Raw genomic sequence first — 50,095 nt, 5'->3', positions numbered from 1 at the left:
ACCGGCAAATGGCAGTTCCCCGCAGTCTCCATCAGTATGCGATTTTCGCCGTCCAGTTCCCACAGCAGTTCGGACAGTTCGTACAACTCAACATCTGTGTGTCCCACCTCAAAGGGAGGGGGCACCATCTCTCACAAAGCCCGCATGACGGCGATCATGCTTTTGCCTTTGGAAACATCAATGCCTACACAGTTTACGTTCACTCCCCCAATACAAAATTTGCAATCGGAAACCATCTTTCTCTCAATGTCGATTCAAGCTACTGCGTGACGCGGGCAACAAACCCAACCTGCTCAACCGAACGCTACAATGAGGGATGGGTAGCAGTATTGCATGCGGACACGAGAAGCCCAAGCATCAAAGCGCTACCCGATTACACCCTGAGGCATGAGAACGAATAAAGCACGCCAGCCAAGCGTGCTTTACCCAGCAATTATATTGTAGTAGCATCAAAACACTTGTTTTAGAGTTCAGCAGGTCAATATAGGCCGATGTTAATGTAGCGGCATTTAGAAGAAAGCGATATGTTGCTTTACGAAACCCTGAACATCGAAGACTGATCAAAAATTGCAAGTGCAAACCACAATAGGGATTCTTTTGGAAAGGCGGTAGCTGGTAATTAAAAGGCGTGTTTAACCATATGGTTTAAACACGCTTTTTCAATTAAAGCATGTAACCTATCTTTTGTCGCTGTTGGTCCTATGTCAAGATTTAGCACAAGTTAAGCCTTTAGCGCAATATATGTGCATCATTAACCTTGGTCTTTTAACCTCTTGTTATCGGCTGTTAATTTTTTTTGCCGTAGCTATATATCGCATCAATCACCTATTTATATCAGAAAAGATTTCCGGATTGATGCTCTATATGATCCTGTTTTTATAATTATATGTTATTATCCGAAACAATTCCTGCCCCTTATTGCGCAAAATAATTCTACACAACATATAAAACAACGGCAGCAAGCATTACTGCTTGCTGCCGTTGTTGATTGTGACCGCAAATACGTTCCTAACAATGTGTATGATTCGTACCTGCGCGTTATGATGGAGCTGATGAGTCCAGTGTCGAACCCAGCTCCTGGGGTTCGACCTGGGATCAAATTGGTGGAGCCGAGGGGAGTTGAACTCGCTGTTTGAACAAATTGGGCGGTTTTATTGTGCATTATTACCTGCTTTTTCGTACTTTTTCAGAACTTTTTCTTGCCGGTGGGTATCTACCCGTGACAGGTTTTGACGGGTGAAATCTACCGGAAAATCTACCTGAGGGGAGAAGGAAAGGTGAACAAAATTAATATTTTAGATGATAGCTAGGGTATAAAGCAATGGAGCGGAAAAGGGAGAAACAGGATGATCTTCGATATTGAATGAATATTATTCATTGACTTTTCAAATGTTCATGATATACTGGTTGGTGAAAGGAGACCAGACTATGAATACGAAAAAAGAAAAGTCAAAGGCTGCGTTCGATCAACAGGCCGCGACCTATGATCATGATTTCAAGGGTAGTCATGCCCGCGCACTTTATCCTGTCATGCTCAAAAAGTTGTCACAAATTCCATTCCAGTCTGCCTTGGATTTGGGATGCGGGACTGGCGAAATGATGAAGCTGATTTTGCAGGCAGATTCTCATAAAGAGCTGTACGGTATTGATTTGTCAGAGAAAATGCTTGCGGTTGCGCGGTCAAAACTGCCGGATCAGGTCAAGCTATTATCAGGGGATAGCGAGTCACTTCCGTTCCCAGATCATTCATTTGATGTTGTGTATTGCAACGATTCTTTTCACCATTACCCGGCACCGCAGAATGTATTGCGGGAGGTACGACGGGTCTTGAAGCCGGGCGGCACGTTTTTGATCGGGGATTGCTGGCAGCCCTTTATCGGTCGTGTGATTATGAATGCCTTTATGCGATATAGTAAAGAGGGGGATGTGAAGATCTATTCCAAAGCCGAAATGATTTCGATGCTTTCTGAATGTTTTCGTGAAGTGTCTTGGGAACGGATTGGCAACACAGCGTGTATTGCTATGGGCATAAAGTGAGTGGTGTTTACTCAATGGATTTTGCAAAAGGCATAATACTACATCTTCGCTTTGCACCTGTAGGTTTTGCTGAGCAGTGACACAGTAAATTACAGCTGAATGGTTATCTATTGAGCTTTTATAGGAATGCAAAAGCGAATCTCCAGACGGTTTATCGCCGCCTGAGGATTCGCTTTGTATTGGTACGGGTTTCGGGGAAATCATTATGGCGATGGATGATTACGCATTTCGAAAATACTCCTCCAAAAGCGGAGAAAAGGCTTTTCGCATTTCAGCGGTTGCCGTGGCATGGAACTCAGCCATCCGAGGCCAGTCGTTTTCGTTAGACACATCCATGTTGTCTGCCGAAAAATAGATGCGGCTTGCTTTCCTGTCATCCGCACGGGACCATATGAGCCTGCGGGTTAACTGCTTTTCGATTTCATCCTGGTTAGAATGGAGAAAATCGTAAAGCCGCTTGTTGCGTTCTTTGTCGGCGCTACCGAGATACAATTCTACTCGAGCACCGTCGAATTTAGCAATGCAGTTAATGGATACGCCCGAATACCCTAAAAATCCGGTGATCCAATTCATTTTGGACGGATTTACATTTTGGAAAATTCCAGACTTTTCCCGCAAAGATGGCAGCAAATATGCCCAATACTTGCGGCGGATTTGGTGACGCTCCAATTCGTTGTCATCGGCTTCGCCATTTTCCCTGAGAAACATCACAAGTTCAGAAAGGTCGACATCAAACAGTGGAAACAGTTTTTTGAGAACATTGATTTTGTATTGTGTATCTGTACCTGTCCACACGAAAATATTGTGATCAATGGGGCGACAGGTATTGAACGCATCTTCGCTAGTGGAGAAATGGCTGGCCAGTTCTAGGTTTGGATCATGGCTGACAGCGAGTTTAGTGAGGATCGACTTGTCTTCAGCATGCAGCATCATCAGCACCTGCTGATACATGTCTACCCAACTGTTTACCGGATGTTCTACCCCGCGGAAGGAAAACTTGGAAATCAATTTGCCGGTCAGGATCGTGTCTTCTTCCAAAGAGACGGAGTCCAGCTGCTTCTGCTGAGGCTGATAATCGGTTTCGGGGAAGGACCATATATCCAATGCCTGTTGGGTCAGCAGATCGTTTCGTTCCTCCAGTTCTTTTTCGCCCCAGCTATCCTGCTGCCAGATCCATTGATTAATCCGCAATCCGCTGCTTTTGAATCCGTGTTCCATGTCCCGCTTCTCACAGAACGGCGCATTGCGGTACTGGGAGTTGTAACCGGTCAGCGTTAGATTGGCCAGACGATGGAGCCAGAGACTGTGAGTTTGCTCATAGTCCGGCCCCAATTCTTTGATCCAGGTGGGGCTTAATGTCTGAGGCATGATATGCTCGATGGAATAAACACCTTTATCCAGGTGCATCCATACATCTTTTGTCTCCACAGTTCCTGCGTTTTCCAGACGTTCAAAGAGGTAGTACTTGCTTTCGCCCTTCATTGTGTAAATATTCTTTGTGGAAAGCTTTTCGACAAATTCATCATCGGACGGAAAAGCGCCAGACTCTTTTTTGCTTAGAAGGATGTACTTGAATTTGTTCAAATAGTCCGATTCTGTGCGATCAAGCCGAATAATCTCACGATGCAACATCAGGAAAATTTTATTGAGAGCGTTGGTTGGCAAGTCGCAGATGGTTCGGCGAAATAGATATGTTTCTATGGTGCGGAAAATCTCAGCCAAATCATCTGCCGAAATATGGCCCTCTTGATGCATCCGTAGTGTCTCCATCAAGAAAGGGCGGGTGATCGTGGTTTTCAGTCGATTCAGTCGATAGATACAGTCATTGACTGCCTCGTACTGGCTGTTTCCTTTCAGTAAGATCTCGTAGCGTTTGGCGTAGAGTAGGAGATCTTGAAGAAGCGATTCAGTATCCTGCTTTCTGTCCTCCACATATTGTTTGAACTTCACATATATATGCTTGATGGCGGGGGTGGATTGCTGCCGGATGCTTAAATAATCCCGAATAAAAGAGCTGACGTCATATCCGGTGCAGACTTCAATCTTATTCCAGTAGTTCTCGTAATAAAGTTCCTGTTCTTTGCTGGGGAGCCCCATCAGCACATAGTTGCGGATCTTATCACCCTCGCTGAGATCCAGGCCGGTAGAGTTGAGGCTTTCAAAAATCAGCTGAGGATTATCTTCGTGGTTTAGGGAGATGTTGATGATTTCCAGTCGGGAAATAGCCTCGAAGAGCTCATCTACACTGATCTCTTGCCGCTGAATACGCTCATAGAAATACTGATAATTGATAGTTAGGTTGGAGTCCGCCACATGTTCGTCTGCTGAGGAAAACAGGCGTCCAAAGGCTTCACGGTCATTCTTAATGGGTTTGAGTTTGATGCGTTTTTCCTCTGGTTGCCACTTGTCCACCAGATATTCTTCATAAATGCGCTGACTGAGATTTGGCACAGCTGGAGTGACCACTCCTTCCCGCATCAGGTTATACATAGCCAGAAGCAGCAGAGAAACCGTGGTCAACCGTTGCTGTCCATCAATAATGAGAAAATCTAACATTTTTCCGTCCGGATCACTGACAGAAACAATACTGCCGAAAAAGTGGCTCTTTCGCTCCTGCTGAATCACCTTCACCAAATCGTCATAGAGCTGCTTGCACTGCTCGGTTTTCCAGTCATAATTGCGCTGGTATACTGGGATAATGAAGTGCTTGGAGGCCCCTTCCATATACCGCACCAGCCATTCTTCTGAACCTTTCACTGCTATCCTCCTTCTGCCTCTTTAACGCCGCTAGCGTTTTCTATAGAACACTTGCAGTAACTTACAATTGCACTAGTAACTCAATATTTCAGACATATCATTCTCAGTCTCAAGCAGTTGCATTGCGACATGATAGCGTTCTTTGTCATTTATACCGTTCATTTGGCAATGAGGACATTCAAAAGTACCATAATAATCGTCGCATTTAAGTTGAATAAGTTGGCTATTTGAATCCCAACAATGCGTACAGTAATAAAACGTAGGGCTTGAGTCTTTAAGAGTAATAAACGATTCTGGATGGCGAACAATACGATCTGAAATATCTTTTTCCTTTCTAAGGCGCTCATTTTCTTCTTTCAAACGTGAGATTTCTATCTACATAACGTGCGCTCGGTCACTGGAATCGAGCAGTTCTTGGTATAATTCAATATTATCCGCTTTCCGTACGATTTTTGCAATATCTTTTATTCCATCATATAAATTCATATTAATTCTCCTTTATAAATAAGGCTCTGATGCATTACCATCTTTCACGACTCATATGGATTCCAAGCATCTTATAGAGCCGCCCCCTGTGGCCAAAAAACTCAGGTTTTGAATTTGGGCTGGATACTTGGAAAGATTCCTTCGCAAGATTTGGACATTTGACAAAAGCGAATTTGGAATAGTGGTTTCAAAGACCATTTTCAGCCTTTACTAATAGCGTAGCCAAAAATTTTTGATTGTTCAATAGTTTTTGCTTATAATCCACAAACTTTTCAACAAGTAAAAAAGTGGTGTTCACTCATTGCATTTCTGATTGGGGCGTGCTATCATAACAAAAAAAGGGGCGCGGATTATGCGGATCACAAAAGAGCCGGAAGTGCGCAAGCAGGAGATTTTAGACACGGCGCTGAAATTATTCGGTGAAAAGGGATATGAAAAAACGTCGATTGCAGATATTGCAAAAGCAATCGGCGTAGCACAGGGCCTTTGCTATCGCTATTTTCCCTCAAAAGAAGCGCTGTTTGACAGCGCGATCGAGCAATATGCAAATGTTTTGGCAGAGCAATATACGGTTGCCCCCAAAGATGATACGCAGACTTTGCGACAGGTCATTGAAGACATGCCGCTTACAGCGGAAGATCAGAATACAAAATACTATTCTGTCTTTCACGGTTCTGAAAACAGGAAGTTTCATGACCAGCTTTGCCTGAAAGTGTGTGAGAAGATGGTCCCGATGGCAGAAAAGCTGCTTCAGCAAGCGCGGCAAAAGGGGGAGATCCAGTTTGATGACTTGCAGACAACAGCAAGGTTTTGCGTCTACGGTCAACTCGGCATCCTGCTTGCAGATGATCTGGAACAGGAAGAGAAAGCAAAGCGGATTCGTGCGTTTCTACTCGATGCTTTACATTTGTAAACCGGTTTTAAACGGGATAATTATACGAGCAATCGAGGTAACCAGAAATGAAGATTGCAATTCTCTCCGATACCCACGGCTTGCTGCGGCCCGAGGTGGTGGAGCGGTTAAAAGACGCCGATGCGATCCTGCATGGCGGGGATATCAATAAACAGAGCGTTGTGGATGAACTGCGGCAGTATGCACCGCGCTGTATGTGGTGCGCGGCAACAACGATAAGGAATGGGCAGAGGAGATTCCGCATGACCTTATGGTTACGCTGGACAGCGTTACGTTTTACATGGTTCACAATAAAAAGGAGGTCCCGGCAGATATTTCCGGTGTGGACGTGGTGGTGTTCGGACATTCTCACAAGTACGTGCAGGAGGAAAAGGACGGGGCATGGTGGCTCAATCCCGGGTCTTGCGGTCCACGGCAGTTCTATCAGGAAATCACCATGATGATGGCAGAAGTCACGGATGGACAGATTCGGGTGGAGAAAATTGACATCCCGCACGAGTTGAAGTGATGGAGCTGGGACTGACTTTCCCGCTGCAGCGATTCCTGAAAATAAAAGCGCCGGACTACGGCACACAGCCGGACCGGCGCTTTTGCTGGGATTTGCATGTGATAGAGCTGCGGGGCAGAAAATGCCTGCTGGCTGTCCAGTGCCATAGCAGGTACACGTTCGTCCGCTATAATGTAACACCGCTTCAGTGGGGGGATTTGCCCGGACTGTTCCAGATTGGGCTGACAGACAGCTTGACCGCGGCCGGATTCCCTGCGGCGAAAATAGAAGCATACTGCAAGCGGGCGGGAGAACGGTACGTCACCCGCACACATGGCCGACGGGAGGTGGCATTCCTCAACCGGGCATGGGAAGATGTGCTGGCAGTCGATCTATGTCTGGATACCAATAGCCATGCGCAATCCTTGCTGGATCATGCCGTCAACACCCGCCCTAGCCGATGTGTGGGATTCGAGGGACTGGGGATAGGAGTGGAGCGAATTACTGAAATATTATGATAGTTGATTTCAATATATGCAAGGGTTTGAACTATTGGAAAGCGCCACGATCGATAGCTTCCTGCCATGTCACTCTTGATTTTATTTATGTTCATCCCTAACTTGTTCTGCATCTTCACGTGTAATGCAATAATACTGTAGAACGCGGAGAACATTAGCATTATCTGTCTGACGCTCAATATTACTAAAATCATTACGTTCAATGATAGGTCTAATGACTCGCATTTCCTTTTCGGTCAATGAATTGAAGTCTTTCCACCACTTTTCTGTCATGCCGATTCCTTCAAAGTAAAAGCGGTAGATAATCATAGCTTCGGGCATATAAAGAAGTTTATAGAATTCTTCCTCATTTGATCCAAATGCCTTGCAGAAAAAATCATGCCCTTTTCCTACTTTACCTTTGGTGGAGTTAAGTATTGCCTGAATTGTCCTGATGAATTTTCTGTTCCAATACTTTCCAACATAGTCGCGGTTGCTGAAATAGTCAGGATCCTCAATCGGATGATATTTCATCGGGAATGAATAAATACTAGCATTCAGTTCTTCGCATAACTCAACATTTAGCTTAAGACGCCAATATAATTCAACAGGTTTATCGTCAAAATTGTATAAGATATAGTTCGAAAGATTAGTATGACCATGCCTAACGGCTGTGCGCACAGCTTTTTCGTACTCCTTACGAAGTGACCAGTGATCAAAGGCAATTCTAACTGGTCGAATTGGGATTTCCGCAAGTTTTGCCATGTTCTCATCTGTTATCAATCTGGAATCGATACCTTGATTGAAATCAACATACCTGCGCTTGGGACGATTGGCATAGAACTCTTCGAAATATGGCTTAAGAGTTTCGTAAGTTTCAAAAATTGCTGCTTTGGTGGCAGTATGTTCTTCAAGTAGATGTTTTTCTTTCAGTAAATCATAGACTTCTTGCATTTTAGCAGCGCCATTTTTTTCAATCAGTTTTTTATACTGTTTCACACAAGATTTAATATATCCCCGATCATTTTGTCCTGTACGAAGATTTTGTATTGCAATTTCAAAATGGTTTGGAGCAACATAGGTCGAATTAGCAGAAAAGCCGGCACGCTTAATATCTTCAATAATGTCGTTGAACCTGCAAGAAGCCAGCACATTATTATCCAAAAGAAGTAGGTTTCTTTTTGCGCCATAGCGAGCTTCTGCAATATGAACCTGTTCGGATACCGGGAGATACTCCTTGTATACCGGTTCTAGCTTTGGAACCGCACAGAAAGGGCATGCGTTTGTGCAGCCGCGTGTCATATATGCATAATAGGCATTTGATGCAGGATACTGATAATCGATTTCCTCCAAGATTGAATAGTCAAGGGGCAGTGTATCAATGATCATGTTATTATCTGGGTCAAGCTGACCGGGGATATCTAATGTTCCGCGATGAGGTTTAATCCCTGTGGCAGCTTCAACTCGATCGGCGAGAATCGTCGCCATAACGCCACCAACCATCACGCCTTCCGGAGTTTTGCATAATTGCTTTACAAAGTTAATTGTATTAATTGTAATATCCCAATAGAATGTAAACAATGTTGTTACGCCAACACGATCATACTTTCGAAACTGTGGTTTGAAGTAATCTTTCCGATAGAAAAATTGACGATAGTACCGGAAGAGATCCTTAATAATGGGATTCGTATCATGACCAGGAACATCGTCCAGAATCTCTATCGATCCTTTTCTTAGATATTTACAGATTTGAGGCTTATACTGTTCCCAAAATACGCTGTTATCGTTGGCATATAACTGTGTCTTAAGCATCTCATAGGTATCACTTAAAACCAGATCCCTTAAATTTCCCTTAAAAAAGCTGACATGATCACCGAGGTTCTTATAGTATGTTGATAGCTTCATTAGTCCCATAGGAGGGTACTTGTTGCTGTAATTGGGTTCAACCAATAATATTTGACGGTTCATTTGCTTAGTTCTTCCTGAATTTTATTTATCACCATATTAGCGGTGTCCATGGGCAAAATTGCTCTCAAAATAGAGTAGATTCGACTGATAGTTTTCTGCTCTTTCTTACTGAATTTTGAAAGCTTTTGCGACATATATTCTTGTCCCTTCGTTGCTTCTTTCAAAGGTTTCAATTTGGCCGGAGTAGACTTGACAGGATACTTATCCCGCAAAGCCTGATAGACTCTGGAGAGGACCTCATCATCTTTTCCCTTTTGGTCACGCATAGTAATTTGCTTTGTCGCTTTTTCTGCGGCCTTCTCTTGACTTTCTAGCTTTGTTTCGTGTGCCTGCTTGTCATCAGCATTCAAGAACCCACCTGTAGTAACTTTCTGCTGATAATCAGACTGGCTTGTTTGAAACTCTTGCTGCTTCTGAAGTGCTTTCTTGTAGTCATTTGCATAGTGGTATATAGTCTTAAATCTGTCGTAAAACAGCGGGTGCAGCAATCGTTCGAACTCACGGCAAGTGTCATTCAGATTGAAATAATCCCGTCGTGCATTGGGAATAAGATCTTCATCAATGGCAAATACTTCACCAACAAAATACAGGCAGCCTCTAGTTTCGAAATAGAAATCATGCGCAGAAAACGTGTTTTCGTTGCCAATCTGTATGTTTGATTTTCGGAGTCGGATTCCACGCATTGGATTAATAGAAGGAATCTGCTTTTCAAACTTACTTATACCATACCACATCCATGCCAACGGTTTGTCACTGTTTTCTGGGAAAATTTTAAATGCAATGTCGACGATTTCGTCATAAGCTTTCTTCTGTCCGTTTGATGTTGGTTCATACAGTTTTGTAGTATAAGGTTTAAAAATTCTCTCGCCGCATACAAACACTTGATATTCATCGATAGTGAATCCATGTTCGCTTGCAAAATCTGCAATTTTAGATTTAAAAATGAAACCTGTAGCATAAGGGATGGGAGCAACAGAACGCAGATAGTTCATTACTTTATCTTTTTGTAGAAGTTCTTCAGATGTTTTTTCTACTCCAATAAGCTCTACTTTAAAGAAATGGGTATCTTCATCATATTCTTTTTGCGAGAACTCAGTAACCATATCAACCAGTTCCGCGGCAGAGGGGTTTTGGGTTTTATCAACCAATATTTCCCTTACTCGTTTAGCATCCCATTTACAAATGGATAGAACCGCTTCACCAGGGGCAGAACAAGAGAATATCAGTGTTTCACAAGAGGAGATTCCCCCCAAACGTCCGATGCCTCGAAAGCCTTTGTCTTCACCACGATCCTTTGTGGAATCAGCGATGCTGCTCATAATCTTGACAAACTGTTCATAAGGAATACCAGCGGCATTATCCATCACACTGATATAACGTTTTCTTGCATTAATGTCAATATCAATTTTTGCTTCATCCCGTGTGATGATGCCGTCCCGAACAGCCCTATCAATGGAGTCGGCAGAATTCTGTATGTATTCGCGATAAATAATTCGCAAATCCTCATACATAGCGGTTGTCAAATTTTCAATTACGTTTTTTCCGATAAAAGCCATATTCAATCCGCCTTACTTTGATTTAAATTGTTTATATATTGGCTTCGGGAACTTTACATTAAGAAGTGATCTAAATACAGGATTTTGAATAATATATTCACCCTGCTTAAGTCTAGACATCATGCTTTTATATACTGAAGGGATAAAACTATAATCCTTCTTGGCAATTTCAATTGCATTCGTTCTACCAAAAGCAAAGGTAGAACAATTGCCTGTCACACGAGTATGAATGTTGCTCTTGAACTGCTCAGCAGCAAACAGAATAATACCCAAGGAGCGGCCGCGCTCTGCCACATCCAACACTTGGCGGAGGATTGGAGAGCTTTTGGGGGTATCGGTGGAGGCATACTTATTCAATTCGTCAATAAAAATGACAATTTTAGAGGGGGGTGTATATTCATCATCTGCACTATACTGGCCAAGTTGAAGGTTATAAATTGCCCTGATAGCATCCCCAAAGACAAAGCCTTGCATATCGTCGTTTAACTTTGCAATATCGATGACATGAACCTCGTTTTTTTTGATTCGCCGGAGCGCATCACTGATTCGGACATCGTGACTATCGTCGTGAATATTACTGAACATATTGTTGCGATAAATTGATTTCTTGACAATACGCTCAAATTTTCGCCAACTCTGCACCGTAATTTCTTTATCGCCGGTTGTGCCAGCAGTTCCACAATTATGGACTTCGTTCAAAAATTCTTGCCAATCATTTAACTTGCCGAAATCACCGCGATTGGAGATAATATAGCTGAGAATTGAATCCATAGTCTGCGCTGGGTCATCGATACTGGCAAACATCAAATCCAAATTATCTTTATCTTGTCGATACTCATATTTGTACATATGGGCTCTACCGTGTGAAATGTTATACTCGACAGCATCGGGATCTAAATATGTGTTCCAAACTCGGTTGTCAGAATAAGGATAATAATAGTGGACATTTTGAAACGGAGTCATAGACATGTCCAGCTCTCTGTAAAGAGACAATGTTTCTTTCTTTTCCGCTTCACTCTCGAATTCGTTTAACTCATCGATAGCAAGAAGGTCTCTTCCTTTAACATTGAAGATGACAAATGCGACATCCTCATCTTCGTCGTCGTTTTCAGCCGCAATACACTTATCTTGGATTCCCTTCATAAGAAACATAGCGTAGGATGTCTTTGCTGCCAGCCCAGAAATGCCTGAAATATTAAGGTGAGCTCCCTCAGGGCCAATTAGAAAGCGAGCATCCATATTAACACGCAATTTAACCCGTTCTTCCTCAGCAGCACCTTGATACATTTTCAAATACCCACAAGGTATGGGATGCTTGATTTGTGATAAACCAAGTGCCTCAGCAACTTCACAGCTCTCCGCCATACGCACAGCTTTCCCGTTAAGCACAGGAATATATAAGTTCCCTGTGTTACCAACAATACGAGCCTTTACATAATTCATTCCAATTCGATGGGTAATAGGGGTAGTGTCCACATTACCAAAATCACTAGAAATATAATCAGAAATGAAATTTGCAGTATCAGTAATGTGAGATATTTCTTCGACTACACCATAGGTAACGCTATCATTAATATGATCTACTTTTACCACATCAAATGGATTGAGGATCATTTCTGGCTTTGTCCAGAAATAAAACTCTTCCATCGTGGAAGGGTTCTTTTCAGTTGCTAAAACTTTACCAATAATTCTTCCCATATTCGCTTTTACCTCATTCGATTTCAAAAAAGATTCAAGAACATGCTCTCACCGAGGTACTTACTCTTTACATAGCTTTCTGTAACAAACACGGGGTAAATGTGATTTGCCCATCGTTTGTCGGCACCATAGCAGACGGGATTTCGTTCATTTATGATGCTGGCGGTAATAATATCAACCTCCTCGGAATCGAGACCGTATTTTCGCTGTTCTTCTGTGACTAAGATTTTTTCAATTTTTAAAATGCCATCAAACGCATTGTTGGTATACCATTGATCACGAATTCTAACAAACCAGACTGCAAATTCCATATCGCCAATTCGGGGGGATGAATACATATTAACAGGCGTGCGGTGGTACAGCGGTAACTGTGCAATTAAGTTAGAATTATTACGCCCGTTTTTATCCACACAATTTTCGGGGTTAAATGACTTGGAGACACCGACAACAAACTGATAGTTGTTGCGAAAACGAGCTAGTTCAGACTGGTCAGTTATTCCGTGCACCTGATATTCCAACGAACCGTCCTTCAAAAGATATTTATCCGGAAGGAGGAATCCTTTGCGTACCAGTTCGGACACCATGAACTTCTCTCGTTCAACCATATAATCTTGAATCGAAGCGATACCTTTATTTTCTATTTTATCGCCTGTCTCTACTTTTGTTGAATAGGTTAATATTTTTTCAAAGGAAACATTTTTTGCCTTTAAATCTGCCTTATTATTAATTTTTCGTTTCAGATGTTCGAAAGCTAATGTATCGTCATCCCAATCGCTATTTTTTGCAACCTTAGGCAAGGATATTACTAGGTGGCGTTCAAACATCGAAGTACCCTTGTCATATAAAGGCATCATTTCTTTATTGACTCTTGTGCAGCAACCAACGCCAACCTGACCAGCAATAATTGGATATACTTGGTTGCGAAATGCCATGTCATCGACTTTATAAGTTTTTCTGGATCCATCTAAAAAATAAGCAAAAAGAGGTGGATCGGGGAGAATCTGTTTGGATTTTCTTTCTAGAGGGACAGGTTTATCATGATGTTCAGTTTCACCATATTGCTTCCACGTGATTCTATGGCGGTGATCATCATAGTCAAAGCGAGGAACTTCGATGCCATCGAAACAATATTTATACGTTTTAAAGCTTTTTCCCTTTGTTTCTTTTGCAATTTCATCAAGTACAGTGCTCATAACTCGTGCTCCAATCCGCGCTCTGTTACGAAGTCACAGATATCGCCAATATTACAGTTGAAATAGGTTGCAATGCGTAGAAGTGTGGATAACGAAACTTCATCATCGCGCTTCATTTTTGTAAGCGTATTAGGGGAAAGTTGCACTGCTCTTCGAAAATCAGCCTGACTCATTTTGCGGTCAATCAAGAGTTTCCATAATGGTGCATAGGAAACTTTCATATATACACATCCCCCTCAAATGAAACTATATCCTGATTATACCATTTCCGACAATATTGTCAATGAAACTGTTGTAATCATGCGAAAAACTATGGACTTAGACATGAATATATTAAAAAGATAATTCCCTCTATTTGTGGCATGACCAAAAGGTGAATGACAGGAGGCATGAAGATATACAAGTTGTGAAAAAAGGGCAACATCTAAACTGCCTTTATGCTGTGATATGCATAAGCATTGCACTACCGTGTCGCTCCATCACCTTCCGTATCGTTCAAAAAGATGAAAATCCTTCATCTTTACACCACTGCCGGAGCGCACTATAATACAATTGAACCATGTCAGAGTAATTTTGTCAGAGTAAACCGCCCAGGGGGAAGTATGCCTGCCCGGGTTGTACAGATATTCGAAAACCGATCAATTACAAAGTAAGGACATATGATTGCAAGATAAGGCGGTCGTATGTCTTTTCGTTTTTGCAGAGACATAAGAATCGTCGTTGCCAAAAACTGCGTAATCGTTAAACCATGTATGCGTACAGTGGTTGAGAATTTCTCAACTGTTCGGCTTTTCGTTTGGATGCTATACTACGTATGTCTTAGGTCAAAGTTATGTGTTGTCAAAGTAATCCGCCCAGGGAGGAGTCTGCCCCCTGAGCCGTAACCAATCACTGGATGAAAAGACGCTGGAAGGAAGGACATGAAATTGCTGCGGCAGTTTTGTGTCCTTTTGTGCAATCGGAAGGAGAAAATCATGCAAATTAGAAAACCATGCGAAAACAAAGGACCATTCTGCACCAAGATGATTTGGAAAATTAAAGTGAGCTTCCGTGCCACAAGCGGCTCCAGTCTGCGCCAAAACAGGGGACGCTAGGAAGCAAGACCCGGCACCGCATGCGCTCATTTGCGCAGCACAGCCAAAAAGAACTGTCCCGACCAACTGCTCATCCGCAGGGTCGTCGGAGAAAGGGGAAAAACCTGTTGTACCTATCTAAATCTTTTCGGGCGTTCCGCACAGCCGGTGCGGACGTCAAGAGGGGCTGGCGCATCCTCGGCCGTGTATGGCAACACGGTTTTACCCATGCATCTGCCGGCTGGCCTGCCAACAGCCGGTACACGGCGCACGCACGAAGTGCGGCCGGTATTTTGCCGGTTTTGCGCCTGCCGCGCACCTTGGGTGCAGCCGCGTATGCGGCGCCTGCGGCAATGATTGCTAAACCAATTTACAACAGAGACAGATGCCAGAGCCTGCCGGATTCGCTGCTCCTGCGTGCATAAAACCCTGATGTTCAGTCGGAAAAGCCGGTAAAACAGCGAGTAGGGTAGGGATTCGTCCGACCGTGCGGGGAAACCGGGCAGAAACGGCCTGCGTTTGCAGACGGGTGAGCTGCGTCTGTCTCCCAGATGAAAGGAGAGTACCATGTCCACATATCACATCTATCAAAACCTGCTCGCGCAGGTAGAGCGCGTGTTCCGGCACAGCCGACAGGGCAGCATCCAGACGCGCCGCAGGTACAAAGAGGCGGTCTGCCGCTTCTGCTATTTTCTCGCAGAAGTCTATCATTTGGAGCGACTGGCAAACATCGCGCCCAAACATATTTTCGCCTATGCAGAGTTCCTGAAGGAGAGCGGCAAAGCAGCCTCGACCATCAAGACCGATCTGGCGGCGATCCGCTTTTTCCACGATCAGATGCCGCAGGTCAAACATCACGCGCTGCCGGACAACAGCATGCTTAATCTGGAACGCCGCAGCTTCGGCAAGGTCGACCGCACCTGGAGTGAGCGGGAGTTCAACCGCATGATCGGCAAAGCATGGGGCGAGGGGCGTGAGGACTATGCAGCGGCGCTGTGCCTTGCGCGGTACTGCGGCCTGCGCATCCATGAAGTGTTCCGGCTGGACACGGCGGCAGCCGAACGCGCGCTGAAAGCCGGTTCGCTGACCGTAAAAGGCAAAGGCGGCAAGGTGCGCACCGTGCCGCTTACAGAAACGCCGCGCATTGAGCTTACGAAAATGCTGGCGCAGACACAGCGCGGGCACAAGCTGTTTGTGCCGGACGATATGCCGACCGACCGCGCGATCAACAACTTCCAGTGCTTCATCTACCGTTACCGCAACGAGGTGCAGGACGCGGATTCGCACCGGACGATAACCTGTCACGGCCTGCGGCATACATACGCGGTCGAGCAGTATCTTGCGTGCCGGAAGCAGGGGATGGATGAGCATGCGGCCTGCCGTCGTGTGTCCAGGCTGCTCGGACATGAACGCGAGGACGTGACGCGCATCTATCTGGCGTCGCTCCGGAAGGGAGGCGAGGGCAATGGCTGACAAGCGTTACACCAGCTTTGACGAACTGCCGCTGACGCTGACCGTCCCCGAAGTGGCGGAGGTGCTCGACATTGGCCGCAACACCGCATACGAGATCGTGCGGTCCGGCGACCTGCCCAGCCGCCGTATCGGTAAGCGCGGCCAGATTCGCGTGCTCAAATACGATCTGGAGCGGTATATGAAAGGCGAGATGTAAATAAACAAGGCGTGTGCCCAAACGGCACACGCCTTATCATTGTATTTCCTGCTCTAAGTCATCAAACAATTCGCTGTCGAAAAAATCTCGTATGCTGATTTCCAAGCCGTCACATATTTTCTTGATGGAAACAACCCCCGGATTTTTACTTTTCTCATTCAGCATACTATAAACAGTAGACGGTGGGATCCCTGAAACCGTAGCCAAGGCGTTCACCGCAATATTCCTTTCTGCACACAGGTCAAGAATGCGCTTTGCAACAGCTTCTTTGATATTCAACTCGCATTCCCTCCCTGCAATTTATCGTATGTTCATTTTAATAAAACTTGCGATAAATCGTATGGGATATATCGTAAAATTGCTCGATCTGATGTATAATATACGATATATCCCATAAGGAGGGGTTTGGATGATTGCCTGCACCTTTTTTGGCCATCGGGACTGCCCGGACAGCATTCGTCCCAAACTACGCAGCGTGCTGATAGCTCTGATCGAAAATCAGCAAGTAGACACTTTCTATGTCGGTCGGCAGGGATCTTTTGACGCACTTGTTTACGCCGCGCTGCGCGAATTGGCAGCGGAATATCCACATATCCGCTATACCGCGGTGCTGGAACGCCTGTCCGGAAAAAGTATAGATGATTTTACTGAGACGTTGTTTCCTGAGGTGATGGAAAATGTCCCGCCTCGCTTTGCCATCGACCGCAGAAACAACTGGATGCTTCAGCAGGCAGATTTTGTTGTGGTGTATGTCACGCATACTTGGGGCGGCGCCGCAAAGTTTGCCGGGAAAGCAGAAAAACAAGGAAAAATTGTCATTAACCTTGCGGATTGAAAATGCTATCCCAACACAAATCAAAAAACAGCCTCCCGAAAATAACTTCGGGAGGCTGTTTGCAGTGCAGCAATGCTATCTGCGATACCCGCTGTGCTCTTTATCGTAGCCATATCTTCCATATCTGAGATAATCCTCGAATATAGCGTCTACATCTATGTTGCAGTGCCGGGCGAGAAAGTATATGTGCTTACAGGGTGCTCCGCCGTGCTGATTTTTACTAAAATCAGGACAAGTACAAGAGCGGAGCGAGGTTTTGTAACGTCCGGATGTGCCGATGATCTCATAGGTCTGATCGGGAGACAGTTTAAGACGGATATCTTCGGATCTGGAGCGAAGATAGCGCATATACTGCCCATCATCCCGATGAACACAGCTTGACCACGGCGCAAATGTATCGGGATAATACATTATAATACGCGGAACGGTATTGGTTGAGGCAGCGGGCATTGGTTCGTCGGTGCTTACGTCCGGCGACGGTTCCTCATCTTCCTGCGGTGATAAGTCGGTAAATGGTTCAGACTGGCTTCGTTGTTGATAAATATAAATGTGACAGATAACAAGTGCCAGCAGACAAACGAACGGTGGTACGATGACATATATCGCACGTAAGATTTGCATCAGGTGCATGGGAATTCCTCCTTCCTGATGGGATTGGTTGGTGTCATTCCGCCCTTTGCCGCTTCCTCTCCCGGCTCCCTTTGCGCAGACTCTGCGCGACGGCCTCGATCGTCTGCTCATGCGTGGTGTCGAGCAGATGGGTATAGATCATGGACGTTGTCGCGACCGTGCTGTGCCCGAGCGACTTGCTGATGTTGTAGATTGTCGCGCCCGAGTGGTTGGCGAGCGTTGCAAATGTGTGCCGCAGTCCGTGCAGGGTGAGCTTGGGCAGGCGGTTTTTGCGGATAAATTTGCTGAATACTTCGGTTAAATAGTTCGGCAGATAGGGCTCGCCATCCGGCCAGGTCAGCACATAGCCGGTGTCATGATAGTCCGCGCCGTAAAACAGCCGGTTTTCGCGCTGCCGCCTGCGTTCGGCGCGCAGCACACGGATCACCTCGTCCGGCATGTGCAGCAAACGGGTCGAGGAACGGTTTTTGGTGTCCTTCTCAATCACCTGCGACCCGGCCATTGTGCGGGCGCGGTGGATGCATAGCGTTTTGCCCTGGAAATCAACATCCTTCCAGCGCAGGCGGCACATTTCCTCGCGGCGCAGGCCGAGATAGCCCGCCAGATAAACGACCGGCTCCAAGCGGGTGCCTTTGACGGCATCCAGCAGCCGGAGCAGGGATTCAACGTCATAAAAGTGCGGCTCGGGGCGCTTGAACTTGGGCGGCTCCACGCGGTCGGTTGGGTTGCGGGCAAGCACATCCTGCATGACCGCGATCCGCAGCGCGTTGCGCAGCAGGTCGTGGTGCTTGCGCGCGGTGTTGGGGGACAGACCGCAGTCGTTGCACAGATAGGCATAATACTGCTGGATGCGCTGCGGGGACAGCGATTGCAGCGGGATATCCCCAAGCTGTGGAATGATGTGGTTCACGATCATCTGGCTGTACCCGTGGACCGTTGTCGCGGCGCGGTTGGGCCGCACGACAGCGTCCATCCAGTAGTTCAGCCACTGGGCGACCGTGGTGTCGTTCGGCTGAGTGAGCGCGCCGAAGTCGCGCTGCACCTCGTGCAGCCGCAGCGCTTTGCGGGCATCGGACAGGCGGGCAAAGGTGCGGGTCTTTTTGATCTGGCGTCCGCGCGCGTCGCGCCCGAATTCCAGATTGACATAGTATTTCTTTTTCTCGTCGTCATACGAGATGTTGCGCTCGACGCGCGTGCGGGACATTTGTGCTCACCGTCCTTCCTTTGATAAAGTGAGCGGCGCAGCGGTGCACGAGCTGCGCCGGAAGAACGGATACCGGTATCTGTTGCGGGCGGCTCCGGTTTGCGGATTTTTGCTTTTGGAGTACCCTGCTTATAGTGTATCATAAGTTCAAAACCGTAATCTACCGGAATATCTACCGAAATTTTTAAAACGCATTTTTCGTTGCAAAAACCGGATAAAAATAAAAGATACCACCCGTTATCGGGTGGTATCGGTTGGGAAATTGGTGGAGCACAGCACGAGGCAGACAAACACCATACGGTAATCCGGCGTCAATCTCCTGTAATGTTATTGTTCGGTCATCACCGGAATAATTGAACGTCAATACGACCTTATCGTCGTAGACAAACACCGAATTGACGAATGTTTTGATCAGACGTTTTTTGCAGGCTTGATCGTCATAATCCATATTGGTAAAGCTGTGCAGGAAAAACAGGATATGTTTCTTGGTCAGTCCCAAACCTTCTTTTAGTCTTGCCGCAGCCAGCGCAGCTTCCAGTTCGCATTTCTGCTCATCCAATTCATCCATTCGCTGTTTTATACTGCTGTTATAAATGCCTGCCTCCATTGCCTTGATCAGATTATCCATAGACTGGTTTACGTCATCCAATGCTGTATGTAGCGACTGCGTATACGAATTATCTGCATTTTGCTGCAGGTAATACTGATATGTTTGTTCTGCGATAAACGCAAGTATCTCATCATCCCGCAGCAATGCAATGGTATGATCCAGCACGAGGCCCTCGATCCACTCCTTGCGAACAGGCTGTTTGCTACACAGCTTTTTACGCCGCGCCGTGCAATAATAGTAATGGTGTTTTACACCGGATCGACCTGTACCTGAGACGCCAACCATCATAGCGCCCACTTCCCGCAAAACAGCTTATCTGTCAGCAGATAATCCGCCGCGCTCCATTTATGTGCCGGTGCGCGCTTGTTATATTTCAGCATCTCCTGCACTTTGTCAAACGTCTCTTTATCAATGATTGGAGGAATTGCGTTTTCAATACGTATTTCATCCTTGTATGTATAAATACCGATATACTTTTCATTTTTCAGCATGGTACGGAGACTGTTATGGGTGAATGGTCTGCCGCGCAGCGTCCGTTTCCCCTGGATGTTGAGGAAGTCAACGATTTCCGCCATTGTCCAGCCTTTGCTATATAACTCAAACACCTTTTGCACCGTAGGCGCATTTTCCGGGTCGATCTGAAACCTTTTGTCCGGCCCGGTAATGTAGCCGAGCGGTCGGTTCCCACCTGTGCTCTGTGCTTTGGCTGCGCTGCGCCGCTGTCCGCGACGAATATTTTGAGATAGCTGCTCCGAGTAGTAGGCGGCCATCCCCTCGATCACACTTTCCAAAATAATTCCTTCCGGCGTGTCGGGAATCATTTCGGCAATATAAAATATCTTTATGCCATTTTTCTTCAAATGGTATTTGTTCAGCGCGATCTCTTCTTTATTGCGCCCGATACGGTCGGTTTTCCAGACGATCAATGCATCAAACATATGTTTCGACGCATCTGCCAGCATGCATTGAAACTGTTCACGGTTATCATTTCGTCCTGTTTGCGCACGATCAATATATTCATGAATGATTGTCAAACCATGCTCCAACGCATAACGTTTTGCCTCGGCGAGTTGTCCTTCAATGGACTGCTCGCCTTGCTTATGGCTGGAATAACGGGCATAAACAACGGCATTCATCAGAACTTCACATCCTTTGCCGGTTCCAAGTCTAACGCCATGCGAGCGATGGCACGATCCCTCTTTGACGCTCGGTCATAGGCGCGGGCCACTTCGTATGCTTCTACAGAGATCTGCTTGGGGTGATACGCCATATCACCGGTCCATACTTCCAGCGGCACATTCAACGTATCCGAAAGCAGTAGTGCGGTGCGCAGCGGCGCATCCTTCATCTGTCGAAAAATAATGGTTCGGATCTGCTTATCCGTCAGTCCGGTCACACGCACCAACCCCGGAATGTCCAGCCCCATGCGCGCTGTCACATCAATAAAGATCTTGTAAAACGGCGGATGGTCGCTATCACACAAGGAGTTAAACGCGGCTTCTTCCGCCGAATCTCCCAACAGATAATCCGTAGAAACATTCAGTTTTTGTGCAAACGACTGGACAAGCGTGATTTTGGGCGCACGCTGCCCTGTCTCGTATCGGCTCAGCACCTGTTTGGAAGTGCCAAGCAGCTGTGCAAACTCGTCTTGCGACATATTCCGTTCTTTTCTGATCTCGCGCAAGCGGTCACCAAACGAAACATACTCCAGATCTATACGCGGAATATTATTGTAATCCACTTTGGGAGTACGCACCTTTTATCACCTCTTTTTCTGCCTATATTCATATTAAAGCACATTATGTCAACAAAATCAAGTTCATTTGTGTTATGATACAAAAGCATAACCAAACGGTTGACAAATGTGATAAACGACCTTATACTTTATTCATATTCGACACTATTCGGTGCTGAGTTTCCATTTTACGGTTTCATATCACCATATAGATGACGCGAGGAGGTGATTCTATTGTAACAAGATTTCATTTGGACGAAATACGACACGCCGACATCCAATTCTTATGCGCTGATTTTATGAATGCAGCGATCAAATTTTATCAATCTCCTATACATCAGGCGGCATTTGAACAATGGTGTCGGGCGCAGAAAGGAGATGAAAACAATGAATAGCGAACTTGTGCGTAAATTGCGCGAACAATATCCTAATCACATCCCCCTCGATGTTGCAGCGCCTCTGCTCGGTGTTTCCCAGCGGCAGCTTTCCAAGTTGATCGCCGCAGGCCGAGAGCCGTTTTCCTTGATAGGGGCAAATATCGGCATCCAGCAACGATACGTTAGAGTGTATACGGAGAGATTGATCGCGTACCTGAATGGTGAACTGTTTTAACCGATGATTGGAACAACACAGAAGGAGGTGATTGTCTTCTGGGAACGCTAACAAATCATCCTGTACAGAGAAAATGCATCTTATTTTTTGTAAGATTCATTTTTTCTGTACAGGAACCGGAATAGACTTCTTTCATTGAAGCAATTTTCTCGCAAGCAAATCAAAGCTTTTCAATACATACCATACCGCAAAGTAAGGCGGTAATTTACCCGAAAGTGCACCTTTTCCTCAAAAAATGTAAACCGCCCGAAAGGTGCACTTTTGGAACTTTGCAATTCCGGACGGTAATTGCAAAAAGACTTTGGTTTTATAAGGAAACGCCCGTTAAACGCGGATATACATCCCCGAAATCACAGTGCTCTACCGTGGTGCGGTTCCTCTTTACCGGTCCGTTTGCTGTACAACCGGGGCGGTACTGTTCCAATGTATCACGAACAAAAACGCAAGAAAGGAGGAGAGGCAAATGACCGATCCCACAAGGGCGGCATACGAGTCCGCCCTGCATAAACTGAATGAACTATCCGGACGGCTTGCAATCGGCAGGGAGAATGATGATTACCTGCACCGTCTCGCGAACGCCGCACAAAATGTTGCCATTGCCGCACGCGAGGTCTATGCAGAAGCCCGCGAAAAAGATCTCCTGTGCAGCAGGAAATCTTTTTCGCGGGCATGGGCAGGAGAAAGTATGGCACGGAGCAAACACGCCTCCCTGCCGGACGGGTACGCGCTGGAAGCGAGGGAAGATGGTTCGGTGGTGATCCGGCTGCCGCTGCGGCTGTCCAAGCGAAGCCACGACAGTGCCTTCGTGTGTGAACCACTCGATACCCTGCTGGCCCGCCACGCATCCGCCCTGCCCAGATTCCGGGCGTGTACGATAGAATTTCGCCATTGCTATGCCGCGTCGCATCAGCCCGCCGATGTGCGGGACCATGATAATCTGGAAACGCGCGCGGTCCTCAACGTCATTGAGCGGTACCTGCTCACCAGTGACAGCGGCATCTACTGCTCCAATGTCCAGACGAGCTGCTGGGGCGACAGGGATCAGACCGTGATCTGCATCCGGCCCGGCAAGATCCCGGTCTTTGAGGAGGCAGGAGAGCATGCGGATTTTTAGAAAAAGCGCAGCATGGATCCTGCTGCAAACCGGCGTCATCTTCGGGCAGCTGCCGTATCACGCTTTAAAATTAGTGATCCGTAACTACGAACTCATGCAGGATGCGTTTCAAAAGCTGTGCCGCGCAGGATATCTGGAAGTTGTCAAAGCGACGGGGCATAAGAGTTTCTTCGTCACGGATGCCGGATTTGAAGCCTATTGCCGGATGCTGCATAAAGAGGGGCATACACCAAACAGGACAAAACCGGCGGGCACCCGCAGCCTTCCGAAAGCCATCCGGCTCAGCCGGATCAACGAAGCGAGGCTGTTCTTCGTCCTGCTTTGCGGGCGCAAGTACCGGACGTCCTTGCAGATCAAGCGCGAACAAGAGCGGCAGGTCGTCCGCAGCGCGGACAGTCTGAAATACTCCCGGTTTGTCGGCTGCACCTATGATGAAGAACGTTTTCTCCATCCGGTGTATCACTTCGGGAACGGCAACCAGCGGCTCAATCCCAACGGCGAGAAAAATGCGGCCGTGCGGCTGGCCGGGGCGATGATGTCGTTTGAAAAGGTGATCCTCGTCGAAACGCCAGAAACGATTGCAGACATTTTGGAATATTCGCTCTGGGCGCTGAGAAAGGATTCCCGCGCACTCCGGCACATGAAGCTGAACTTCCATATCACATGGGAGGACAACGCAATCCTGCTGCCGCTGGATGGGTCGGCACAGGCCTTTGTGCAGCACTTCGACCGGAAGGACTGGCGCACTAGCATTGCACAGATTGAAGAACAGGAGAAAGCCACGGCAGGCATCACATTATCCCTACTTCAAGGGCAATGGATGGAGCTGCTGGAGTATCTTGCGCGGGAGTCTGACCCAGAATATCCGGTATGCATCATAGCGTGGGATTTTCAGCAGCCGGTGCTGCGTGTGCTGCGAGAGCGGGGTATGCTGCCGGCAAAAGCACAAGTTGGAGTGTGCTTGTTACAAGCGAAATGACAAAGCGGTATGGAATGCTCCGTACCGCTTTGTCATGTATTTACTTTCGCTTGTTGCTGCGACCGACCAGATAGTCCAGCGATACCTGATAATAGTCGGCCAATTTGACTGCCAGATCGAGCGGCAGTACTCGTTCCCCGCGCTCATACTTGGAATAAAGGGATTGATCGCACAAGAGGGTTTCGGCAATCTGCTTTTGCGTTAGGTCAGCATCTTCACGCAAGTCCCGGATTCTGAGATTCATCATCATCACCAAGGCTACTATAACAAAGGACAAATCGTCCTATTGACATTTTGGACAATATGTCCTATTCTGCTGTTATAGGGGTGATTTTATGCCGGACTACAAAGAAATGTATCTGACGCTGTTCCGCGCGACCGAGCGGCGATCAACACGCTGATCGAAGCGCAGCGAAAGTGCGAGGAATTGTATATCAGTGATCCAGCGACAGGGTTGCGGGTGATTTCGCTGCCGGATCACACGGACAATGAGAAGAAATAAATCACCGGCGATTTTACCATACCGGATACATGCTCAAACAACTTGACCGGAAACATTTTGAACCAACGTATATACGTCAGAAAGTACACCTATCATCGCCAAGCTAAAATATGATTTGGTATCAGATGCCGCAAAAATCTCTTACCGCTTCGTCTGTTCGAGCAGCGTTTTGACCTCCGACAGATCCAGGCAGCAAAAGGTGTACAGCTTTTGGATTTGCGGGTCCGGCGCGATCAGATCCGGCACCATAATGGTTATAGCCCCAGCCGCATGGCCTGCGCGCACGCCGTTCGGACTGTCCTCCAACACCACGCAGCGCGAAATTTCCGCCTGCAGTTTGGATGCTGCCAGCAGGAAAATCTCCGGATCGGGCTTGGACCGCGAGACATCCTGACCGCTGACCAGCGCGTAAAAATAGCTGGCGATGCCTGCATATCTGAGGTTGTTTTCGATCATACTCCGCGGACTGGAGCTGGCTACCACACACGGGATATTCTGCGCCCGCAGGTATGCCAGCAGCTCCAGCGCACCTTTCTTCATGGGTACGCCCTGAGCAAACCGCTGATCCCCCAAACGCAGCAGCAGTCGGATCAGCGCTGGAACATCTGCATCCGGATAATATTTTCTGACGTGCTCAGCATAGATTTTGCCTGCCATGCCCCGCCCCTCGGTATAAAAAGAGTCTGGCGGCAGCGGTAAGCCCATCTTTTGGAAACAAACAGGCCACAAGCTGTCCCAAACGCGCTCGGAATCAAATAACAGTCCATCCATATCAAATATTGCGCCTTGCAGCATTTTCACAAGCCTCCACAATTCCATCCTTTATTTTCATTCCGGTCAAAACCATGGCCGGACATATCTGCAGATACATCCGGCCATGAAAATGGGGAAGAGATAGTGTCACTAATCAATAATCAAACTGGCGATAGTAGCGGCGCATATCCAGATCGTGCCCGGTGTTGGCCTCGAAATGCTTGGACAGACGGCCGTTGAGCAGCGCAGTCGAAAGCAGTGGGGAAACCAGCGGCGCGAATTCCTCGTCGATGCCGTCGATCTGGTAGTCCTTGATGTCGACAACGACCAGCTCGTCCGTGTGATCCTTCAGGAAGCGCTCGGCACGGTCGTCAATGCAGCGATACGCGCCGACGCTCTTGACCAGGAATACCGGCATATCTTTTTCGACCAGTTCGAGCGTGCCATGGAAAAACTCGCTGGACTTGACGCTCTTGGTGCGCAGCCACTGCATCTCCTCGAGGATGCACATGGTGAAGAGGTAAACCTCGCCCCACAGCTCGCCTTCACCCAGCCACATCATGTACGGGCTGGTATGGTATTTCTTGGCGATCTCAGCCGCGCGTGCGTCGAACCGGGTCTGGGCAGCTACCAGACCGTCCGCCAGATGCGCCTTCAGCTGTGCAGCGAAATCGTCGAAGCGCGGGAAGTCGCCGTTGTTTGCCAGCAGACCATAGAACACGCCGAACATGTTCAGGTATTCATACTCCACGCCTTTGAACACCTTCAGCGGGATACACCAGTTGCTCTGGCTGCCCAGCGGACTCTTGGGGTCGATCACCATGGACACGACGCGGATCCCGCGCTCCTGCATCCACTTGGCCGCCGCAACGGTCTCCTTGGTGTCGCCGGACTTGGAGCCCATGATGACGATCGAATCCTTGTTCAGCTGGGAATGCCCGGTTAGCACGATTTCAGCCGCGTGCTCGACATATACCGGGATCTTGGTGTACTGCTTGGCGATCTCACCGAAGTGCATCATCATGGCGATCGTGCCGCCGACAGCCACAAAGAAGATGTTGCTGAACCCTTGCTGGCTGATCTCGTCCGCGATCTTCTTTCCATCTGCGATTGCATCGATCTGTGCATTGAGATTGGTGCGATAGTCGACTTCATCAAACTTCAGCATGTTTTTTTACCCCTTTTCTACTTTTGACCAGTTGGTTGATATGTATAGCGGAAATGCCGGAATACCAAAAACAGAAACTCAGCCCAGAATGCCGAACTGCGCGCAAACGATGCCCAGAGCAGCCGTGCCGACGATCAGCCAAACCGCGCTGACCTTTTTCTCAAGCAGCTTGTAATAAGCCCCCATCACGCCCAGACTGAGCAAGCCCGGCATGATACCGTCCAGAATGTCCTGCAACGCGCTGGCGGTTTCGCCGACGCCAATGGTGAGCGGCGTGGATACGACGACCAGCTCGTTTGTCATGCCGCCGACCACCATGACGCCAAGCAGTGCGGCTGCAAACATGAACTTTTCCATCAACCCGGATTTTTGGATCTTCTCGAGGAAATCCGTACCAAGTTCATAGCCCTTGACGGCGCCCAGATAATGCAGCAGGTAGTTCGGCACATTGAATACCAGCAGGAACAGGATCGGCCCCAGAATGTTGCCCTGCATGGCGAGCGAGGTGCCGATGCCGACGGCCAGAATACGCAGCGTGCCGAGGATGATGGAGTCGCCGATGCCGGACAGCGGGCCCATCAGCGCGGATTTGATCGTATTGATGGACGAAGTGTCGAACGCCTCGTTGTTCGCATTCTTTTCCTCCATCGAGGCGATGATACCGCCGATAAAACTGGAAAGCGCGGGCGTGCAGTTGAAGAACTCCATGTGTCGCTGCAGTGCGGCTGCGAGCTTTTCCTTGTCGTCGCCATACAGTTTCTGCAGGATCTTCGCCAGCATAAAGGTGAAGCCCATGTGCATCTGACGTTCATAGTGCCAGGAAAACTCCATTGGGAGAGAACGCCAAAACATGCCGCGGATGTCTTTTTTGGTCAGTTTCTTATCAGAAGTCATCATCGTCCACCTCCACTGTGTCAATCGCCTGTGTCTGCGGCTTGAAGCCGATCGACGTAAAGATAATGATCAGGCCAATGATCGCGATACCAACCATTGGGACGCCAAAATACGCCGACAACACAAAGCCAAGGAAGAAATACGGCACAACGTTTTTGTTCATGATCATGCGTGCCAGCATCGCAAAGCCGAGTGCCGGCAGCAGACCGGTTGCAATGCTCAATCCGTCCGTTACAACTGCAGGGATCAGGTTGAGGAACGCTTCCATTTGGCTGCTTCCGATGGCAAAACCCAAAAACGTCAGCAGGAACAGGATCGAACATGTCAGAATGCCGGTGCACATGTGAATGGCGCAAACCGCTTTGGCATTTCCCTTTGCGGCATACCGGTCGGCCATCTGCGCGAGCAGCGGACGAACCAGGCTGAACATCACGTTATCAACCGCCTGTGCGATCAGTGCGATCGGCATGGCGAGCGTAATGGCAGCTTCCGTCCCCTGACCGGTGCTGATGGCAAAAGCAGTACCCAGTACGCCGCCGACAATTACATTGGGCGGGATATATGCGCCAACAGAAACCGCGCCGAGGAAAAAGAGTTCGAGCGTTGCGCCGATCGTGATACCCGCTTGCAGGTCGCCCAATACCAGGCCGACCAACGGACCCAAAACGATCGGGCGCTGGATCATATTTGTGCCTGTTGCCAGATCACATTTGCCGATAAACGCAATCAAGCCCAGCAGAATTGCTTGTACAGTCATCTTTTTGCCCCTTTCAAATCACTTCCTGCGCCTTGATCTTGGTGTCCGACGGTACCTGACGCAATTCAACCTCTGCACCGGCCTGCAGCATGGAACGAATGTCATCAATATCGCTCTCTGATGCAAAAATGAATTTACTGATGGCTTTTTTATCCTCCGCCTTTCGGGTACCGCCCAGATTGACCGCACGAACCGTCGGGCATCCCTCGACCATGCGCGCAGCGTCATGAATCGTTTCGACAATGATAAACAGCTTATACTTGTCTGTTACGCCGCTGTTAATAGCGGTAATCGCATCATCGATTGACTTGATCACCAGCTTGACCCCGTTCGGCTTGCTGAGTTTGAGCGTCGTTTTCCGGATATCGTCTGTCGGCACGCTGTCATTGGCGATCAGGATGCAATCCGTACCGAGCGCATTGGTCCAAGAGAAAGCCACTTGCCCATGCAGCAGACGATGATCTACGCGCATCAAGTTGATCATTTTACTCCTCCTATTCTCTCAAAAATCCTCATCCTGCACTTCTGACTTTTCATTGCAGAAAAGAATGGTCTCCTGCGCAGAGCGGATCGCCGCGCGTATCATGGTCACACTGTCCATGTCCTGATTGACCTGCAGTTCTAACAGCAGCGCCAGGTTCATGCCGGCAATGACATAGATGCCGGAACGGTCGGTATAGTTCATAAACTCGTTGTTCACGCTGCCGCGAAACACGTCGGTCACAATAATCAGATCCTCTTCCGGTTTTTTTGCATCCACGATTGCCCGCACGCGGTCTTTGATGTCGTTTTTGCCATCACGATACGCGCAGAATGCTTCGAAATTGCTTTGCGGCCCCATGATGAGCTCCAGCGAATCCATGATCCCGGCTGCAAAATTTCCATGCGATGCCAGAACGAAATGCTTCATCTGTACCCCTCCTTTCCTGTTGTCTCCAGCCATGGCGATAAGGTTTTCAGGCTTTTCTGCTCGGCCAGCCATGGCATCTGGTAATATTCCGGCGCGAGCAGTTCTAACGAAAAGTAGCCCGGATAGTCGCTCTGAATAAACACGTCCAGATCTTCGCCCGGATTCCGGTTTCCGTCGCCCCAGGCGAGATGGCCTGTCGGATTCCCGTCGACAAAGTGACAGTGCACGATCTCCGTACCGCATGCGGAAAACCACTGCCTGACTGTTTCGCCTGCGGCTGCCATTGACCCCAGATCCAAATTCAGCTTGAGCCCGTCGGATCCGACTGTATGCAACATTTCTTTTGCTTCGGCCAAGGTGCGGACCAGTGTTGTCTCGCGCGGCAGCAGCGTTTCCATCGCCAGACAGGCACCATGCGAATGCGCATATTCTGCTATCCGGTGCAGCATCTCGGCCGACCGCTTCCATGCCTCTGCGCGCGGTTCGGAGTAAAACCCCCATCCCGAGCTGACAGAAAGCAAATGGCATTCCAATTCCTCCGCCGCGCAGATCGCATTGCAGAAATACCGGTAGGTCCGTTCGATCAGTTCCGGATCTTTGGCTGCCAGATTATACGGCTTGGGGTTGTTCTGTTCGGGGGTCAGGCAGATGATCGTGATCCCGTATTGCCTTGCCAAGTTCCGCACCGCGCGGGTATCCTGCCAGTGCTGTGCATCGAGCAGGAAATGGCTGGCGCAGGTCCAAAGTTCTGCGTGCGTGATCCCATTGCGCTGCAGGCCTGCGAAAAAGTCCGCAAGGGTGTAATAGCGATAATGGCAGTTCATGCCGGCGATGCGGTCAATGGTTACGGATTTCATGGACCTGCTCCTTCCCGATCTGCGAAGCACGGGGGTCGTGGATGATGTAATCGTAAACATACGCAATTTCGCTGATGGGGAATTCCACGCTGTAATGCTCGCTGATTTCGCGGAACGCGCTGCGCACCATCTCGATGAACGGTTTCTGCTCCTGCTCAAAATCCTTTTGATCGATATGGGTTTCGATCGGCGTTTTGGTCACCAGACGTTCGATCAGGCAGCAGATGTGGATGTTCAGCCCGATGATGGTCTGCGCCGAAAACTTGCGGTGCATCATGCGCTGCAGCTGGACAACGCCGATGTTGACCAGATCCAAAATCTTGTCCACGTTCAGGATCGTCAGATGCTGCACGACGTTCTGCAGCGAGAAATTCTTCAGCAGTCGCTGGTTGAACTCCTCGAGCTCGTCCTCCTTCATATAGCGGCTCAGCATCCGGTTGATCCGCTCAATCTCCCGGAAGGAGATGATGTCCTCCATCGGGATGTAGGTCAGCTCTTCCTGTTCCGGATTGGCCGTTCCGGATACGAACAGGATCTCGTACTTGCTTTGCAGCTCTTCCAACCCGCCCAGATGCATCAGGCGCAGATAGTCATAGCCGATGAATTCCACCTCAATCGGACGGGGCAGGCTGTTGTTGAACAGCTCCGCCATCTTCCGGGCAACCGATACGCCCGCTTCGCTGACGAACAGCACCGCTGCGATTTTGCGGCGGCTCTCCGCCAGTTTGTAGGCTGTCACATACTCTTCGCAGGCCGTCTGCAGGATTTCCTGTATCGGCATGTTCTGCAAAATCTTGCAGCCGACATCCAGCGCAAGCCGGGTAGAGACATTGTTGATGATCCCCAAATTCAGGTTGGTCTGCCCGTCGAGCAGCACATGCATATCCTCCAGCGACCCCATGTCGACCAGCAGGATCGCGTCCTTCGGCCCAGGCACATAGTTGATATAGCGCTTGAACCGCGTGGCAATTTCCTGCACAGACCCTTCGATCGGCATATCGATCGCCTCGAACACATAGCTGCCTGTCAGTCGGTTGACCACATTGGCGATGCTGCTGGCTGTGGAATATCCGTGACAAATGATGATGCCGCGAATGGTATCCAGTCGGACGTTCCGGCTATATTGCTGCAGCCCCAGCATAAACAGGAGCTGGCTCATGCCGTTGACGCTGATGTCCAGGCTCTGCTCGATGATGCGGCAGATCTCCTCTGTCAGGATCGCCTCTTTGGGGAATATGCGCACCAGCAGCGCGAGGCACTGAGCAACGCGCTCATCCTGATCGAATTGGGCCGAGCGCATCTGCAGATACAGGCAGCGGGAAAAGACATAGTGGAAATGTCCCGGAAGCTGGAGATAATACTTATCCGTCAGCAAATGAAAGACGTTTTCCATCACCCGTTCAATGACGTCGATTTTGGCATTTGCAAACCGCTTGGAGAATACCAGATAATCGGAATAGGCATTGAAGCACTTGGTCAGCTTCTGGAGCAGCGCTCCCTGCTCATACTGCTGCACGCGGTACTGGTCGAATTCGTCCAGGATCGACTCGTAATACTGGTTGATCGTCTCCGTCATGGCGTCTTTGACAAAGCTGCGCACATTGATCATGCTTCGCTGCTCTTCACTGAACTCGTTGCCGACACGCGCCATCGCCATCAGATACTCCGGCAGATGGTACAGATAGACCGAAACGTCTTTTGTCTGATCGTTGCTCTGGACGAGGGCATTGGCGCAGCTGGTTTGAATGCAATTTTTCAGCTGCTCAATGTTTGCCGGGAATTCATATTGCAGCAGCAGCTCGAATACGCGGTTGCTGATGTAAATATCCCGACCCACCCGTTCCGCCTGCTGGCAGAAAAAGTGCAAAATCAGCTGTTCCCGCTCTTCTGCCGGGCGTTCGCTCAAGGATGGCATGTGAATGAGCACCGGTAACCGACGAAGCAGTTTTTTGGACAAATGCTTTTCCGGCTCAACATCCGTGGACAGGATGAGCCGCACGGTGCTGTATCGCACTTCTTCCCGCTCGTCCGCGGTTTTGTAACTCCCGCTGTCCAAAAGCTGCGCCAACTTATCCTGCGCTTCCAGCCCCATCAGCTGCGTGTCGGAGATGTACAAGACGTTTCTGTCCGCGCATTGCAGGTAACCGTCCTTTTCCTTGCGGTTCTGTCCGGCAGCCTGTCCGAACAGCGCAACCGAGATCTGCTGCGCGTTTTCATACTCGGCGCAATCAAAGACGCACAGTTTGGTATCCTTTGCAATCAGATCGCAGTTTTGCGCGTATTCATGGACGAGACTGGCAAAATACCCCTTTCCCGTGCCATCCTGTCCCGCAATCAAAATAGGAAGTCCGGCCGGCGGATATTTGATGGCAGCCTTACATTGTTCGACTGCGTAGCTCAGTCCGCCATGATAGCCGATCAATTTCTCAAAATCGCGTTTTCCCTTGTTGCCGCGCGACAGATCCTGCTCCAGTTCCGCCCAACTGATATAGGGCTCCGTGCTCAGGCGAACGCCGTTGGCATCCTCCAGCGCTTTCCGGTGCAGGAAGCATACCGGTCTCGAACTGATCTTGATCACCGTGCCGTCCCGCACCAACTCATTGAGGTACTGGCTGGCCAGCGCACGGCTGATATTCAGCTCTTTGCTGATAGTATTCGCGGTCAGCTGCTCTGCTGTTTCCCTAGTGCAGGCGCGCGTCTTTTCCCGTACATAGTCAAATACTTCTTTTTTGGTCCTGACATATTCATGCGGCATTTTCTCACCTCCCATTCCAAACACCTTTTCCATCATGGGTGAAGTTCGCAGCGTTTTCCGTTTCTCTGGCTTCATCTTATCTCAAAAAACTCCTTCCGTCCGAACTGCGGTATGAATCCAACACTGCAGCAGATTGGTTCGACACTAACATCCCTTCATTTCCTGTATCACGCTCATTTTCAACACTTTCCGCTTTCATCATAAGCCGCCGTATCGGTCACGTAAAGCATAGATTTTTATGTGACCCAGTTGCTTGCTTTTTGTGGATTTTTATGCCATGAACTGCTTTCATTTGGGAGTTTTCGCTTTCTATGCCGGCTCAATTGTCATTGGGCTTATCTGGGATTGACCCGCCCGGTGCAGCAGCCGGCTTCCGTCTCCATCAAAAAGTATGCAGTCGTGCCTTTACCTTACGGATTTATGCTGTCTGTCCGCGTCGATCACACGAATTTCACCAGTTGTCTTCGTTTTGAATTTCTATCAGTATCTGCTGTGAATGCCGGTATTGCAATGCGATCCGTACGTCAGAATAGGGGCTCGGCTGAGAAAATGGCGCCACATTTAGTGCCAGGTAGTTGCAGAATTTCATAAAAAGCAGTGCCGTAATCCAGTTTCCTGATAGGGAGCGGATAGCGACACCGTTCATGCGTCCGGAGATTATCGATTACCTTATTCGCGCATAAAAGCAACGGCAGCAAGCATCACTGCTTGCTGCCGTTGCTTTTATGACCGCAAATACGTTCCTGACAATGTGTATGGTTCGCACTGCACGTTATGTGTGCCACGACGACAACGGATATAGAACCCCTGTTTTCTTCATAATATCACATTTTGATACACTTACACCAATTTTCACTAATGATGATACGAATAACTCAACTTGCATCACTTTTTAAATAACGAGTTCGCGTCCAGCTACTTAGATAGTCCTCCGTAGTCACCTGGGAGTATCACCAGCTTAGATTTATGAGCACTTTATAAAATTTTATTAAATGCACCATTTTTTCACAAGGCATAATATTGCGTAAGAAATACGCCAAAAATGTTACGCAAAAAATAATATTGGTACAAACCATAGAACACAGGTGATAGAATAATTACGGCAATAGCTCAGTGACTAAGGCGTATCATTGTTGAGCTTTGCTAAACCTAACTCCTCTAATTTGCGTCTTTGATCATCCGAAAGGTTTCCAACACCCCAGCATAATAAATAACGCGGACGTGTACAAGCAACATAACCTATTCTTCCCGATTCATCATCGGATTTTAACCAATTCTCCCAAAACCCCGTTTTACCACGGGCATCTGGCGAAGATAATAACAACACTGCATCAAATGTACCGCCCTTAACCGAATGGATCGTCTCAACACACAGTTGTTCTTCTTCAGGCAATACTATCTGGACCATTGGCTGTTTTGCAGTCCCCTTAGGGGTTCGGATTGTTATCACAGGCAGGTCTTGCCCTATGGTGTTAAGATGATGTGCGATGACACTAATAACTCTCTCTTTGTTCTTCGAATACCATGATCCGTAAGTCAACTCGTCCACGGTTGTCATCACAGGATCGGAGCATAGTTCAACAAGAATATTTCTAAGCAACAATCTCCAGGACACCACGTTCGGACATACCTCATCTGAGTAATAGTAGTTGTTGCTTTTTCCATGAAACCCCATCCATCTCTGCAGTTGATATGCAAGCAGACTTAAAGCTGTTTGACGCGCTACAGGCTCATTTTGTTGCCATAGCTGGATGGCGTTTATAATGGGATGCGTCTTGTGGTCATTCGAAGGGCCATGACTTAGCTTTTGCTTTGCAGTTTGCGTCCTAACAAGGACGACAGCATCATTGATTGGTATGTCAAATCTATTGAGCATATCGGTAAAAGCCATAATTGCATCTTTCTCGTCATCGTCATACTCCACATAGCAACAATCATAATTGCCACATTTACTCTCTACGGAGCCTGAAATCGAGTAGTCTATCCCACCCATCTTTCGAGAAAAATCAACGATTTTTTGTGTGCTTCTAAAGTTCTGACTTAGATGCATTGTTTCGAAATGGTGGGTCGTGAGATGGTCCAGAAACAACGCTGGACAAGAATCTTTGAAGGAATAAATCGCCTGATGCAAATCGCCAATGTAATGAACAGTTACGCCAGCAGTAATAAGGAGGGAAAGGATATTCAATTCGTTTGCCGATAAATCCTGACACTCATCAATCATAATTACAGGGAATTTTTTTGCAATGAAATGGCAAATGATTTCATCGCGAAGGCATCGATGAGCGATTAGATTCATATCGTCAAAATTGGCAAAACCATCATGCCAGAACTTTAATTTACATTCCTTTATCTGATCTTTCAGATAATTGAGTTGGAACAAATAGGGGGCATTTTTGCGCCGACGTATCTCTGCGATATACTGTTGACATTCTACCGAGTTATACATTTCAGTAAGACTTTTTGTCGATTCCCCTTGCGAAACAAACCAATCTTTACAGCTACCCTTATAATAAAGCTGACTAGCATAGATCGTTTGTTTGGGAAAAGGAAATTCTAGTCTATAGTTATTAAGCCACTGATTGCCATACGGGTTTGTATCAGAGTCTATGATTCTAAAAGATTTATCAGTTCTATCCCCTGGTATATCATAAAACTTGTAACCAAAGCGCTGCGCGATATGTCCGTGAACAAAACTGGAGAATGTGCCAATGAAATGATTGGAAGGAACAGGCTTGCCGTAAAATGAGGAAACCCGATCCGCGATAGTTGCGGTCGCCTCATTTGTAAAAGTTAAAACGGCAATTCCGGTTTGTCGGGATATCCACCTGCAAATCTCATAAGCCGCTTTTAGCCCCAATACTTCAGTTTTTCCGCTTCCCGCACAAGCCTCTAAATAGATGCACTGATCTATCGGAGAAAGGATATAGTCTAGCTGTTCGTCAGTTTTCTCCTCTATTCGCTCCTTTGCCTGTTGGGTAAATACCTTACCGGCAGACAGCACTTCAGTAAGTTCTTCAATTTTTTCGTCCCTTGTCACAATGATTTTCCTCCACAGGCCCAAAGAACGGCATTAGAGATATAGTCTGGTACTACAAAATCATCCGTGATTTTTTCGGCCAAAGCATAAGCAAACACACCTTTTCCAATCTTATTGCTTTCTATGTGCGCATAAATATATTTTGCATCTTTTACCAAAAGAGACAGATCTTCGTACTCGGTCTCTCTGCCAATAATTTCATCAAGTTCGGCACATACAGTTCCGCCAGACGTAGGCCAGATAGATTTTAGGACAGCAGCTAACACCTTGGGATTATATGTGGCAAGGTCATACTCAAATGTTTTCAATGGAGACACAAATAGCTTTGTCCATTCATTTTCATCAATTTCAGCTTTTGCTTCAACAATAGGGTTCTTGCTTTCTACCTCCGTATCTTTCTCAGGATAGATAACATTGTCAGAAGCATCTTTGCCGGGATCCCTATCTGTTAAACCGGAACAGAATATTGGGATATTGGGGCCGGAAGACCCCTGAAAATTTCCGAACAACTTCATGAAGTACTGAAAGTTGATGCCATTGATATTAATTACAGAAACACCCATCTCGTCGAGAGCCGAGGCCAAACGCAAAGATTCATCATGACTTTGGTTATATTTTTTCAAAACAATCTCTGCCAGCCTCGGCAATACGAGTGCTTCCGCAATCCCCTCGACCAATATAATTCCTCGTGAGAAAAGCATGGTGGACTTAGTAACATCCAGCCATCGGTTAATATAATTTACCGCATTCGTATCAGCAAATTCCTTCTGTCCTATCATTGTGGAGACAATCCGGTTTTCTTTCCCCACCAAATGAATCAACTTGTCTATCTTTACGGAAGATGCTAGTACCGGTGAATGCGTAGAAACGATCACTTGTGCATTGGGAAGTGTAGAAACCAGTGCTTCAAGATATTTGATAAACTTTACCTGCAACTGTGGATGAAGATGGGCCTCTGGTTCTTCAATGAGAAGAATCGTAAAGATATCAGAATCCTTAATCAACTCAAGTTCGGCAAATACCGTAGCAATATAGAGCAGGTTGTTATACCCTAGGCTGTTAGTAGCCAAATCTCTAAATTTTGCTATATCCGTTTCCCCAGTATGCGGAAAGAAAACCATGCGGATATTTTCTATAATCCGATTAAAGGTTGTTTCAGAAAATTGCAGATTTACGCTCTGACCAAGTTTCTCGCCTAATGCCTCCACAATTTTTCCGTTAATAGATGCCTTTACATCTTGAATCTCAGTGTACTTATCATCCTTATTCTGCACGATATTGTTGTTAAATTCGGCAACGCTATCCACAAGAGATCCCGTGTTATCCCCGTACTTCTTTTTAAGAAGCCATGTTAGTCGTGAGCGTCTGCCAGCAGAAAGTCTAGCTTCTGCATCGCGCAACGGCGGAAGGTAAATGCATTCAATCCTATCAAAAGTATCTTCTTCAAAAATGCTGGCCGTCGACTCTCCACCCCAGTATTTCCGTTTCATTGCGCCGGGCTTTGTTGGGTTCTCCGTAATACGAAGATGCAGGTGTGCATTAAAATCGGCATTGCACCAAGACAAAAAAGTGATTTTCTCGTCTTCGGTTAACTCGGTCAACAACGCATTGATCTCGATTGTATCTGCAGCATAAGATCTATCCAATGAACAATAGAAATCGTCCAGAGAGCAAGCATAATTTGATTCTGGTTCGCGGAAGAGGAGGCGAAGAGCATTGATAACGGCGGTCTTTCCGCAACCATTTTCTCCAAGCAACACATTTAATCCTTTGTTAAATGAAATATTGGATTTTTCATAAGTATTTTTATACCCTTGGATTGATAGTTCGGAAATATACATTTTACAGCCTCCTTATAGACGATGGCGCAGAAGCAAATATTGAAAGTCGTATTCGAAATTATTCTGCATATTGCTTGTAGTTCTCCACCGGCTTCATGATTTCATTATAGACAACATCAATGCTCTTCGGCGGGTATCCGTTTTTCTTTAGCAGCTTGGCAACATCAGCATGGAGCTCATCCTTAACATACTGACGATTCGTCCAGTCAGTGTACTTAGATTTGTTGCCAACAAGTATCTGAATCTCTTTAGCCAAGAAGATATAGGTATCTTCCGAAAGCTGCTCTTTAAAGCCATATTTTCGGCCACAGCAACGAGGATGTCATAGAAGGCTTTTTCCTCAAAGGTAATGCCGAAATCCTCAAACGACTGCTTTTCTTGCTTCAGGTCGGTAAAAGTCTTCTCCAATTCCTCACTCAGGTTATTTACCACGTCGTCGATGATATCTTCCACATCACTGATAGTATTCCGCGATCAATAACATTCTTGAGTTTTTTTAGAAAACTCAATTGATTATAACATAATGTTGTTTGACGTTTCAAACATATGTTAGCGCTAAAAAACTTTAAATAAAATAACTACATGTTACAAACAGACCCATTAGTCAACTGACAGGAACTTTTCCACATACTTCTCTTTCGTTGGAAGAGGATATATTGGGAAGCATTCTTTCCTCTTACTCCAATATGTAACAGGATCTCCAGCGATTCAAACACATAGTCCCACCTCCTTTCAATGATGACCTCGCTACCACAACTTCGCCCCAAAAGCGAAAGTATACTTATCCGGCATAGACGTAAGACCGATGGGGGACGCGTCAAAGTAATCCAGCATCTGCTGCCAGACGCTATAGATAGATTTAACACCCATCAATGATGATACAGTCCAAACTTCATAGTCCATACTCTGTTCATATCAATCCTATTTTTCTGCTTTTCTTCGAATACCTCTTTGCAACATACAAAAATCAGCAACGGCAGCAAGCATCATCGCTTGCTGCCGTTGTTGATTGTGACCGCAAATACGTTCCTAACAATGTGTATGGTTCGTACCTGCGCGTTATGGTGGAGCCGAGGGGAGTTGAACCCCTTGAAAGTTTAGGTATCATGCGGGTGTGCGGGGTGTCGTGTTGCATTTCGTGTTGCATCATCCTAAGAGTTGGTTAAAATAAGCATCTACCTTTTCGTCAACGGCTGCACGCTCGGCGCTGAATGTATGCTGATACACGTTTTGCAAAGTGGAATTTGTTGTCCATCCGCCGCGCTCCATAGCGTATTTTTCGGGGATTCCAAGCTGCAACATGATTGATGCGTTTAGGTGCCGCAGATCATGGAATCTAATATGGGGCAATCCGGCACATTCAATAGCATGCACAAAATGTTTATATATGACCTCGGCTGTCTGCTTTACGATGAAATCGTTAGGATCGCCGCTTCCGATCAATTTCTGGATATGTTCAGGTAGTTTGATTCTGCGGGTACTCCCATATGTTTTTGTTTGTTCTCTGGCAATATGCTCACCTTTTACTGTAAGAATTGTTCTGCGCACTGTTAATATTCCACGGGTAATGTCTTTGTATTTAATCCCGCGCACTTCTGACATACGCAGTGATAACCACATAGCGAGAAGTGCAGGCAATTCAACATCAGTACCTTTTATGGCATTAATAACTTCCTGAGCTGTAGGAAGTTCACGAACGACTTTTTTCTTTGCGGGTAATGTAACACGCAGAACCTTATCAGGAGCTTGCAGTTGTATGGCCGAAACGACCAACCCCCAAGCATTTGACACGCTTTTAGGGGAGATGTTTTTGGACAGACTATTTATATATGCCTGTGCATCGGAAGTATCGAATTTATCAATATCCATATCCTTAATTGGTTGAAGCCTGTTCCGCTGCACGTTTCGATACCCCTCTATGGTGGATGGGGAAAGGATGTTCTCTTTACTGTCTATGTATTGTTCTACAGCCTTGCCAATAGTGATACTCTTCGGTTTTGTCGGTTCTCCTTTGTGTTGCTTATAATCTAAAGCAGCTTGTATTGCCATAATTGGGTCAGGATTAGTAAATGATTTATATATGCGCTTTCCGTTTTCGTCCTTTCCGACATAAACCTGCACGCGCGCGCTTCCGGATGGCAGGATATGCGCGGTGATGCCTTTGCGTTTGACCGTTTTCTTTGTCATTGCTTTTTCCTCCTATTCCTGTTAGAATAAAAGGGTAGAATACACCGCAAAATGTTTCTACCCTTGTCCCGCTCATGGTGCCAGCCGTGGGCGGGATTTTTTATTTTTACCACATGGTTTGCATGAAAGAATCTACCGCTTTGACTGCTTTTTCGTTGATTACAATTTCGTTTCTTGCGCTGAATAATTTTGCCAAATCACTGGAGCTTTTGCTATTTGCAAAATTCCCAGCATATTCAAAGAACGAATTTGCGGTGTTTAGTTCGGATGTCAATTCAGACATGCAAAGGTCGATATCCTCGATATAGATATTTTGGTTATCTACTGCGGAACCGTACTTTTCCTTTGCGTCGTTCGCCGCCACAGTGGCATCGTCAGCAATGCTTTTCACGGTACTCATGAAGTCACTGCGGCTCATGTCGTTGGTGTTGTAAAGTTCACAGCATTGTAGCGTGTTTTCTACTGCCCATTGCAGCTTTCGACTTGCTTCACCGATGGAATATGCAGTATACATCGCTTCAACATCGTCCTGAAAAACGATTGCCGTTCCGCTTGCCGAATCGTATCCAACATATGCACCCATTTCCTCCGCGACTGCGCGGATGGGGACATAAGTTGTTCCGTCGTAGGTGAACGGTTTCACAGCTTTTCCGTTTACATCAGTTAATTGTGGAACCCTACCGTTAATTTCAAGGTTTACGTCGTAATTTACCGTAATGCTTTTTTGGTAGGCATTTGCGGCAAACGCTCCAGAAGTGAATACTGCCAACATCAGGATAATTGCGGATAGTCTCTTTTTCATGATTAGTCCTCCTTTATTTTATCAAAAGTAGTGTGCGATTTTAACTGGATTCCATAATATAGTCTGCATAAGGCTTGAGGATATTAGGGTATCTATTGTTAATTACATCTGATCGGAGTTGATCAAAAGGGGCAAATAGAATCCCATCGGTTTCTGTTTCCGGTATGCCAGCAAGCTGATAAGCATAATCACAATATGTCTGCACATAATTCCAAAAATCGTTTGAGGAACGCTCTTGCGCCTGATATTCTCGCAACCATACTGCTTTATAATCAATGATTCCGGTGAGAAAACGATCCATTTCAGCAGTCCATGAATACGGAGGCGTAGCAGAAGCGACAAATTCGTCAATTTCTTTCTTTGCATACTCTTTCGCTGACGCATTCAATATTTTTGCAATAAATCCCTTGTCATATAATATTTTGGATGACTTTCTAACCCGTTCCATATCGGAATCAGGGATAAAACTGTCTAAGTGGCACAAAACAGATTGATATTGCTCAAACTCTTCTTGTGTTCGGGTGTTGAATAAGATAGTGTGTGCAAAGAACAGCTTGAAAGCGTTCACGATTGTTTTCTTGTCAAAATCATTTCCATAATCTGAATAGGGTCTAAAAATCATATCATATTTAGTAGCCTTATGGTTTGCCAAGGCACCGCCATATCTGACATGGACAATAATGTGCGCATCAAGAAAATTCATGCTATAGCCTCGCCTCATTACAGTTGTTTTATAGATCGGGCTTTTTCTATTTCAGCAATCGAGCTTCGACGCACGGCTTCGGAATAGAAAGCTCGTTGCTGATCTGGTCTATCGTAAGTCCGCAGTATGCCAAATCCACAAGCTCGCTGTCGTCCACGAGCAGACATGATGCAAACAGGTTTGCTTCGCGCTCGTACTTACTGCCGACCATAAAGGTTCTGGAATCCATAAATATACGGTTTGCGCCGCGATGCAAAAGGGAATGACCCAGTTCATGAGCGCATACAAATCGAGCATCTTCATAAGAAAGCGATTCATCTAAATAGATAATATGATTTCGCTTCATGTACTGGTAGAAACCACGAACATTATATAATGGGCAAGAAATTATGATATAACCAAGATCGGAAGCGATTTGGAAAGGGGCTCGTGTTTGATGTTTTTTGATAAGACGATCTACGACAAGCAAATACAATCATCCCTTTCGATATTTTTTGGGAGTATATTTTTCCTTGTTCTTTATTTTTGCAGCTTTAAGCCCAAGCTCTATGGCATTCATGATGGAATCGCGCGCTTCGTCGCTCATAGGGTCTCCATCAAACATAATTGTATCTTCGCTTTCCAACGCCTGCCGTATCCGCTCTAAATCACGGGCAATATCACGCTCATCCTTTGCAGTAAGGGGGGGCGTTTCTTTTTGCGTATCGCCGTATAATTCGCTCATAGATACGTTGAAATAACTACACAACTTTTCTGCAAGTTGCCCCGTGGGCTTGGATTCTGTATGGTTCTTCCAATAAGTCACAGTGGACTTGTTGATGCCAGATTCTTGCGCCGCTTTGCTGGGGGAAACTCCATGCATACTGCATAGCTCAACAAACCTGTCGTAAAACACAAAAACACCCTTTCTTAATTGTGCAAAACAGACAAGTTTGAAAATTCCAACACAAGTTATTGACAAGTTGAAACAACTATACTAAAATATAAACAGTGGTTGAAAAGTTCAAACTCTTGTTTCTTATTTGGTGGTACTTATAAGATAGCACATCGGTTTGAATTTTTCAACTACAAAAACGGAAGGAGTTGAAAAAAGTTGCCTAAAGAATGGACGGGAAATTTAGTAGGTTTGATGCATGTCCATAAAATTACCAACAAAATGTTGGGTGATGAAATGGGTGTCACAGATCGTTATGTCAGCATGGTTCTCAACGGACACCGAGAGCCGCCAGATGCAGAAACGAGATTCACAGAGGCGGTGAATGCCCTGATTTCTGAACAAGACCAGCATAGCACAACATAAGTCCAATAAACAGGACAGGAGGAAAAACAAACCATGAATTTACAGAAAATATCAAACAGCGCATTCCGCATTATTGACCTGTGCCGTCAGATCGCATCAGGCGAATACAGCGAAAAAGGCGAAGCGCGCAGGAAACGCGAGATCGTGCGGCTGATTGAGCAGATGCAGATTGAAGCAGAAGCGGACGAGCGGGCGCAGGACTATCTGGATGAAAAGGAAAGGCAGGGATGGGATTAATGACAGCCCGTGATGTAAGCCAGATTATTGATGTGCTATCGGACAAGCTTGGCACTACGGCAGATCAGATATTTTCAGTTCTAACAGCACAAGCAAAGATTTATGCAATCAAAGGCGCATTCTTTTGTATCGCATATCTGGCTTTCATTATTCTAACCGCCGTATTTGTTCATCGATTCTTCTTGAAAAAATCGTGTGAGATTAAGCAATATGGCGGCGCTAAACGAGTTACAGTTTTTTCAAAACTAGCAGATAATGAAGAGACCGGAGCATGTGCGGCGCTTTCTGTGATAGGTGTTTTGCTTGTTGCCATATCTTTTGTGATGGTGGTTGTAATAGATTCTATTGCAAGCAACATAATCAACGCGATATTTAACCCCGAATTTTGGGCGCTGGACTATCTTTTAGAAAACTTTATATAGCATAAAAATGCCTCGCCTGAAAGCGCTTTTACATCAAACAATGGCGCGTAACCCGTCCGAATCAGTATAGGACAGTGTAAAACAACGAGAATCGTTGAAATTATCATGATAGTCAAATGGTCAGGAGCATGAAATGACGATCGACGAAAAAGTAGAGGCATTCCGAATGCGTCTTGAAGGAAACACAATACAGGAAATTGCAAATCGTTTTGGTGTATCAAAGCAATACATTTCCGAGGAGTTGCGAACTGAGAGAATAAGGAGTAACGAAAAGATTGTAAATGCATGCATTTATCCAAATATAAGAAAATTCCTTGTTCGAGAACGATTAACATGTCGTGACTTTTCTAACGAATTTGGGATTTCCTATGCAACACTTTACAACATATTAACAGGGAAAGCAGAACCTCGAAAGAAAACCATCGACCGAATACTTAAATGTACCGGTCTTACGTACGAAGAGGCGTTTTCCAAAGATTAAAAATGCCCCGCCGGATGCTGGAACATCCGACAGGGCGTGACACCACGTATTGCGGCTACGAGGTATCGAGGACATTATACCATATCCTCCTACCTCTGGCAAGGAATGGAGGATATTTTGTGAAATCAGAAAAAACAAACGAAGAAAAGGCATTAAATGATTATGCGAGCAATGCGCGGCGCAACGTACTGGAATTTAAGAAAATTGTTGCGGCATTCTGCGGCATAGACGAAGCAGATGTAAAGATTAACGTGGAGGTGAAAAGGAATGAACCAGAAGAAATGCGTTAAGCTGAAAGGCGTTATTGCCAAGCATGCGGTTATGGAGGGTGCGGAAACCAAAAAGGCGCAGGCCGAACGGGCGCTGATCGACAGGGCGTGCTATGCACGGCGCATGGACAATCCAGGGCTGTTCACGCTTGACGAGCTGGAACGGCTGGCGCACGCGCTGCGAATCCCGTGGAGTGAGATTGCGGAGGCGCTGACATGAAACTGTACAAGCTGTTCAGCGGACTGTGCCTTGCCAGTGCATTCATAGCGGCGTGCGGTCAAGACAGTTTCCCAGTTGGTCTGCTCGGCGCGCTATGCGTTTGCAGCGTTATTTGCGGGCTGGCAGGCTGGTACCTGATGGAGAAGCACGCCCAACAGGAGGCGCAGCACGAGATAAACGAAAGGAGGAAGGGCGCGTGAATTTCGAGAAAATGCGTGAGCTGAGACGCAAAACAAAGGAAAATGCAGAGACGTTCCACTCGATCGCGGACAACCAGAAGCCGGACCCGAAATACTTACAGCCGCTTGCGCGAAAGATTACGGTGATGGGAAATGTACGGTAGCAAATACAAGATCATCTATCCCGCGCTTGAAGCGTGGATGCGGGCGAACCGCGTTTCCATCAGCCGGCTGGCTGAGATGTCAGGTGTAAGTGAAACGACAATGCAGAACTATGCATACGGCCGGCACGACCCGCGCCTGTCACTTTGCAGGCGGCTGGTAGAGCTGACAGGGATACCGTTTGAAGAACTGTTCAATGAAAAGTAAAAGCCGCTCCCCAGCGCCAACTGGGAAAGCGGCAAAGACAATAACACACTTATAGAATAACACGAGGAACGAAAATGTCAAGAGATACATTAACCGGCTGTCCGGAAAGACGGCTGGAACCGATGGAGCGCAAAGACCAGAATCGAATTAACTATCTGCGCGATTTGTCGGATGCGGAATTTGAAATAAAGTCGTTTCTGGATGATTACAAGACGCTGTTTCCGGAAGAGATAAAGTCGTTCCTGATAGATATTCGCTTTCGGGTGCAGGATGAAATGGAGGAAGGTTGAATGAATCTTTTTGAAAAGATGGCGGCAGTAATGCGGGATGTACAGTATCTTGCTAAAGATGATCATGTGGAGTTTAAGACTACCAAATATAAAGCGATCAGCGAGGAGAAGGTGACAGGCACGATGCGCAAGGCGCTGCTTGACCACGGGCTTGTCGTATTCCCTGTCCGGCAGACACGGGAGCGCGTCGGCACGATCACATCGGTCGATGTGACCTACCGGCTGCAGAATATCGAGGACCCGAACGACTACATAGAAATCGTGTCCAGCGGGGACGGAGCGGATACGCAGGATAAGGGTGCGGGAAAGGCGATGACCTACGCTTTTAAGTATATGTTCCTGCGTACATTTGCGATACCGACCGGCGAGGATCCTGATAAGATCAGCAGCGCGGAACTGGATGCACAGGAAAAGGAGGAATTTGTCGGAGCGGTCGAGATTGAGACACTGAAAAAGGTTGCTAAAGCGTTGGGCGCGGACACGAAGAGCGAATTTAAGCAGTTATGCGGTTTCAGCGTTGATAATATCGGAAACCTTACGAAAACCGCTTGGGGCGTATTGATGGTAGACCTCAATAAGAAAATGGACGAGGAAGCGCACAAGAGGGCGATGCAGGATGACGCATGAATTTGACCGCGCCCGCGTGATGCGGGACGGTGACGGGAACTGGCTGTGCTTGCATATCAAAAACGCGCCGATGGCGCGGAATGAGTGCGGGCAGATGCAGCAGGGCAAGGCGTATCAGGCAGAGATCAGGCGTAAGTACAACCGCAGGACAGGAAGAGCAAACGCCTATGCATGGGAACTGATGGGCAGGTTGGCCGCTGTGGTGGGAGTACCGCGCGAGATGGTCTACAGGGGTTATATACCTGATGTGGGCGACAACTTCCGCGTCGTGCCCTACGCAAATGAGCAGCAGAAAGAGCTGATCGCGGACCTCTGGCGCGCGCAGGGGCTTGGCTGGGTGGTACAGGAGGCCGGAAGCGGGATGCTGCTTTGCTATTACGGCAGCAGCACCTACGACACGCGGCAGATGGGGCGGTTGATCGACCTGATCGTGCAGGACTGCAGGGAGCAGGGTATCGAGACTGCGCCGCCGGGCGATATCCTGCGATGGATAAACGACTGGAAGCCGGAGGCGAGAGCGGTATGAGACGTGAAACACGGTTTACATCGGTACAGCCCGCGACATGGAAGCGGGTATATGAGCGCGACAATAAGCGCTGCGTGCTTTGCGGGACGGCCGGCACATTACAAGCCGCCCATTTCGTTCCGCGCTCCCACGGCGGCTTAGGACGGGAAATGAACCTTGTTATGCTGTGCGCGGACTGCCACCGGCGATTTGACCAGAGTGTAGAGCGGGAGGAAATACGCGGGGAGCTGCGGGAATACCTGCAAGGGCTGTATCCGGATTGGAACGAGGCTGATTTGAAATATCGAAAGGATTTGGACAGATGTTGAATTGCATTATCATTCAAGGCCGGTTAAAGGATGATGTGGAGCTGCGCTACACGCAGAGCAACACGGCGGTATGCAGTGCGGTATTGGCTGTGCAGCGCAGCCGGAAAGCATCAAACGGCGAATATCCGGTAGACTGGATAGACGTGGTGTTCTGGGGGAAGACGGCAGAGCATGTACAACAATGGTTCCATAAGGGCGATATGGCGGTCGTGCGCGGCCGGCTGGAAAGCCGCGACTGGGAGGACAGGAACGGCAACAGGCGGCGTTCATGGGAAGTGCAGGCAGAGAGCATCGACTTTGCCGGCGGGAGCAAAAAGGACGCTGCACAAAAGCAGGCACCGAACGCCGATTCGGACTTCTGCGAGCCGGAGGACGACGGGGATGTACCCTTTTGAGGTGGCAGCATGAGCATTACAGAGGAGACGCGCCGCGAGGGGCATGAAGCAATAGACAAGGCAAAGCGGCAGGCAATGATACTGGGCTGCCTGCACGGCCGGCAGATGACCGCGCGGCAGATCGCGTATGAGCTGGGCTTTTCAGATCTGAACGCGGTAAAACCAAGGCTCACCGAACTGCGCAAGGCGGGCAGGGTAAAGGCGGTGGGCAAACAGAAAGACCCGCTCACGGGCGTTTCCGTGGCGGTGTATGAGGTGGTGGAAAGGTGCTGGAAAACGGTTACATAAAGCTGCACCGTTCGCTTGCGAATTGGCGGTGGTACAAAGAGCCGAAAACCCTCCTGCTTTGGATTAACCTTTTGCTGAATGCGAACTATGAGCCGCGCGATATGGGAGACAAGACGATAGAGCGTGGCCAGATCGCAACCTCCCTTGCCGGTTTGGCAGAGCAGACCGGCCTTAGCGTGAAAGAGGTTCGGACGAGCCTGGACCGGCTGAAAAAAACCGGAGAGATCGCTGTTTGGAGCAACCGGCACATGACCGTTATCACCGTCAACGAATACGAACGGTATCAATCGGACGGGGCAAACCAAGGGCAGACCGAGGGCAAACAAATGGCAGACCAAGGACAGACAGAGGACAGACCGCGGGCAGACAGCGGGCAGACCGAGGGCAATCAAAGGGCAACAATGAAAGAAAGAAAAGAAAGAGAAGAAAGCAAGAAAGCTAAGAAAGAGGGCGCGCCCGAACTCTCCGAACGCTTTTCGGAGCCTGTTGTCGAAACCGTCCGTGAATGGCTGGCGTATAAGCAGGAGCGCCGCGAGGCGTATAAGCCGGTCGGCCTGAAAAGCCTGCTTGCGGAGATAGAGAACCAGATCGGGGCGCACGGCGAACGGGCGGTGTGCGATGTGATACGCCTGAGCATGGCAAACAACTGGCGCGGGATCGTCTGGGACAGGATCGAGAGCGGCGGCAGGAAGCCCACGGCACAGGGGATAACCGGACAGCAGTTGTCAGAATGGGAAACGCAGTGGCGCGATCGGGTGAAGCAGCAGCTTGAGGCAAGGAGGGGCGCAGGTGGTTAAATTCACGATACGCGGCACGCTGCCGGGGCTGAATGAACTGATCGAAGCGGAGCGCAGCCACAGGCAGATGGGCGCGAAGCTGAAAAAGCAGTGCGAGGCCGTCGTGCTGCATGCGGCAAGGAGCCTCGGGAAGTGGAGGGCGGACGGTCCGGTACGCATGGTTTACCGCTGGTATGAGCCGAACCGCCGGCGGGACAAGGACAATGTGTGCGCGTTCGGCCGAAAGGTGATACAGGACGCGCTCGTCAGGGGGAAATACCTGCGGAACGATGGGTGGAAAGAGATCGCGGGGTTTGAGGATGTGTTCGAGGTGGACGCGAAACGCCCACGAATCGAAGTGGAGATATATGAAGATGAAAACTGAGATATACAATGACAATTTCCAGAACTACAAGCGGTACGGCATCCCGAAAGCGCAGCTTGTGATTGCGGATATCCCGTATAATCTTGGAGTGAATGCCTATGCATCTAGCACGGAATGGTACATAGACGGAGACAACCGCAATGGCGAGAGCAGCAAGGCGGGCAAGGCGTTTTTCAACACGGACATAAATTTCAACATTGCGGAATATATGCATTTCTGCAATCGGCTGCTCAAGAAAGAACCGAAAGAGAAAGGCAAAGCGCCGGCCATGATCGTGTTTTGCGCGTTTGACCAGATGCAGACCGTTATCGGTTATGGGAAAAAGTACGGTTTCGTGCATAGTTACCCGTTGTTTTTCATCAAGAACTATTCCGCACAAGTATTAAAGGCAAACATGAAAATTGTAGGTGCGACAGAGCACGCGGTAGTGCTGTACAGGGACAAGCTGCCCAAGTTCAATAACGACGGGAAAATGGTTTTCAATTGGTTCTGGTGGGAGAAAGACGGTAAGTACATTCCGAAAATCCATCCAACGCAAAAGCCGGTGAAAGTGTTGAAAAGGCTGATAGAGATTTTTACCGATCCTGGCGACGTTGTAATTGATCCATGTGCGGGAAGCGGTGCAACGCTGCGGGCTGCGGCAGAGCTTGGGCGAAACAGCTACGGGTTTGAGATATCCAGGGATTTTTACTGTGCGGCGGTGGATAAGATGCTCAAGCCGCAGAGGGATGAAAGCCAGATCGGATTTGAAGATGTTTTGATGGAGGCTTAGAAATGACGCGGGAAGAAGCGATTAAATTTGCAGAACACGCCGTGAATATGACCGGCATATCAGAGGTCAAAGAGTTTTACAGGATGGCTGCTGCCGCCCTCACCCCGCCCACGCAGGAGCAGGTAAATAAGGCGTGGAGAGGGGAGTGGGAAGATATGAGAGAGGCTTACAACGATGTGCCAAAGCGGAGATGTTCGCGTTGTAAAAGAGTGTTTATTGGGCCTGATACACCGTTCTGCGAGGCTTGCGGCGCACCCATGACGGACGAGGCTGTGGAGATGGTGATGGAGGCGCTATTTGAAAGTCGGGCTGATTGATGTAGACGGCCATAACTGGCCGAATCTCGCGCTGATGAAAATATCCGCATATCACAAATCTATTGGTGATCATGTAGAATGGTGGGACGGTTTTGTGCAGTACGACCGTGTATATATGTCCCGCGTCTTTGATGATACCTATTCGGAGGACAAACCGGAGCCTTGTAATGCTGCGGAGATTATTAAAGGCGGCACGGGATATGGCCTGGATAACCGCCTGCCGGACGAAATCGAACATATCATGCCGGACTACGGCCTGTATCATTGGATGCCGCAGGATATCGCCTATGGGTTTCTGACGCGCGGATGCCCACGGGGCTGTCATTTCTGCATTGTAGCAGAAAAAGAGGGGCGGGGATCGAGAAAGGTTGCAGATTTAAGCGAGTTTTGGAGTGGGCAGAAAAAAATTAAACTGCTTGACCCTAATTTGTTATCCTGTCCCGATCACATGGAGCTGCTGGAACAGCTTGTGCAGAGCGGCGCATGGGTGGACTTTACGCAGGGTCTGGACGCACGGATTTTGACTGAGCAAAACATACAGAAGATAAACCACGTCAAACTGGCAGAAATACACTTTGCGTGGGATTACATGAAAGAAAGCGATGCTGTACTGCGCGGTTTGCACCTGTATGCAAAACTGGCGAACCGCCGTCCGCATGGAAAATTCGGGACGGTCTATTGCTTGACAAACTATGATACCACGATGCAAGAA

General features: G+C 47.6%; 59 protein-coding genes and 3 pseudogenes. 31 read left to right on the top strand and 31 right to left on the bottom strand.

Features of this window, described 5'->3' with window-relative positions:
• Positions 1-236 (bottom strand): annotated as a pseudogene (locus H8S45_RS16405) (hypothetical protein); the annotation flags it as partial.
• A 1,192-nt stretch (positions 237-1,428) separates the two neighbouring features.
• Here H8S45_RS16405 and H8S45_RS13345 point away from each other — a divergent pair.
• Entirely contained in the window at positions 1,429-2,037 is a 609-nt protein-coding gene (locus H8S45_RS13345; RefSeq protein ID WP_054328497.1) for a class I SAM-dependent methyltransferase, read from the top strand.
• 219 nt (positions 2,038-2,256) lie between these two features.
• On the opposite strand, the gene H8S45_RS13340 is transcribed toward H8S45_RS13345, so the two are convergent.
• Positions 2,257-4,794, bottom strand: a complete 2,538-nt coding sequence (locus H8S45_RS13340) for a DUF4268 domain-containing protein (RefSeq protein ID WP_186950238.1) — start codon at positions 4,792-4,794, stop codon at positions 2,257-2,259.
• 838 nt (positions 4,795-5,632) lie between these two features.
• On the opposite strand from H8S45_RS13340, the gene H8S45_RS13335 reads away from it, so the two are divergent.
• The 4 genes and pseudogenes from H8S45_RS13335 to H8S45_RS13325 all read left to right on the top strand — a co-directional run bounded on the left by H8S45_RS13335 (position 5,633) and on the right by H8S45_RS13325 (position 7,198).
• Positions 5,633-6,193: a TetR/AcrR family transcriptional regulator gene (locus tag H8S45_RS13335; protein ID WP_054328493.1), complete on the top strand. Its 561-nt coding sequence runs from the start codon at positions 5,633-5,635 to the stop codon at positions 6,191-6,193.
• A 47-nt stretch (positions 6,194-6,240) separates the two neighbouring features.
• Positions 6,241-6,321 (top strand): annotated as a pseudogene (locus H8S45_RS16780) (metallophosphoesterase family protein); the annotation flags it as partial.
• A 122-nt stretch (positions 6,322-6,443) separates the two neighbouring features.
• Positions 6,444-6,701 (top strand): metallophosphoesterase family protein, encoded by a 258-nt coding sequence (locus H8S45_RS13330; protein ID WP_390124490.1) that lies wholly within the window; start codon positions 6,444-6,446, stop codon positions 6,699-6,701.
• Entirely contained in the window at positions 6,701-7,198 is a 498-nt protein-coding gene (locus H8S45_RS13325; RefSeq protein ID WP_054328492.1) for a DUF6933 domain-containing protein, read from the top strand. The genes H8S45_RS13330 and H8S45_RS13325 overlap by 1 nt, the downstream gene beginning before the upstream one ends.
• Positions 7,199-7,279: 81 nt before the next feature.
• Here the strand turns inward: H8S45_RS13325 and H8S45_RS13320 are convergent, their stop codons facing one another.
• Genes H8S45_RS13320 through H8S45_RS13300 form a run of 5 tightly spaced genes read right to left on the bottom strand, consistent with a single transcriptional unit; the run spans position 7,280 to position 13,813 of the window.
• Positions 7,280-9,145, bottom strand: a complete 1,866-nt coding sequence (locus H8S45_RS13320; protein ID WP_054328491.1) for a hypothetical protein — start codon at positions 9,143-9,145, stop codon at positions 7,280-7,282.
• On the bottom strand, positions 9,142-10,701 hold the full coding sequence (locus H8S45_RS13315; RefSeq protein ID WP_186950236.1) for an ATP-binding protein: 1,560 nt from the start codon (positions 10,699-10,701) through the stop codon (positions 9,142-9,144). The genes H8S45_RS13320 and H8S45_RS13315 overlap by 4 nt, the downstream gene beginning before the upstream one ends.
• A gap of 12 nt (positions 10,702-10,713) precedes the next feature.
• Positions 10,714-12,399 carry an ATP-binding protein gene (locus H8S45_RS13310; RefSeq protein WP_186950234.1) on the bottom strand — a complete coding sequence of 562 codons (1,686 nt, stop codon included), beginning with the start codon at positions 12,397-12,399 and terminating at the stop codon, positions 10,714-10,716.
• A 23-nt stretch (positions 12,400-12,422) separates the two neighbouring features.
• Entirely contained in the window at positions 12,423-13,592 is a 1,170-nt protein-coding gene (locus tag H8S45_RS13305) for a hypothetical protein (RefSeq protein WP_054327173.1), read from the bottom strand.
• Positions 13,589-13,813, bottom strand: a complete 225-nt coding sequence (locus tag H8S45_RS13300) for a helix-turn-helix domain-containing protein (protein WP_054327174.1) — start codon at positions 13,811-13,813, stop codon at positions 13,589-13,591. The genes H8S45_RS13305 and H8S45_RS13300 overlap by 4 nt, the downstream gene beginning before the upstream one ends.
• Before the next feature lie 1,419 nt (positions 13,814-15,232).
• Here H8S45_RS13300 and H8S45_RS13295 point away from each other — a divergent pair.
• Positions 15,233-16,138, top strand: coding sequence for a tyrosine-type recombinase/integrase (locus tag H8S45_RS13295; protein WP_054327175.1), 906 nt, complete (start codon positions 15,233-15,235; stop codon positions 16,136-16,138).
• A complete protein-coding gene (locus tag H8S45_RS13290) occupies positions 16,131-16,334 on the top strand; it encodes a helix-turn-helix domain-containing protein (RefSeq protein WP_054327176.1) in 204 nt (67 codons plus the stop codon). Before H8S45_RS13295 ends, H8S45_RS13290 begins: the two co-directional genes overlap by 8 nt.
• A 36-nt stretch (positions 16,335-16,370) precedes the next feature.
• Here H8S45_RS13290 and H8S45_RS13285 read toward each other — a convergent pair whose 3' ends face one another.
• Positions 16,371-16,613 carry a helix-turn-helix domain-containing protein gene (locus H8S45_RS13285; RefSeq protein WP_031477044.1) on the bottom strand — a complete coding sequence of 81 codons (243 nt, stop codon included), beginning with the start codon at positions 16,611-16,613 and terminating at the stop codon, positions 16,371-16,373.
• A gap of 130 nt (positions 16,614-16,743) precedes the next feature.
• Here H8S45_RS13285 and H8S45_RS13280 point away from each other — a divergent pair, with 130 nt between their 5' ends.
• Positions 16,744-17,169 (top strand): hypothetical protein, encoded by a 426-nt coding sequence (locus H8S45_RS13280; protein ID WP_186950232.1) that lies wholly within the window; start codon positions 16,744-16,746, stop codon positions 17,167-17,169.
• Between the two features lie 75 nt (positions 17,170-17,244).
• Here the strand turns inward: H8S45_RS13280 and H8S45_RS13275 are convergent, their stop codons facing one another.
• From H8S45_RS13275 to H8S45_RS13255, 5 genes are all read right to left on the bottom strand, one after another.
• Positions 17,245-17,799 carry an SWIM zinc finger family protein gene (locus tag H8S45_RS13275; protein ID WP_161804730.1) on the bottom strand — a complete coding sequence of 185 codons (555 nt, stop codon included), beginning with the start codon at positions 17,797-17,799 and terminating at the stop codon, positions 17,245-17,247.
• Between the two features lie 34 nt (positions 17,800-17,833).
• Complete coding sequence (locus H8S45_RS13270) at positions 17,834-19,003, bottom strand: tyrosine-type recombinase/integrase (protein ID WP_186950230.1); 1,170 nt, start codon at positions 19,001-19,003, stop codon at positions 17,834-17,836.
• 184 nt (positions 19,004-19,187) lie between these two features.
• The gene (locus H8S45_RS13265; protein ID WP_186950228.1) at positions 19,188-19,901 is read right to left on the bottom strand and encodes a zinc ribbon domain-containing protein; all 714 of its coding nucleotides are present in this window, start codon (positions 19,899-19,901) and stop codon (positions 19,188-19,190) included.
• Positions 19,898-20,749 carry a recombinase family protein gene (locus tag H8S45_RS13260; RefSeq protein ID WP_054327180.1) on the bottom strand — a complete coding sequence of 284 codons (852 nt, stop codon included), beginning with the start codon at positions 20,747-20,749 and terminating at the stop codon, positions 19,898-19,900. The genes H8S45_RS13265 and H8S45_RS13260 overlap by 4 nt, the downstream gene beginning before the upstream one ends.
• The gene (locus tag H8S45_RS13255; protein WP_054327181.1) at positions 20,749-21,369 is read right to left on the bottom strand and encodes a helix-turn-helix domain-containing protein; all 621 of its coding nucleotides are present in this window, start codon (positions 21,367-21,369) and stop codon (positions 20,749-20,751) included. The genes H8S45_RS13260 and H8S45_RS13255 overlap by 1 nt, the downstream gene beginning before the upstream one ends.
• 366 nt (positions 21,370-21,735) lie before the next feature.
• Between H8S45_RS13255 and H8S45_RS13250 the strand changes: the two genes are divergently transcribed.
• From H8S45_RS13250 to H8S45_RS13240, 3 genes are all read left to right on the top strand, one after another.
• Positions 21,736-21,960, top strand: a complete 225-nt coding sequence (locus tag H8S45_RS13250) for a hypothetical protein (protein WP_054327182.1) — start codon at positions 21,736-21,738, stop codon at positions 21,958-21,960.
• Between the two features lie 463 nt (positions 21,961-22,423).
• The gene (locus H8S45_RS13245; protein WP_186950226.1) at positions 22,424-23,074 is read left to right on the top strand and encodes a DUF6100 family protein; all 651 of its coding nucleotides are present in this window, start codon (positions 22,424-22,426) and stop codon (positions 23,072-23,074) included.
• Complete coding sequence (locus H8S45_RS13240) at positions 23,061-24,053, top strand: hypothetical protein (protein ID WP_054327185.1); 993 nt, start codon at positions 23,061-23,063, stop codon at positions 24,051-24,053. Before H8S45_RS13245 ends, H8S45_RS13240 begins: the two co-directional genes overlap by 14 nt.
• Positions 24,054-24,093: 40 nt before the next feature.
• On the opposite strand, the gene H8S45_RS13235 is transcribed toward H8S45_RS13240, so the two are convergent.
• From H8S45_RS13235 to H8S45_RS13155, 18 genes and pseudogenes are all read right to left on the bottom strand, one after another.
• The gene (locus H8S45_RS13235) at positions 24,094-24,297 is read right to left on the bottom strand and encodes a helix-turn-helix domain-containing protein (RefSeq protein WP_082397097.1); all 204 of its coding nucleotides are present in this window, start codon (positions 24,295-24,297) and stop codon (positions 24,094-24,096) included.
• Between the two features lie 399 nt (positions 24,298-24,696).
• A complete protein-coding gene (locus H8S45_RS13230) occupies positions 24,697-25,350 on the bottom strand; it encodes an HAD family hydrolase (RefSeq protein ID WP_054327187.1) in 654 nt (217 codons plus the stop codon).
• A gap of 112 nt (positions 25,351-25,462) precedes the next feature.
• Entirely contained in the window at positions 25,463-26,476 is a 1,014-nt protein-coding gene (locus H8S45_RS13225; protein WP_054327188.1) for an SIS domain-containing protein, read from the bottom strand.
• 78 nt (positions 26,477-26,554) lie between these two features.
• Positions 26,555-27,373, bottom strand: a complete 819-nt coding sequence (locus H8S45_RS13220; RefSeq protein ID WP_174887853.1) for a PTS system mannose/fructose/sorbose family transporter subunit IID — start codon at positions 27,371-27,373, stop codon at positions 26,555-26,557.
• Positions 27,360-28,127, bottom strand: a complete 768-nt coding sequence (locus H8S45_RS13215; protein WP_186950224.1) for a PTS mannose/fructose/sorbose/N-acetylgalactosamine transporter subunit IIC — start codon at positions 28,125-28,127, stop codon at positions 27,360-27,362. The genes H8S45_RS13220 and H8S45_RS13215 overlap by 14 nt, the downstream gene beginning before the upstream one ends.
• 13 nt (positions 28,128-28,140) lie before the next feature.
• Positions 28,141-28,611 (bottom strand): PTS sugar transporter subunit IIB, encoded by a 471-nt coding sequence (locus tag H8S45_RS13210; protein WP_054327190.1) that lies wholly within the window; start codon positions 28,609-28,611, stop codon positions 28,141-28,143.
• Between the two features lie 18 nt (positions 28,612-28,629).
• Positions 28,630-29,037: a PTS sugar transporter subunit IIA gene (locus tag H8S45_RS13205; protein WP_186950222.1), complete on the bottom strand. Its 408-nt coding sequence runs from the start codon at positions 29,035-29,037 to the stop codon at positions 28,630-28,632.
• Positions 29,034-29,894 carry a sugar phosphate isomerase/epimerase family protein gene (locus H8S45_RS13200; protein WP_054327193.1) on the bottom strand — a complete coding sequence of 287 codons (861 nt, stop codon included), beginning with the start codon at positions 29,892-29,894 and terminating at the stop codon, positions 29,034-29,036. Before H8S45_RS13200 ends, H8S45_RS13205 begins: the two co-directional genes overlap by 4 nt.
• On the bottom strand, positions 29,875-32,649 hold the full coding sequence (locus H8S45_RS13195; RefSeq protein ID WP_054327194.1) for a sigma 54-interacting transcriptional regulator: 2,775 nt from the start codon (positions 32,647-32,649) through the stop codon (positions 29,875-29,877). The genes H8S45_RS13200 and H8S45_RS13195 overlap by 20 nt, the downstream gene beginning before the upstream one ends.
• 1,117 nt (positions 32,650-33,766) lie before the next feature.
• Positions 33,767-35,689, bottom strand: a complete 1,923-nt coding sequence (locus H8S45_RS13190; protein ID WP_186950220.1) for a UvrD-helicase domain-containing protein — start codon at positions 35,687-35,689, stop codon at positions 33,767-33,769.
• Positions 35,686-37,530, bottom strand: coding sequence for an ATP-dependent nuclease (locus H8S45_RS13185; RefSeq protein ID WP_054327197.1), 1,845 nt, complete (start codon positions 37,528-37,530; stop codon positions 35,686-35,688). The genes H8S45_RS13190 and H8S45_RS13185 overlap by 4 nt, the downstream gene beginning before the upstream one ends.
• A 58-nt stretch (positions 37,531-37,588) precedes the next feature.
• Positions 37,589-37,786: a type I restriction enzyme endonuclease domain-containing protein gene (locus H8S45_RS16920; protein WP_161804734.1), complete on the bottom strand. Its 198-nt coding sequence runs from the start codon at positions 37,784-37,786 to the stop codon at positions 37,589-37,591.
• Positions 37,787-37,836: 50 nt separating this feature from the next.
• Positions 37,837-37,962: pseudogene (locus H8S45_RS16915) on the bottom strand (type I restriction enzyme endonuclease domain-containing protein); the annotation flags it as partial.
• 714 nt (positions 37,963-38,676) lie between these two features.
• A complete protein-coding gene (locus H8S45_RS13175; protein ID WP_186950218.1) occupies positions 38,677-39,717 on the bottom strand; it encodes a site-specific integrase in 1,041 nt (346 codons plus the stop codon).
• Between the two features lie 106 nt (positions 39,718-39,823).
• Positions 39,824-40,519 (bottom strand): stalk domain-containing protein, encoded by a 696-nt coding sequence (locus tag H8S45_RS13170; RefSeq protein WP_186950216.1) that lies wholly within the window; start codon positions 40,517-40,519, stop codon positions 39,824-39,826.
• Between the two features lie 40 nt (positions 40,520-40,559).
• Entirely contained in the window at positions 40,560-41,222 is a 663-nt protein-coding gene (locus H8S45_RS13165) for a hypothetical protein (protein WP_186950214.1), read from the bottom strand.
• Between the two features lie 46 nt (positions 41,223-41,268).
• Positions 41,269-41,691: an ImmA/IrrE family metallo-endopeptidase gene (locus tag H8S45_RS13160; protein ID WP_186950212.1), complete on the bottom strand. Its 423-nt coding sequence runs from the start codon at positions 41,689-41,691 to the stop codon at positions 41,269-41,271.
• Between the two features lie 6 nt (positions 41,692-41,697).
• A complete protein-coding gene (locus H8S45_RS13155; RefSeq protein ID WP_186950209.1) occupies positions 41,698-42,117 on the bottom strand; it encodes a helix-turn-helix domain-containing protein in 420 nt (139 codons plus the stop codon).
• Positions 42,118-42,315: 198 nt separating this feature from the next.
• Between H8S45_RS13155 and H8S45_RS13150 the strand changes: the two genes are divergently transcribed.
• The 20 genes from H8S45_RS13150 to H8S45_RS13055 form a co-directional block, all read left to right on the top strand.
• On the top strand, positions 42,316-42,522 hold the full coding sequence (locus H8S45_RS13150) for a helix-turn-helix domain-containing protein (protein ID WP_186950207.1): 207 nt from the start codon (positions 42,316-42,318) through the stop codon (positions 42,520-42,522).
• 33 nt (positions 42,523-42,555) lie between these two features.
• Positions 42,556-42,759, top strand: coding sequence for a hypothetical protein (locus H8S45_RS13145; protein ID WP_186950205.1), 204 nt, complete (start codon positions 42,556-42,558; stop codon positions 42,757-42,759).
• Positions 42,750-43,181 (top strand): hypothetical protein, encoded by a 432-nt coding sequence (locus H8S45_RS13140; RefSeq protein WP_186950203.1) that lies wholly within the window; start codon positions 42,750-42,752, stop codon positions 43,179-43,181. Before H8S45_RS13145 ends, H8S45_RS13140 begins: the two co-directional genes overlap by 10 nt.
• 133 nt (positions 43,182-43,314) lie before the next feature.
• Positions 43,315-43,662 carry a helix-turn-helix domain-containing protein gene (locus tag H8S45_RS13135; protein ID WP_186950201.1) on the top strand — a complete coding sequence of 116 codons (348 nt, stop codon included), beginning with the start codon at positions 43,315-43,317 and terminating at the stop codon, positions 43,660-43,662.
• A 119-nt stretch (positions 43,663-43,781) separates the two neighbouring features.
• The gene (locus H8S45_RS13130) at positions 43,782-43,952 is read left to right on the top strand and encodes a hypothetical protein (RefSeq protein WP_186950199.1); all 171 of its coding nucleotides are present in this window, start codon (positions 43,782-43,784) and stop codon (positions 43,950-43,952) included.
• Positions 43,930-44,151, top strand: coding sequence for a hypothetical protein (locus H8S45_RS13125; RefSeq protein ID WP_186950197.1), 222 nt, complete (start codon positions 43,930-43,932; stop codon positions 44,149-44,151). Before H8S45_RS13130 ends, H8S45_RS13125 begins: the two co-directional genes overlap by 23 nt.
• Positions 44,148-44,351, top strand: a complete 204-nt coding sequence (locus H8S45_RS13120; RefSeq protein ID WP_186950195.1) for a hypothetical protein — start codon at positions 44,148-44,150, stop codon at positions 44,349-44,351. Before H8S45_RS13125 ends, H8S45_RS13120 begins: the two co-directional genes overlap by 4 nt.
• On the top strand, positions 44,348-44,494 hold the full coding sequence (locus H8S45_RS13115) for a hypothetical protein (RefSeq protein ID WP_153802399.1): 147 nt from the start codon (positions 44,348-44,350) through the stop codon (positions 44,492-44,494). Before H8S45_RS13120 ends, H8S45_RS13115 begins: the two co-directional genes overlap by 4 nt.
• Positions 44,484-44,699 (top strand): helix-turn-helix transcriptional regulator, encoded by a 216-nt coding sequence (locus H8S45_RS13110; RefSeq protein WP_186950193.1) that lies wholly within the window; start codon positions 44,484-44,486, stop codon positions 44,697-44,699. Before H8S45_RS13115 ends, H8S45_RS13110 begins: the two co-directional genes overlap by 11 nt.
• Before the next feature lie 74 nt (positions 44,700-44,773).
• Positions 44,774-44,989 carry a hypothetical protein gene (locus H8S45_RS13105; protein ID WP_186950191.1) on the top strand — a complete coding sequence of 72 codons (216 nt, stop codon included), beginning with the start codon at positions 44,774-44,776 and terminating at the stop codon, positions 44,987-44,989.
• Positions 44,990-45,616, top strand: coding sequence for an ERF family protein (locus H8S45_RS13100; RefSeq protein WP_186950189.1), 627 nt, complete (start codon positions 44,990-44,992; stop codon positions 45,614-45,616).
• Positions 45,606-46,142, top strand: coding sequence for a hypothetical protein (locus H8S45_RS13095; protein ID WP_186950187.1), 537 nt, complete (start codon positions 45,606-45,608; stop codon positions 46,140-46,142). The genes H8S45_RS13100 and H8S45_RS13095 overlap by 11 nt, the downstream gene beginning before the upstream one ends.
• Positions 46,139-46,450, top strand: coding sequence for an HNH endonuclease (locus tag H8S45_RS13090; protein ID WP_186950185.1), 312 nt, complete (start codon positions 46,139-46,141; stop codon positions 46,448-46,450). The genes H8S45_RS13095 and H8S45_RS13090 overlap by 4 nt, the downstream gene beginning before the upstream one ends.
• Positions 46,444-46,845, top strand: a complete 402-nt coding sequence (locus H8S45_RS13085) for a single-stranded DNA-binding protein (RefSeq protein ID WP_186950183.1) — start codon at positions 46,444-46,446, stop codon at positions 46,843-46,845. The genes H8S45_RS13090 and H8S45_RS13085 overlap by 7 nt, the downstream gene beginning before the upstream one ends.
• A 9-nt stretch (positions 46,846-46,854) precedes the next feature.
• Complete coding sequence (locus tag H8S45_RS13080; protein WP_186950181.1) at positions 46,855-47,133, top strand: DNA gyrase; 279 nt, start codon at positions 46,855-46,857, stop codon at positions 47,131-47,133.
• On the top strand, positions 47,112-47,930 hold the full coding sequence (locus tag H8S45_RS13075) for a hypothetical protein (protein WP_186950179.1): 819 nt from the start codon (positions 47,112-47,114) through the stop codon (positions 47,928-47,930). Before H8S45_RS13080 ends, H8S45_RS13075 begins: the two co-directional genes overlap by 22 nt.
• Positions 47,923-48,294 carry a RusA family crossover junction endodeoxyribonuclease gene (locus tag H8S45_RS13070; RefSeq protein WP_330603200.1) on the top strand — a complete coding sequence of 124 codons (372 nt, stop codon included), beginning with the start codon at positions 47,923-47,925 and terminating at the stop codon, positions 48,292-48,294. The genes H8S45_RS13075 and H8S45_RS13070 overlap by 8 nt, the downstream gene beginning before the upstream one ends.
• On the top strand, positions 48,284-49,066 hold the full coding sequence (locus H8S45_RS13065) for a DNA-methyltransferase (protein ID WP_390124445.1): 783 nt from the start codon (positions 48,284-48,286) through the stop codon (positions 49,064-49,066). The genes H8S45_RS13070 and H8S45_RS13065 overlap by 11 nt, the downstream gene beginning before the upstream one ends.
• 2 nt (positions 49,067-49,068) lie before the next feature.
• Entirely contained in the window at positions 49,069-49,383 is a 315-nt protein-coding gene (locus tag H8S45_RS13060; RefSeq protein ID WP_054328576.1) for a hypothetical protein, read from the top strand.
• Positions 49,364-50,095, top strand: a 732-nt coding sequence (locus H8S45_RS13055; RefSeq protein ID WP_186950175.1) for a radical SAM protein, incomplete at its 3' end; no start/stop codon positions are given. The genes H8S45_RS13060 and H8S45_RS13055, both read left to right, overlap by 20 nt.

The organism is Agathobaculum faecis, assembly GCF_014287995.1.
Lineage (GTDB): Bacteria > Bacillota > Clostridia > Oscillospirales > Butyricicoccaceae > Agathobaculum > Agathobaculum ammoniilyticum.
Note: the sequence above shows the minus strand (reverse complement) of the source record. Positions and strands in the feature narration are given on the sequence as shown.

Excerpts from the sequence above, each read along its gene's own strand:
- H8S45_RS13345 (WP_054328497.1), top strand. The coding sequence starts at position 1,429 with ATGAATACGAAAAAAGAAAAGTCAAAGGCTGCGTTCGATCAACAGGCC.
- H8S45_RS13335 (WP_054328493.1), top strand. The coding sequence starts at position 5,633 with ATGCGGATCACAAAAGAGCCGGAAGTGCGCAAGCAGGAGATTTTAGAC.
- H8S45_RS13330 (WP_390124490.1), top strand. The coding sequence starts at position 6,444 with ATGGTTACGCTGGACAGCGTTACGTTTTACATGGTTCACAATAAAAAG.
- H8S45_RS13325 (WP_054328492.1), top strand. The coding sequence starts at position 6,701 with ATGGAGCTGGGACTGACTTTCCCGCTGCAGCGATTCCTGAAAATAAAA.
- H8S45_RS13320 (WP_054328491.1), bottom strand. The coding sequence starts at position 9,145 with ATGAACCGTCAAATATTATTGGTTGAACCCAATTACAGCAACAAGTAC.
- H8S45_RS13315 (WP_186950236.1), bottom strand. The coding sequence starts at position 10,701 with ATGGCTTTTATCGGAAAAAACGTAATTGAAAATTTGACAACCGCTATG.
- H8S45_RS13310 (WP_186950234.1), bottom strand. The coding sequence starts at position 12,399 with ATGGGAAGAATTATTGGTAAAGTTTTAGCAACTGAAAAGAACCCTTCC.
- H8S45_RS13305 (WP_054327173.1), bottom strand. The coding sequence starts at position 13,592 with ATGAGCACTGTACTTGATGAAATTGCAAAAGAAACAAAGGGAAAAAGC.
- H8S45_RS13300 (WP_054327174.1), bottom strand. The coding sequence starts at position 13,813 with ATGAAAGTTTCCTATGCACCATTATGGAAACTCTTGATTGACCGCAAA.
- H8S45_RS13295 (WP_054327175.1), top strand. The coding sequence starts at position 15,233 with ATGTCCACATATCACATCTATCAAAACCTGCTCGCGCAGGTAGAGCGC.
- H8S45_RS13290 (WP_054327176.1), top strand. The coding sequence starts at position 16,131 with ATGGCTGACAAGCGTTACACCAGCTTTGACGAACTGCCGCTGACGCTG.
- H8S45_RS13280 (WP_186950232.1), top strand. The coding sequence starts at position 16,744 with ATGATTGCCTGCACCTTTTTTGGCCATCGGGACTGCCCGGACAGCATT.
- H8S45_RS13275 (WP_161804730.1), bottom strand. The coding sequence starts at position 17,799 with ATGCACCTGATGCAAATCTTACGTGCGATATATGTCATCGTACCACCG.
- H8S45_RS13270 (WP_186950230.1), bottom strand. The coding sequence starts at position 19,003 with ATGTCCCGCACGCGCGTCGAGCGCAACATCTCGTATGACGACGAGAAA.
- H8S45_RS13265 (WP_186950228.1), bottom strand. The coding sequence starts at position 19,901 with ATGATGGTTGGCGTCTCAGGTACAGGTCGATCCGGTGTAAAACACCAT.
- H8S45_RS13260 (WP_054327180.1), bottom strand. The coding sequence starts at position 20,749 with ATGAATGCCGTTGTTTATGCCCGTTATTCCAGCCATAAGCAAGGCGAG.
- H8S45_RS13250 (WP_054327182.1), top strand. The coding sequence starts at position 21,736 with ATGAATAGCGAACTTGTGCGTAAATTGCGCGAACAATATCCTAATCAC.
- H8S45_RS13245 (WP_186950226.1), top strand. The coding sequence starts at position 22,424 with ATGACCGATCCCACAAGGGCGGCATACGAGTCCGCCCTGCATAAACTG.
- H8S45_RS13240 (WP_054327185.1), top strand. The coding sequence starts at position 23,061 with ATGCGGATTTTTAGAAAAAGCGCAGCATGGATCCTGCTGCAAACCGGC.
- H8S45_RS13235 (WP_082397097.1), bottom strand. The coding sequence starts at position 24,297 with ATGAATCTCAGAATCCGGGACTTGCGTGAAGATGCTGACCTAACGCAA.
- H8S45_RS13230 (WP_054327187.1), bottom strand. The coding sequence starts at position 25,350 with ATGCTGCAAGGCGCAATATTTGATATGGATGGACTGTTATTTGATTCC.
- H8S45_RS13225 (WP_054327188.1), bottom strand. The coding sequence starts at position 26,476 with ATGCTGAAGTTTGATGAAGTCGACTATCGCACCAATCTCAATGCACAG.
- H8S45_RS13220 (WP_174887853.1), bottom strand. The coding sequence starts at position 27,373 with ATGATGACTTCTGATAAGAAACTGACCAAAAAAGACATCCGCGGCATG.
- H8S45_RS13215 (WP_186950224.1), bottom strand. The coding sequence starts at position 28,127 with ATGACTGTACAAGCAATTCTGCTGGGCTTGATTGCGTTTATCGGCAAA.
- H8S45_RS13210 (WP_054327190.1), bottom strand. The coding sequence starts at position 28,611 with ATGATCAACTTGATGCGCGTAGATCATCGTCTGCTGCATGGGCAAGTG.
- H8S45_RS13205 (WP_186950222.1), bottom strand. The coding sequence starts at position 29,037 with ATGAAGCATTTCGTTCTGGCATCGCATGGAAATTTTGCAGCCGGGATC.
- H8S45_RS13200 (WP_054327193.1), bottom strand. The coding sequence starts at position 29,894 with ATGAAATCCGTAACCATTGACCGCATCGCCGGCATGAACTGCCATTAT.
- H8S45_RS13195 (WP_054327194.1), bottom strand. The coding sequence starts at position 32,649 with ATGCCGCATGAATATGTCAGGACCAAAAAAGAAGTATTTGACTATGTA.
- H8S45_RS13185 (WP_054327197.1), bottom strand. The coding sequence starts at position 37,530 with ATGTATATTTCCGAACTATCAATCCAAGGGTATAAAAATACTTATGAA.
- H8S45_RS13175 (WP_186950218.1), bottom strand. The coding sequence starts at position 39,717 with ATGACAAAGAAAACGGTCAAACGCAAAGGCATCACCGCGCATATCCTG.
- H8S45_RS13170 (WP_186950216.1), bottom strand. The coding sequence starts at position 40,519 with ATGAAAAAGAGACTATCCGCAATTATCCTGATGTTGGCAGTATTCACT.
- H8S45_RS13165 (WP_186950214.1), bottom strand. The coding sequence starts at position 41,222 with ATGAATTTTCTTGATGCGCACATTATTGTCCATGTCAGATATGGCGGT.
- H8S45_RS13145 (WP_186950205.1), top strand. The coding sequence starts at position 42,556 with ATGAATTTACAGAAAATATCAAACAGCGCATTCCGCATTATTGACCTG.
- H8S45_RS13140 (WP_186950203.1), top strand. The coding sequence starts at position 42,750 with ATGGGATTAATGACAGCCCGTGATGTAAGCCAGATTATTGATGTGCTA.
- H8S45_RS13135 (WP_186950201.1), top strand. The coding sequence starts at position 43,315 with ATGACGATCGACGAAAAAGTAGAGGCATTCCGAATGCGTCTTGAAGGA.
- H8S45_RS13125 (WP_186950197.1), top strand. The coding sequence starts at position 43,930 with ATGAACCAGAAGAAATGCGTTAAGCTGAAAGGCGTTATTGCCAAGCAT.
- H8S45_RS13120 (WP_186950195.1), top strand. The coding sequence starts at position 44,148 with ATGAAACTGTACAAGCTGTTCAGCGGACTGTGCCTTGCCAGTGCATTC.
- H8S45_RS13110 (WP_186950193.1), top strand. The coding sequence starts at position 44,484 with ATGTACGGTAGCAAATACAAGATCATCTATCCCGCGCTTGAAGCGTGG.
- H8S45_RS13105 (WP_186950191.1), top strand. The coding sequence starts at position 44,774 with ATGTCAAGAGATACATTAACCGGCTGTCCGGAAAGACGGCTGGAACCG.
- H8S45_RS13100 (WP_186950189.1), top strand. The coding sequence starts at position 44,990 with ATGAATCTTTTTGAAAAGATGGCGGCAGTAATGCGGGATGTACAGTAT.
- H8S45_RS13095 (WP_186950187.1), top strand. The coding sequence starts at position 45,606 with ATGACGCATGAATTTGACCGCGCCCGCGTGATGCGGGACGGTGACGGG.
- H8S45_RS13090 (WP_186950185.1), top strand. The coding sequence starts at position 46,139 with ATGAGACGTGAAACACGGTTTACATCGGTACAGCCCGCGACATGGAAG.
- H8S45_RS13085 (WP_186950183.1), top strand. The coding sequence starts at position 46,444 with ATGTTGAATTGCATTATCATTCAAGGCCGGTTAAAGGATGATGTGGAG.
- H8S45_RS13080 (WP_186950181.1), top strand. The coding sequence starts at position 46,855 with ATGAGCATTACAGAGGAGACGCGCCGCGAGGGGCATGAAGCAATAGAC.
- H8S45_RS13065 (WP_390124445.1), top strand. The coding sequence starts at position 48,284 with ATGAAAACTGAGATATACAATGACAATTTCCAGAACTACAAGCGGTAC.
- H8S45_RS13060 (WP_054328576.1), top strand. The coding sequence starts at position 49,069 with ATGACGCGGGAAGAAGCGATTAAATTTGCAGAACACGCCGTGAATATG.